The sequence below is a fragment of the Cupriavidus sp. CP313 genome (genome assembly GCF_054072015.1).
Genome location: NZ_JBSVZB010000020.1, coordinates 1 through 56,366, shown reverse-complemented (window position 1 = coordinate 56,366; position 56,366 = coordinate 1). Strand labels below are relative to the sequence as shown.

The following is a 56,366-nucleotide window of genomic DNA, read 5'->3' as shown; positions in this document are numbered from 1 at the left end:
TGCCACCGGCTCGGTCAATTTCCCGACACGCGTCTATGACAATCCGCCAGACCTGGTGGACTGGCTCGCCGCGGAAATGAAGGCCTACGCCGTCAAGCCCGAGATAGAGGCCTTCGACCTGTCGATGATCTTCCAGGCGGTGGCCATGCAACAGGCCGGCAAGATCGACGGCGCGCTGCATATCCAGTTCGTGATGGGGATCAAAAATGCGATGCCGGTCGATCGCGAGGTGCTCGCCTTCTACGTGCACACCCTGCGGCGCCTGGCACCCGATGCGACCTGGACCGGCGCTGGCATCGGCCGGGACCAGTTGACGATGGCGCGCTGGTCGCTCGAACTGGGCGGCCATTGCCGCACCGGCCTGGAAGACAATGTGCGGCTTGACAAGCAGACACTGGCGCCCTCCAACGCCGCGCTGGTCAGCCAGCTAGCGGCCTTGTGCGAGGAATATGGGCGCCCCGTGGCGACAGTGGCCCAGGCGCGCGCGCTCCTGGGGCTGCCATCAATGGAAATCGACGGGCGTTCGCCCTTGTAGTTCAAGGCCTAATCGAAGACGCGCCGTGCCGCAGCCTGAAAATCGCCTGATTTCGCGGCGCCTATACAGGCTGGCTGAGCCTGCCCGCCCCATCAGTGCCCCACGCTTCACAACCCGACGAAATCCGGCTGGATTAGTATCACCATAGTGATTTAATTATCATGCAAACAATGCATGAACACAGGAATTACCCGTATACGTCACGGATACATGCATCATGATATTGACGCATCTCCGTACATCGACCATATTTCGCTCCATCGGCGTGAGCGTCGTTGCCCGGCGGTGCCACGCTGGGACGTCATGAACGATTCCAAGGGCGTAACTGGTGGAGGAGACACACAATGCAGCACATAGACGTGCATAAACTGGCCGATGAGGCCAGATTCAACAGATTTCATGCACGGGTCCTGGCCTGGTGCCTGCTGGTGATCATCATTGACGGCTACGACATTGCCGTGGCGGGTGCCGCGCTGCCGTCGATCATGAAGGAAATGGGCGTCACTGCCTCGACGGCCGGCTTCATGGCCAGTTCAGCGCTGTTTGGCATGATGTTCGGCGCCATCTTCCTCGGTGCCCTGTCCGACAAGATCGGTCGTCGATGGACCATTTCGCTGTGCGTGTTCCTGTTCAGCGTGTTCACCGCGGCAGCGGGCCTTACCAGCGACCCGGTCACGTTCAGCGTGATGCGCTTTATCGCAGGCCTCGGGATCGGCGGCGTCATGCCGAACATCGTTGCGCAGATGACCGAGTATTCGCCACGGCGGATCCGCAGCTTTATGACGACCGTGATGTTCTCCGGATATGCGATCGGCGGCATCCTGGCCGCCGTGATCGGCAAGCAGTTCATCGCAGGGTTCGGCTGGCAGGTGGTCTTCTTTGCGGCGGGTGTGCCGGTGCTCCTGATCCCCTTCATCCTGAAGACGATGCCGGAGTCGCTGTCATTCCTGGTGTCGCGCCAGAACGAGCGCGACCTGCGTGAAGTCGTGCGACGCATCGATCCGCAACTGCGGCTGGATGCCGGTGCCACCTTCCAGCTTCCGAAGCAGGACCGCGCCGCCGGCGCACCGGTGACGCGCTTGTTCCAGGATGGCCGCGGCTTCAGCACGATCATGTTCTGGATCGCATTCTTTACCGGCTTGTTCATGGTCTACGCGCTCAGCACGTGGCTGACCAAGCTGATGGCGATGTCGGGGTACAGCCTCGGCTCGGCGCTGAGCTTTGTCATCGCGCTGAACCTCGGGGCAGTGGTCGGTGCGATCGGTGGCGGCTGGCTTGCCGACCGTTTCCACATCAAGTGGGTGCTGGTGAGCATGTACGCGCTCGGCGCCTTCTTCCTGTACCTGATGACGTTCAAGACCTCGACTGACGTGCTCTACCTGCTTATCGGTGCCGTCGGCGCTTGCACCACCGGCGCACAGATCGTGGCGTATGCCTACAGCGGGCAGTTCTATCCCATGTCGATCCGCTCCACGGGTGTCGGCATGGCTTCGGGTATCGGGCGGCTGGGTGCCATCGTGGCACCGGTGCTGATCGGCCTGATCGTCTCGCTCAAGCTGCCGCTGGAACAGAACTTCCTGGTGATCGGTGCGGCGGGCATCATGGGTGCCCTGGCGCTGGCCTGCATCAACCATCGGCTGTCCGCATCCGGGCAGCATGTCGATACGGCGGTCAGTTCTAGCCCGGCGCCGGCACCAACGGCTGCGGACGCGCGGATCTGAGCATGGTGGCGCATCGCGAGGTGCGCTGCCCAACCGATCGCGTTGCCATGGCAGGGATTCGCTCCGCGAAGGCATACCGGTCGGGATGGAAGAAATGCCAGGGGCAACACGCCTTGCGTCAGGACCGCGAAAGCGAGCTTGAGGCCCGCACCGCTTCCGTATCGGAAGCGGCCCCCTGGCTGCCGCGTCGCCTTGCGTGAGCGAGTGACGCGGGTAGAAAACAACTACACGGCTTTCACGCTTTACAGGCTCACGTCCTCGGGTTGCGCGCCAGCGTAGCCTTCGACCACCACGACATCGCCGGTCGATCCAGCCTTGCGCAGGCTGGCTGCGATCTGATACTCCGGTGACCGGTAGCATGCGAGCGCGGTTTCGTAGTCGTCGAACTCGATCACCACCAGGCGCGACCGGAAACTGCCTTCCACCACGTCGGCATTGCCACCCCTGATCAGATACCGCCCCCCATACTTCCGATAGGCGATCTGATTGGCTTCGCTATACGCCGCGAACTTCTCCGGGTCGGTAATCTCTACCTGACCGATCCAATATCCCTTGGGCATGTGTTGCTCCTGGCTGTCTGCGGTTAGATGTTGCTTGTGTCTACGGAATCAAAACGCTGGATCCGATAGTCTTCCTGCCCTCGAGGGCAATGTGAGCCTGTGCGGCATCGGCGAGTGCATAGCGATTGCCGATGTTCGCCTTCACCGTTCTGCTTTGCATCATGGCGAACAGGTCGGCAGCCATGTCGTCGAGATCGGTTCGGCGGGCGGCATAGTGAAACAACTGCGGCCGCGTGAAGAAGAGCGAACCTCGTTTGGTGAACTCGAATGCCTCAATCGGCGGCAACGGCCCGGATGAGTTCCCGAAGCTGACGAACGTGCCGAGCGGGGCCAGGCAGTTGAGCGATCCGACATAGGTGTCCTTGCCGATGGAGTCATAGACCACCGGCACCCCTTCCCCGCCGGTGATCTCACGCACTCGACTGGTGAAGTCTTCGCGGGAATAAACGATGGGGAAGTCGCACCCGTTTGCGCGGGCCAGTTCCGCCTTCTCATCCGAGCTGACCGTGCCGATGACCCGCGCACCCAGTGCCCTGGCCCACTGGCAGACCAGCAAACCCACCCCTCCCGCCGCAGCATGGATCAGGATCGTGTCGCCGGCCTTCACGCGATATGCCCTGCGCAGCAGGTATTGCGTCGTCAGGCCCTGCAGCGTCACCGCGGCGGCCTCTTCGAAACCCACGCCGTCCGGGATATGGATCAGCTCGCCCTGCGGAACCGCGCGTTCCAGCGCGTACGAGCCCGGCACGCTGCCCGCATAGGCCACCCGATCGCCAACCCGGAAGCTGGTCACGCCAGCCCCGACGGCAGTGACCACGCCCGCTGCCTCCATGCCGATGCCGCCGGGAAGCGGCATCGGATACAGCCCCGTGCGGAAATACACGTCGATGAAGTTGACCCCCACGGCGTGATGCCTGACCTGGACCTCGCCGGCGCGTGGTTCGCCAAGGTCAACGCCTACCCACTCCATGACTTCCGGTCCGCCGGTCTCGCGGATCCTGATCGCCTTTGTTTTGCTCATGCCGGCAGCCCCTCATATCCTTCGATCACGACGATATCTCCCTGCGAATACGGCTCGCGCAGAGCCATCGCGGCCCGATACTCGGGCGACCGATAGCATGCCAGTGCCGTCTGGTAGTCCCTGAACTCGATCACCACCACGCGCGAACGAAGCGATCCCTCCACGACTTCCTTCTCGCCGTTGCGGATGATGAAGCGCCCGCCGAAATTCTCGAACACAGCCTTGTTGGCCTCGATATAGCCTTTGTAGCCGTCGACATCGGTGACGTCCACCAATGCGATCCAGTAGCCTTTACGCATGGCTTCTCCTCACTGAACTGCCGCGACCGGATCAGCCGGCTGCAGCACGCGGAGATGGCTCGCGACCAGCTCGCCGAGCCTGGCGATGCCCTCTTCGATCTTCTGCGGCGGCACCGTGACGAAGGCGAGCCGCAGGGTGTTGTTGCGTGGCGTGATGGCATAGAACGGCGCGCCGGGAACGAAGGCCACGTTCCTGGCTACCGCTGCTTCGAGCAAGGCCATGGTGTCGATGGCCGCCGGCAGTTCGACCCAGATAAACATGCCCCCTTCCGGCGTGCTCCACCGTACCCCCTCGGGCATGTGTCGCGACAGTGCGTCGAGCATGGCCGCGCAGTGCTTGCCATAGAGATCGCAGACCGAAGCGATATGGCTGTCGAGCATGCCGGTCTTCAGGACTTCGTAGGCGACGCGCTGCGTGAAGCTGGGCGTGTGCAGGTCGGAAGCCTGCTTTGCCTGCACCAGCTTGGCGTGGATCGCCGGCGGCGCCAGCATGTAGCCCAGGCGCAAACCCGGCGCCAGGATCTTGGAGAACGACCCCATGTAGATCACGCCTTCCGGGTTCAGCGAATGCAGCGACGGCAGCGGCGAACCGCTATAGCGCAGCTCGCCATAGGGGTTGTCCTCGACCAGCAGAACACCAAGCTCCCTGGCTCGCGCCACCAGCTCCTTGCGGCGCTCCAGCGGCAGCCGGCGCCCCGTTGGATTCTGGAAATTCGGGATCGTGTACAGGAACCTGGCGCTGGCCGCGAGCGCTTCGGTCAGCGCCTCCGGCTGCAGGCCCTGGTCGTCGGTCGGCACCTCGGCGTAGGCTGGTTCGGAAAGCGAGAACGCCTGCAACGCGCCAAGGTAGGTCGGCGCTTCCACCAGCACCTTGCTGCCCGGGTCGATGAAGACCTTGGCCAGCAGGTCCAGTGCCTGCTGCGAGCCCGTGGTGATCAGCACATGAGCGCTGTCCACCCCGTGCTTCTCCGCCACCCACTGGCGCAGCGGCTGCAGCCCCTCGGTCGGCGCATACTGCAATGCCGCCGCGGGAGAATCGGCAAACAAGCGTTCGCACGCGGCCTGGAGCGCCGCTACAGGGAAGGTCTGCGCGGACGGGAGACCGCCGGCGAAGGAGATGATCTCCGGCTTCTCCGTCAGCTTCAGGACTTCGCGGATGACGGAACTGGTCAGTGCTTGCGCACGGCGCGAGAATTGGATGTCGTTGCTTTTCATATGAATGGTCTACCTTGTTTCCCTGGCCGCCTGGTCAAGCGGCATTGGCACTGATGAGTTGTTGTTTGCCGCTTTCACCGCCGGCCCCGTCCGTTATCCCCGCCAGCGCCGCGGCACGCCGCGCGGCATGGGCCTCCATGGCCTGCGCCTTCACCGGGCCGAAGCCCCGAATCTCCATCGGCATTGCCGCAAATTCGACCGCCTGCTGGAGCGTCTGCGGCGTGAGCTGCGCGCAGACCTTCCGGACATCATGGAAGTACTCGGAGATGAGGCGTCGCTCCGCGCGTCGCTCGGCGGTATAGCCGAAGAGATCCAGCGGCGTTCCCCGCAGCCCTCGAAGACCGGAAATCGCCTTGAGCACAGGAAAGATCCACGGCCCGAACTTGCGCTTCTGCGGCCGGCGGGTCTTCGGATCGGTACGGGACAGCAGCGGCGGTGCCAGCCAGAGCGATACCTTGTCCGCCTGCGAGAACTGGTTCTGCAACGACTCGCGGAATGCCGGTGCGGTGTACAGGCGGGCCACCTCATACTCGTCCTTGTACGCCATCAGCTTGTAGGCGCTGCGGGCCACGGCCGTGGTCAATGCCTCGCTGCCGGGCTTCGCCTGGGTCTCCGCGGCTCTCACCAAGGCAATCAGGTCGAGATACTTCTTTGCATAGTCGTTGCCCTGGTATTCGACGAGCTGGCGTTGATGCAGATCGATCAGCGCATCCAGCGAAACCGCCTCCGGGTTCGATGCAAGCGGCTGCTCCCCGATGGCATCCAGTGCATCCGGCCTGGCCGCGGCGATACGTCCCCAGTTGAACGCCGACTTGTTCATCTCGACGGCCGCGCCATTGCGCTCGATCGCCTGTTCGATCGCTTCGCGGCTCAACGGGACCAGCCCCTGCTGCCACGCATAACCGAGCATCATGGTGTGCGTCGGCAACGTATCGCCGAAGATGCGCTGCGCCAGCGCGCCGGCATCCATGGCATGGAACGATGCGCCGTGGCACCGGCTGCGGACCCGGTCATGCATCAGCCTGACCGGCAATGCGGCGTCCCGGTTGCGGATCACATCCGGCGTGGGCGTTTCCGCCAGGTTGAGGACGGCGGCGGTGCGGCCCGGCGCCAGCCGGGTCAGCGAGTCGACCGCCGCGGACACCACCAGGTCGGCGCCCAGCAGCAGGTCGGCCTTGCCTTCGCCGATGCGCGACGCCGGGATCTGGAAGTCGGCCATCGCGATACGCACCTGGCTGACGACGGCACCGTTCTTCTGCGCCATGCCGGTGAAGTCGAGCACCGTAGCCGCCAGGTCGTCGAAGCTTGCCGCCGCGCCGAGCAAGGCGCCCATCGTCAGGACGCCGGAGCCGCCGATGCCGGTGATGTAGATGTTGAACGGCTCGTCCAGCGCGGGGAGTGCCGGTGCAGCCAGTTTGGCAACCAGCTCCGCCTCCATGGCGGCCAGCCGCCGCTTGTCCGGCTTGCGCAGCGCGACACCTTCCACCTCGACGAAGCTCGGGCAGAAGCCCTTGACGCAGGAGAAGTCCTTGTTGCAGGCGCTCTGGTTGATGGTGCGCTTGCGCCCGAGCGCGGTTTCGAGCGGCTCGATGGAGATGCAGTTCGACTGCACCGAGCAATCGCCGCAACCCTCGCAGACCTGGTGATTGATAAACAAGCGCCGGTCCGGGTCCGGCATCTCCTTGCGCTTGCGGCGCCGCCGCTTCTCGGCCGCGCAGGTCTGCTCGTAGACGATCGCCGTGACGCCGGCAATCTCCCTGAGCTGGCGCTGGACCGCATCGAGCTGGTCGCGATGGAAGACCTCCACCCCTGGCGCCAGCTCCTTATTGCCCTGCCATCGCGCAGGATCGTCGGTGACCAGCGCAATCCGGCCCACGCCCTCCGCGTGCAGTTGCCGCGTGATGCGGGCGGGATCGTTCACGCCCTCCGCGGGCTGCCCGCCGGTCATCGCGACCGCGTCGTTGTACAGGATCTTGTAGGTGATGTTGGTCTTCGCGGCGATGGCGGCACGGATCGCAAGCAGGCCGGAGTGCTGGTAGGTGCCGTCGCCGAGGTTCTGGAACACGTGCGCCGTTTTGGAGAACGGTGCCGCGCCAACCCACTGCGCGCCCTCGCCGCCCATGTGGCTCATTACCCTGGTCTTCAGTTCCGGCTGGGAGATCGCCATCACGTGGCAGCCGATCCCGCCGCTGCTGATCGAGCCGTCCGGCGTGCGCGTCGAGGTGTTGTGCGGGCAACCCGAGCAGAAGTATGGCCGGCGGATGGGGATGACGGCAGCGGAAGGCTCCTTCGCGGCGGCGTCGAGGACGGCAAGGCGATCCTGCATCCAGGGCGCGTCGATGCCGTTGGCCAGCACCCGGCGCACCAGCACGCCGGCAACGAGGTTGGCACTCAGCTCGGATATCTCCGGCAGCAGCGCCGCGCCATCCTGGTCGGTCTTGCCGGTCACGACGGGGCGTTCCGACGCGGGCCGGTGGAACAGCGCCTGCTTGAGCTGGGCCTCGACGTTGGCGCGCTTCTCTTCGACCACGAGCACTTCCCGATGCCCCGCCGCGAACGCGCACGCGCCCTCGGTTTCCAGTGGCCAGCTCATCGCCACCTTGTAGACGGAGACGCCCATGGCGCGCAGGTCGGCATCGGCCAGGCCAAGGTCGCGGCACGCCTGCATCAGGTCCTGGTGTGCCTTGCCGACGGTGATGATCCCGAGCCGCCTGGCGGGCGCCTCGACCACGACGCGGTCGAGCCGGTTCGCCCTTGCCCATGCGCGCGCGGCGGGGAGGCGTTCTTCGATCAGGCGGCGCTCGAGTTCCGCGCGCTCGCCTGGCCATGCCACGCTCGGATCCCAGTTGAGTCCGTGGGCGGGCACGGTGAAGTCGGCCGGTTCGACGAAGGCCGGCCAGGCACCCAGGTCGACGGTGGCAGCGGTTTCCACCACCTCCGCGATCGTCTTCAGCGATACCCATAGCCCGGAGAAGCGCGACATCGCGATGCCAGCCAGGCCGAGCTCGATGACCTCGCGCACATTCCCCGGCTGCAGCACGGGAATCGATGCCGAATGAAAGATGCCGTCGGTCTGGTGCGGAAACGTGGACGACTGCGCGGCGTGGTCATCGCCGGAAACGGCGAGCACGCCGCCCAGTTTCGACGTGCCAAGCATGTTGGCGCAGCGGAAGACGTCGCCCGTGCGGTCTACGCCCGGGCCCTTTCCGTACCAGATGCCAAAGACGCCGTCGGCTTTGGTTTCGCCGAAGGCGCGGTGCATCTGTGCACCCCATAGGGCGGTGGCGGCAAGGTCCTCATTGAGACCCGGCTGGAACACCACATCATGGGCCGCGAGCTGCTTCGATGCCTTCCACAGTTGCTGGTCGTACGCGCCGAGCGGCGACCCACGGTAGCCGGATACCAGGCCGGCCGTGCTGAGGCCGCGCGCACGGTCGAGCTCGCGCTGTATCATCGGCAGGCGAACCAGTGCCTGTATGCCGGTCAGGAATGTTCGTTGCTCGGCTGCCGCCGAACCCGATGCGCTGGGCAACGTCGCTTGATTAACCACGCGTGTCTCCGGGGGGATTTCATCTTGAAAATGGATGAGTTAGTTTAGGTTTCGCCCCGCATCGATCTGCACCAAAGTGCATTACATGTTGGTCGTTTTGTAGTACGTTTGAACTACCTCAAGCCAAGCGCACAGATCAAATGAACTATGTCCACAATCTCGACAAAGCAGACCTGCAAATCCTGCGGGAACTGGCGCGCGACGGGCGGCTGAGTTGGCGGGAACTGTCGGAGCGGATCGGGCTGTCGCTGACGCCTACGCTCAAGCGCGTCCACAGGCTTGAGGAACAGGGATATATCCGCGGCTACGTGGCGCGGCTGGACGAAGGCAAGCTGATCGGGGAACTCAATGTGTTCGTCGCCGTCACGCTGGAGAACCAGTCGGAGGCCGCGATTGCCCGCTTCGAGAAGGAGATTGTTGTCGCGCCGGAGGTCATGAGCTGCTTCACCATGACCGGCGATGCGGACTTCATTTTGCGTGTGGTGGTACCGGATATGGGGTCGTATCAGAACTTCCTGACCCGGACGCTGACGCGCATCAAGGGCGTCGAGCACATACGGTCCAGCTTTGCCCTCAAGGCTGTGCTGAACCGTACGTCTCCGATGCTATAGCGCGGTGGACTGTCAGCGGGAGGCCGGCTCGTCATCGCGAGCCTCCTCCATCATGCTCAACCGCTTGTAGAGGTAAGAGCGGGAGATACCGAGCTCTTCCGCCACGCGCTTCTTGTTGCCACCCGTGCGCCGCATGGCCTCGAGAATCAGCTCGCATTCCACCCGTTCCTTGGCCTCGCGGATATCCGCCTTGCCCTTTCCGACCGGGCTGTCGGTGCCTGCCGGGCGTCTTCCCGGCGATTGGTCGGCCCCTTCGAGGCTGCCGAAGTCGGCGATGGACAACGCGGGACCATCGCAGAAGATCGCCGCACGCTCGATCGCGTGCTGCAGCTGCCGGATGTTGCCCGGCCACGCGCAAGACTGCAGGTGGCGGATGGCCGACTCGGAAATGGCCTTCTTGGGGGCACCGTGCCGCGACGCAAATGCCTCGAGGAAGGTGTCGGCAAGTTCGGGGATGTCTTCGAGGCGATCGCGCAGCGCGGGCAGGCGCAAGGTGACCGCGCTGATCCGGTAGAACAGGTCGAGCCGGAACGTCGAGCTGGCGATCATGGACTTGAAGTCGCGATTACTGGCTGAGATCAGCCGAAAATCGGAATGCCGGGCCCGTTCGCCGCCGATGCGCTCGAACTGGCCGTCTTGCAGCACGCGCAGCAGTTTCACCTGCATGTCGATCGGCATGTCACCGATTTCGTCCAGGAACATGGTGCCGGTGTCCGCCGCCTCGAACTTGCCCTTTCGCCCCTTCCGGTCCGCTCCGGTAAATGCCCCGGGCTCATAGCCGAACAACTCGCTTTCCACCAGATTCGGGGGCATCGCCGCAGCGTTGACGAGGATCAGCGGCTTGTCGCTGCGGGGGCTCAGCATATGGATGGCATGGGCGACCATCTCCTTGCCCGTGCCGCTCTCGCCGGCCAGCAGGACCGGTACGTCGAGCGGCGCGACCCGCAGGATGTCCTCCTTGAGCCTGCGTACTGCATCGCTGCTGCCGACAATCTGGTCCAGGCCGTAGCTGCGATTGCGGATGCCTGAGAGCTCGCGCTTGTAGAAGTCCAGTTCCTGCTTGACTCGCGCCAGCTCGCCGGTCAGCTCCCGCATCGCCTCCGGTCCTTTGAACATCACCTGTCCGATGGCGGCCACCACCCGCTTGTTGCTGTCGAAGATCGGCAGGCGCGAAACGACGCGCGTGACGCCATTCATCTCCTGCAGCTGTGCGACCTGCGCCTTGCCAGTCTTTACTACTTCTTGGAGCTTGCTGTTCTCGATGACCTCGGTCACCGGACGGCCGATTGCCTCGCCATGCTTGAGCCGGAAGAACCGCTCATGGACCGGGCTCATGTAGGTGATCTTGCCCGCGGTATCGACCACCACCATGGCCTTGTAGGGGTCGGTCACAAAGTGCCTGAGGATGTCCTCGGCCGAATCCACGCTGGCCAGGAATTCCGTCAGTTCGTCTGCTTCCTGCATGGCAAAGATCAGGAAGCAGACGGCATCGCGGGTAGGAATGGCCGCCACCGTCAGCGGGCGTTCCAGTTCCGTCATGGCTGAAAGCCGCTTGACGGGAACGCGGGCGCGGTTCTGCCACATGCGGCTCAGCGAACCGGAGACCAGCGTGTCGCGGCCCAGTCCGCTTGCAAATGTCGTCTTGCCCTCGTTGTCCAGGACGAGGATGCCTTCCGATTCTCGTTTCATGTCTCCACCACATGGGGAGCGTGGCCGGCGGTGAGTGTCTTCGCCGAAGACACAAGTGCCTTTCCGACTACGCTCGAGTACAGCTCGAATACAGTCCAATTCTAAGACCTGCTGCGCTTGTCTGCCGCGCTGATGCAGGCCTTTCGCGGCTTCCAGGCCAAGCGGGAATTGGGTCTCGGGAACTCGCACCGGATCACTGCAAAGCGCATGCCAAACCACTGGCACGCCCTTTGCGGTTACCGGTGCGACCTTGTTCAACCGACCCGAAATGGACGCCCTGAATACACTCCCGCCGATGCCCCCAGGCCCTGGCATGCGCTGCCTCGAAGGCGTGCGCGTGCTGGACTTCACCACCTCAGTCGCTGGCCCCTACGGCACCTTGCTGCTCGCCGACCTTGGCGCGGAAGTCATCAAGATCGAGAAGCGCGTGGGCGGCGACGATACGCGCAGCTGGGGCCCGCCGTTCCTCGATGGCGAATCGCTGTGGTTCCTGAGCATGAACCGCAACAAGCAGAGCATGACGGTCGACCTGACCCGGGCCGAGGGTCGCGGCATCGCCCATCAACTGGTGCGCCAGGCCGACGTCGTCGTCCTGAATACGACGCAGCGGGTGCAGGAAAAGCTCGGGCTGGACTTCGCCACGCTCAAGGCGATCCACCCGGGGCTGATCCATGTGTCCGTGACCGGCTTCGGCCTGCAGGGCGAGCGCGCCGACCTGCCCTGCTATGACCTGATTGCCGAAGGCTACTCAGGTGTGATGCATCTGACCGGTGAGGCAGGCCGGCCCGCACAGAAGGTCGGGACCCCCGCGGCCGACCTGCTGGCGGGCCAGGATATTGCCATGGCCACGCTCGCCGCTTTGTTCGAGCGGCAACGCACTGGTGCCGGCAAGCAGGTCGACGTGTCGATGGTTGCCACCGCCACGCGCTTCATGTCACCCCGGATCGTCCCGTTCCTCGGGTCCGGCGAGCCGCCGATGCGCTCGGGCGGTACCGACTCGGTCATTGCCATCTACCAGGTGTTCGAGACCGCCGACTTCCCCATCACGCTGGGCCTGGGCAACGACGCGATCTGGCAGCGCTTCTGGGATGCGGTCGAATACCCCGCCTATGGCAAGCAGGCCGGTTTTGAAACCAACGCCAAACGTCGCCAGGCACGAGAAACAATCGTGGCTGCCATTGCAGAGATCCTGGCCACCCGACCGCGTGAACACTGGCTGGCGCTGTTCGCACGGCACAGGATCCCTGCCGGGCCGATCAACAGCATCGAGCAGCTGGTTGACGACGCGCCGTTGCGCGCCGCCGGCATGTTCTTTGCCGGCCAGGGTGCCGCGGGCCGTGTCCCGCAGGTTGGCCTCGGCATCGCCTTCGACGGCGCCAGCGCCGTCTACCGCACCCCTCCCCCCGCCCTCGGGCAGGACACCGAACGCATTCTCGCGGAACGCCTTGCCATGTCCGCGACGTGTATCGCAGGCCTCATCGACTCAGAAATCGTCTAACCAGGAGACAAAATGAGCTACTCGGAAATCCTCTACGAAGAAGACGGCCCCATCGGCACGATCACGCTGAACCGGCCGGATGACGGCAACATGTTCACGGAGACCATGTGCCACGAGATTCGCGACTGCATCAACGCGATCCGCCGTGAAACCCGTACGCGCGTGATCGTGATCACTGGCGCCGGCGACAAGTTCTTCTGCACCGGTGGCCGCAAGGACGGCATGCAGGACACTATGCTCTATGCCGGGGTACTGCCGACGCTTGAGATGTACGAGAGCATCGACCGGCTGCAAAAGCCCGTGATTGCGTCGGTCAATGGCTTCGCGGTGGGCGGGGGCAATGTGCTGCAGGTCGTCTGCGATCTGACCATCGCGAAGGAATCCGCGGTTTTCCGCCAGGTGGGCCCGATGGTCGGCAGCTTCGACGCCGGCTATGGCACGTGGTACCTGGAGGACCTGGTCGGAAAGAAGCGCGCCAAGGACATCTGGTACCGCAATCCCAAGATCAGCGCGAAAGAGGCGCTTGAGATCGGCCTGATCAACCGGGTCGTACCGGATGACCAGCTTCGTGCCGCCACGCGCGAGTATGCCCTGGAGGTCGCCGAGCGCGGCGCATTCGCGCTGGCCTCGCTGAAGAGCGCCTTCAACGCGCGCCACGGCGGCGTGAGCGGCCTGTCGCGGATGGCGCACGACCTGCTGCTGCGCGGCTACCTCGAATCGGACGAGCACGACGAGTTGGCGGCCGCCTTCGCCGAGCGCCGCAAGCCCGATGCGTCGAAGTTCGGACATTGAAGTACGGGTGACCATCATGCAGAACATCCTGACCCTTCACAACCCGCAGAATGCGAGGGACTACTACCTGTCTGGCATCTGGCAGCAGGAGACGCTGTACACGCTGGCCCGGCGCCATGCGCGCGAGCGTCCCACCTCCTGCGCACTGCGCGATGCCGATGTCAGGCTGACCTGGCGCGAAGTGGTCGACTGGGTCGACAGCGTCGCCGAAGCGCTCCATCGCCAGGGCATGAAGCCCGGCGACCGCGTCGGCATCTGGCTGCCCAACGTCGTGCAGGCGACCATCATCTTCCTGGCGTGCTCGCGCAATGGCTACGTCTGCTGCCCGTCGCTGCACCAGAACTACACCGTCGACGAGATCTGCACGCTGCTGAACCGGATCCAGTGCCGCGCGCTGTTTGCGATGCCGGGCTATGGCGCAGACTCGGACCGCAACTCCATCTTCGCCAGGGTGGCGGATATCCCGACGCTGGGGTGCGTATTTGCGCTGCCCAATCCGGCTGCCGGCGATGCCGCGTTGCCTGAGGGCGCCCTTCCGTTCCCGGACAGGCAGCCTCCTTCTGCCCTTTCCACGCCGGACCTGAACCCGGACAAGATCGTCTATCTGGCCTTCACATCTGGCACCACTGGCCTGCCGAAGGGCGTCATGCACAGCGACAACACGCTGCTGGCGAATGGCCGTGCGCTGGTAGAGGACTGGGGCCACACGGCCGATACCACGCTGCTGACGCTCAGCCCGATGAGCCACCACATTGCGACGGTCGCGATGGAGCAGATGCTGGTGGCCGGGCTGGAAATGGTGATGACCAACCTGCGCGCCGGCAAGCACGCGCTCGACTGGATCCTGGAAACGGGGGCGACCTACGTGATGGGCGTGCCCACCCATGCAATGGACATCCTGCAGGCGGTACGCGACCGCAGCATGACGTCGCTGGGCGAGGTCCGCACCTTCTACATGGCCGGCGCGGCCATCCCTCGCGAAGTCGCGCAGAAGTTCGTCAGCCTGGGCGTGACGCCGCAGAACGTGTATGGCATGACCGAGAACGGCTCCCACAACTACACCGTTCCGACCGACACGCAGGACACTATCGTGTCCACCTGCGGACGCGCATGCAGGGGCTACGAGGTGAAGCTCTGGAAGCAGGACAACATCGACGAAGAAGCCGAAGTCGGCGAAGTCGGCGAGATCGGCGGGCGCGGCGGCCTGTTGATGCTCGGGTACTTCAGCAACCAGGTCGCTACCGAAACCTCGTTCAACATCCATGGCTGGTTCATGAGCGGGGATCTTGGCATCGTCGACGAGAACGGCTGCGTGGTGATCGTGGGACGCAAGAAGGACCTGATCATCCGCGGCGGGCACAACATCCACCCGGCACGGATCGAGGAGCTCGCCATGCGCCATCCCAAGGTGGAGCGCGCCGCGGCCTACCCGGTGCAGGACGAGCGCCTGGGCGAGAAGGTCTGCCTGGCGGTCATCGTGCGCGCCGGGCAGGAGCTGCCGGCGAACGACATGCTGGAACACCTCGCGGGCTGCGGCTTGTCCAAGTACGACATGCCGGAGTACTTCCTCGGGCTCGACAGCTTCCCGCTAACTGCCAGCGGAAAGATCCTCAAACGCGAACTGGTCGACATGACCCTGCGCGGACAATTGAAGCCGACGGCCGTCCGTTATCGGGCACGTGCAGTTGCAGGAGCATAACCATGGCGATTGACATCAAGTATGCCGGCGCGTACGCGGTCCTGACCCTGAACCGGCCCGATGCACTGAACGCGCTGCAGTTCACGATGATCGAGGCCTTGTCATACACCCTCGACCAGGTGGCCGCATCCGATGCGCGCGCGCTGATCGTCACTGGCGCGGGCCCCAAGGCCTTCTGCGCTGGCGCCGACATCAAGGAGCTGATGGACCGGGACCTGATGGCACAGCGCCTCGGCGCCCAGCTGGGCCAGCGCACTTTCGCCAAGCTGGCCGCGCTGCGGATCCCGTCCGTGGCGGTGCTGCATGGCTACGCCTTCGGCGGCGGGCTCGAACTGGCCATGGCCTGCACCTTCCGCATCGCCACGGTCAAGGCGCGCATGGGCCTGCCGGAGATCAAGCTTGGCCTGATTCCCGGCTACGGCGGCACCCAGCGGCTGCCGCGCCTGGTGGGCGAAGCGCGCGCCACCGAGCTGGTGATGTCGGGGCGGACGGTCGATGCGATCGAGGCCGAGCGCTGGGGCCTGGTCAACCGTGTCGTGCCAGAAGGTCAGCCGGAGGAACTTGGCAAGACCTTTATGGCGGACTTCATCGGTTACAGCCGGTGCGCATCGTTGTTTGCCCGCGAGGCCGTCTCACGCGGCATGGCAACCACGCTGGACGAGGGCCTGGACATCGAAGCCGACCTGTCCACGCTTGCCTACCAGACCGCCGATGCTGCGGAAGGCATGCGCGCCTTCCTGCAAAAACGCACTCCGGAGTTCAAAGATGCCTGAGATCAACGGTACGGTCATCGTGACGGGCGGCAGCCGCGGGATCGGTGCATCCATTTCAACCGAGCTTGCCGGCACCGGCTTGCACGTGGCGTGCCTGTCCCGCTCCGGCGAGCTTCCCGATCTACAAGGACTGGACGAAGCAGCGCAAGGCCGGCTGCGCGCCATGCGCTGCGATATCACTGACCCGGACTCGGTCCAGGCTGCACTCGCCGCGGTGCCGGGGATGTTCGGCAAGCCGGTGGTGGGGCTGGTCAACAACGCGGGCATCCATTTACAAGGCACGTCCGCAACCTTCCCGCTTGCAGACTTCGAACGGGTGATGACGACCAATGCCACCTCGGTGCTGCTTGCCAGCCAGGCCGCCTACCCCTACCTGTGCGAGAGCGGTTCGTCCCTCGTCGTCAATATCGGCTCGTTTTACGACAAGCTGGGCGTCAAGGGCAACGCCGCCTACTGCGCGTCCAAGGCCGCGGTGGGCGCGATCTCGCGCTGCCTTGCCGTGGAATGGGCCCGCAACGGCATCCGCGTGCTCAATATCGCGCCCGGGTACATCGAGACGGACCTGAACCGGGAGGAGCTGAACGGCGAGGCGCTGCAAGCGTTCCTGAAGAAGCGCATTCCGGCCGGCGGCCCGGGGCAAGCCGCCGACATTGGCCGGCTCGTCGCCATGCTGTTCCAGCTGCCCGGACGCTTCCTGACCGGCGAAACGCTCTATGTCGACGGCGGCCAGGGCATGGCCCTTTGATCGAGGATGCACACATGAACATTCTGGAACGACTGGACGCCCGCCTGCCCCTCTCTGACGAAGAGAGGATGATCCTGGACAGCGTCAAGGATCTCTGTGAAACGCAGATCGCGCCGCGCGCCGCCGAATATGACCGCACCGGCGCCTTCCCGTGGGAAAACGTGCAGGCGATCAACGCGCTGGGGTTGAACGCGATGTTCGTCCCGGACGCCTATGGCGGCGCGCAACTCTCCTATCTCTGCTACCTCGCTTGCGTACGGGAGATCTCCAAGGCGTGTGCATCGACCGGCATCGTCTGGGCGACGAATTTCCATGCCATCAAGCCGCTGATCGAATACGGCAGCGAGGAACAGAAGGCCCGCCTGCTGCCACGGATTGCCGAGGGCGGCCTAGCTGCGCTGGCGATCACCGAGCCGTCGGCCGGCTCCGACGCGACCGGCATGCGCACCAGCTTTACCCCTGACAACGATGACATCGTCATCGACGGTGGCAAGACCTTTATCACCAACGGCGACGTCGCCGACCAGTACCTGCTGTTCGGCAAATGGTCGGAGATCAGCGATCCCAAGGCAGCCATTTCAGCGGTGATCCTGGAGAAAGGCACCGAGGGGCTGCGCGTGCTGGGCACGGAGCACAAGATGGGCACACGCGCCTCCAGCACCGCCAGCCTGGCGTTCGATGGCTGCCGCGTGCCGCGCGCCAACCTGATCGGCAATCCCGGGGACGGCCTGCGCATCCTGTTCGGCTCGCTGAACCGCTCGCGGCCCAGCGTCGCGGCACATGCGCTGGGCATCGCCCGCGCGGCCTTCGAGGATGCCGTTGCGTATATCAACGAGCGCCGGCAATCGGGCAAGCGGATCCTGGAATTCCAGGGCATCCAGTTCATGCTGGCCGACCTCGCCTCGGAACTGGCGCTGTGCGAATCGTGGCTGTGGCGCGTCGGCGCGATGGTCGACGCGGGCGAGAAGGACTTCGGCGTCGAGGCCTCGATGCTGAAGCTGCGCGCATCGGATGCCGCCATGCGGATCACGACGGATGCCGTCCAGCTTCTGGGTGGCTACGGCTACTGCAACGACTATCGCGTCGAACGTCTGATGCGCGACGCCAAGATCACGCAGATCTGGGAGGGCACGAACCAGGTGCACCGCCAGCTGATCGGACGCAGTTTCTTGAAGAAGTAGGAGACAACGGTGACAAGTATCCAAACCGTCGGCGTGGCCGGCGCCGGCACCATGGGGGCGGGGATCGCCATTGTGGCGGCCCGCGCGGGATTCCGGACCATCGTGTTCGATGCCAGGCAAGAGGCGCTCGACCGCGCCAGAGGCCAGACCGAGGCTTTCCTGAAGAAATCGGAGGAACGCGGCAAGCTGCCGCCAGGCGCTGCCGCCGCCGCCCTGGACCGGTGGCAAGGCACCACCGAACTAGCGAGCCTTGCAGAGTGCGACATCGTCATCGAGGCCGTCTTCGAGGATCTCGCGGTCAAGCACCAGTTGTTCCAGGCGCTCGACCCGGTCTGCCCCGAGCACACGATCTTTGCGTCGAACACCTCCACGATCTCCATCACCGAGATCGCCGGCGGCTCCGGCCGGCCGGACCGCTTCGTCGGCATGCACTTCTGCCTGCCGGCGCAGCTGATGAAGCTGATCGAGATGTCCCCCGGGCTCGCAACGTCCGACGAGACCTACCAGCGTGCATGGGCCTTTGCCGAGGCCATGGGACAGAAGCCCGTGACCACGCAGGACACGCCAGGCTTCATCCTCAACTACTTCCTGATCCCGTTCAACAACGACGCCATCAGGCTGGTCGAGCAAGGCGTGGCCGAGCCCGCCGATATCGACCTGGCAATCAAGACCGCGCTCGGCTATCCCATGGGCCCGCTCGAACTGCTCGACCTGGTCGGCATGGATACCCAGAAGCTACTGTGCGAGGCCATGCATGGCCTGACCCATGAGCCGCGTGCCGCCTGCCCGCCGCTGGTGCGGCGCATGATCGCCGCCAACCGCCTTGGCAAGAAGACCGGCAGAGGTTTTCACGTCTACGGCGATACCAAGATGTTCGGAGCCTGATATGCGATACGAGATCGTACGTGCCGGCGAGAGCCGCGCCTTCCCTGCCCCGCACGCCTTCCTGGAACAATCCACTGTGGACGGCGAGGGCCTGGTCTACCTCGGCGCCAACGCGGGCGCGGCCTATGCCAGCGGTACCGGCCATGAGGCCCGGGCCTTTGTGGCGATTGAGCTCGATACTGAATGTCTGGGCTTCCATACCGGCGAGAGCCGCGGCCTGGAAGGATCGAATGTCGTTGGCTTCGCCCGCTTCCGGCTGGGCAATGCCGATCCCAGCCCGCTGGTAGAACTGGTGCGGCAACCGGGTACGGATCCCGCAGCGATCGAGGCTGCCAAAGCAGCATTCCAGGCCAGCGGGCTAGTGGTGGCGGTTTGCAATGACTTTCCCGGCCGCATCGTCGACCGGCTGATCCGGCCCTACTTCAACGCGGCATTGCGGCGCCTGGACGAAAAACTGGCCAGCGCCGCGGACCTGGACAAGACCCTGTGCCTGGGTCTCGGCTACCCGGAAGGGCCCATCTCGCTGCTCGAGCGTACCGGGCTGGCACAGCACTACGCGGTCTCGCAGGCGCTCTACGAGGCGCTGGGCCAGGAGCCTTATGCGCCTGCACGCCGCGCCCGCGTCGCTGCCGAACGCGCCAAGGCAGGGACGCCATGACACAACCACTGACTGGGGTGAAGGTGCTGGATTTCAGCACCCTGTTGCCCGGGCCGCTGTGTTCCCTGCTGCTGGCAGAGGCTGGGGCCGAGGTCATCAAGTTCGAGCGACCCGGCCGCGGCGACGAGATGCGATCGTACGAGCCCAAGGCCGATGAGGACAGTACCAACTTCGTACTGCTCAATCGCGGCAAGAAATCCGTCGCCATCGATCTGAAATCGCCGACTGCGATCGACAGCCTTGTGCCGCTGATTCGGGAGGCCGACGTCCTGCTCGAGCAATTCCGGCCGGGTGTGATGGACCGGCTGGGGCTTGGCTATGCGGATGTCGCGGAGATCAATCCTCGCCTCGTCTACTGCTCGATCACCGGCTTTGGCCAGCACGGTCCAAGGGCGAACGAGGCCGCGCATGACCTGAACTACGTCGCCGCTGCGGGCATGCTGTCACTGACCGCCGGCGCTGACGGCAAGCCGGGGCTGCCGCCGGCGCTGATTGCCGACATTGCCGGCGGCGCGTATCCGGCCATGATCAATATCCTGCTGGCACTGCGCCAGCGCGAGCAGAGCGGCAAAGGCATCCATCTGGACATCGCCATGGCCGACAACCTGTTTGCGTTCCAGTACTGGGGACTCGGTGCCGGTGCCCGGGGACAGTGGCCCCGCCCTGCCTCGGACCTGGTGACCGGGGGCTCGCCGCGGTATCAGGTCTACCGGACCGCCGATGGCGCTTTCCTCGCCGCGGCACCGATCGAAGAAAAGTTCTGGGGCAACTTCACCACGCTGATCGGACTGGACGCCGCGGCACTCGACCGGCTCTCGCCGGCAGAGGCAACCGAGGCTGTCGCCGCCGCCGTGGCAGAGCACACGGCTGACTACTGGATGGACCGCTTCGCGGGACAGGACGTTTGCACCAGCCGCGTGGTCAGCCTGGAGGAAGCGACCGCGGATCCGCATTTCGCTGCACGACATCTGTTTGACCGGACCGTGAAGACCGCGGCCGGCACCACATTGCCCGCGTTGCCCGTTCCGGTGGACGCGGCATTCCGCAACATGAGCCCCGAGCAGACATCGCCCGCCCTTGGCGCCGACAACCATCTTCTAGAGCCATAAGATATGAAAGCTATCGTTATCCAGGAGTTCAATGAGCCCGAACATCTGTCCATTGGCGAACTGCCGGATCCGGTGCTCCCTGCCGATGGTGTCCTGATTGAAGTCCGCGCCGCCGCGGTCAACTATCCCGACCTGCTGGTGGTGCGTGGCAAGTACCAGATACTGCCCGAGCGCCCTTTCGCACCGGGCAAGGATGCTGCCGGGGTCGTGCGCGCGGTCGGCAGTGACGTCAGGAAGCTGCGTCCCGGCGACCGCGTGGTCGCGCAGCTCGAATACGGTGCCTTTGCCGAACTCGTCAGTGCCAGCGAGAACGCCTGTTTCCGGATCCCGGACAGCATGTCGTTCGAAGACGCCGCGGCGATGGGGCTGGTCTATCAGACCGCATACTTCGCGCTGGTCGAACGAGGGGGATACCAGGAAGGCGAAACGGTGCTGGTGACCGGCGCTGCCGGTGGCGTCGGGTCTGCGGCGCTCCAGATCGTGAAGGGACTTGGCGGTACGGCACTCGCCGGCGTCAGCGGTGCCGGGCATGCGAAGGCCGTCATGGAGATGGGCGCGGACGCTGTTATTGACCTGGCGGTGCCGAACCTGCGGGATGCCCTGCGCGACCAGGTTCGCGTCGCAACTGGAGGGCACGGTGCGGATGTTCTGCTCGACACGCTTGGCGGTGACGTATTCGATGCGGCCTTGCGCGCGATGGCATGGTGCGGTCGTGCTGTGGTCATCGGCTTTGCCGCTGGTCGCATCCCTGAAATCAAGGCCAACTACCTGCTGGTCAAGAACATCAGCGTAGGCGGGCTGCAGTGGAGCGACTATCGGGAGCGGCAGCCCGGGAAGGTCCAGGCGGTGCAGGAAAAGCTCTTCAGCCTGTATGAGCAAGGGGCAATCCGGCCGCCGATTGCCGGGGTGCTGCCGCTGGCCCGTGCTGGTGAAGCGCTGACAAAACTGGCATCGGGGCAGGTCGCTGGCAAGTACGTTCTTACGCTCGACTGATCTCAAGCTTCAAGATCCGAGGCCGCCATGCATTGCATGGCGGCCTCGATTGCTGTTGGCGACCGACGGCTGACAAACTGTCTACGTCTCCGGCGGTTTCCCCCCTCTCCCGCTTGCGGGAGAGGGGGGAAAACACTCTCAGTTGCAGCCGCAATACCGCAGCCAATGGCGCAAGCCTAGCCCTGTCCCGACCCGCGACGCATCCACGCCTGCACCTCCCCCATGATCCCGCGGCGGAACGTGAGCACGCACAGGATAAAGATCACGCCGGTCACCAGCGTGACCGACTCACCCAGCGCTGCAAACCACTCCACCCCCGTCATGCTGGCCAGCCCGGTGCCGATATCTCCAAGCTTGTTCTCCAGCACGACAATGACCAGCGCGCCAATCACCGGCCCCGTCAGCGTACCCATGCCCCCCACCAGCGTCATCAGGATCACCGTCCCCGACATAGTCCAGTGGACATCCGTCAGCGTCTCAAAGCCAAGCACCAACGCCTTCATCGACCCTGCCAGGCCAGCCAGCGCCGCCGACTGAACAAAGGCCAGCAGCTTGAAGCGGTTGGCGTCGAAGCCCAACGACACCGCACGCGCCTCGTTCTCCTTGATCGCCTTGAGCAGTTGTCCGAACGGTGAATGAACGATGCGCACGATCAGCGCAAAGGCAGCCACGAAGACCGCGACGACAACGTAGTAGAACGTCATGTCGGACGCCAGTGGCAGTGCGCCGAACAGGCCACGCGGAATGCCCTGCATCCCGTCCTCGCCGCCGGTGGCCGGCGTCTGCAGGCACACGAAGAAGAACATCTGGGCCAGCGCGAGCGTAATCATCGAGAAGTAGATGCCCTGCCGGCGAATGGCGAGCGAGCCCATCAGCAAGCCAACCACAGTGGCGGTCGCGACGCCGGCCAGCAGGCCGACTTCCGCGGAGACGCCCCAGGTCTTCATCGCGTAACCCGTTGCATAGCCGGCACCGCCAAAGAATGCGGCATGCCCGAACGACAACAGGCCGGTGAAGCCGAGCAACAGGTTGAAGGCCGCGGCGAACAGCGCGAAGCAAAGGATCTTCATCACAAACACCGGATAGACGCCCGCCTGGGGCGCCAGCACCAGCATGGCCAGCAGCAGGATGCCAAGGTATCTGGACATGCGCGTGGCGGAGCCCGGTGCGGATCCGGCCGGCACGGCAAGACGGGAGGTGGAGAAGTGTCCGCTCATCATTTTTCCTTACCAAACAGTCCTGCAGGCCGAAACAGCAAGACGATGACCATCACCAGAAACACCACAGTCGAGGAGGCTTCCGGGTAGAACACCCTGGTCAGGCCCTCGACGACACCCAGGCTGAGCCCGGTCAGCACGGCGCCAAGAATCGAACCCATGCCACCGATCACCACCACGGCAAACACCAGGATGATCAGGTTCTGCCCCATCAGCGGGGATACCTGCGTGACCGGTGCGGCGAGCACGCCGGCGAGGCCGGCCAGCGCCACCCCGAAGCCATAGATCGCCGTAATCAGCAGCGGCACGTTGACGCCGAACGCCTCGACGATCTTCGGGTTCTCGGTTCCCGCGCGCAGCACGGACCCGAGCCTGGTCTTCTCGATCAGGAACCAGGAACCCAGGCACACCGACAGGGATGCACCGACGACCCAGGCGCGGTAGTTGGGCAGGATCATGAAGCCCAGGTTTGTCCCGCCGGAGAGCGCTTCCGGGGTCGAATACGGCAGGCCGGAGACCCCGTAGGCCGAACGCAATACACCCTCCACCACCAGGGTCACGCCGAGCGTCAGCAGCAAGCCATAGATATGGTCCAGTTTGTAGATGCGCCGCAGCAGCAGACGCTCCAGCACCACGCCCAGGATGCCGACTGCAAGCGGGGCCAGCAGCAGCATCGCCCAGTAGGACAGTCCCAGGTAGGTGGTGCCCATCCATGCCAGCACCGCGCCCAGCATGAACAAGGCGCCATGGGCGAAGTTGATGACGTTCAGCAGTCCGAAGATCACGGCCAGGCCGAGGCTGAGCATGGCGTAGAACGCGCCGTTGACCAGGCCGAGCAGGATCTGCGAGAGCAACGCCGGCAGCGGTATTCCGAGGATTTCAATAGGCATCGTCAGCCTCACACTCCAAGTAGTTCGTGCAGCACCGGCATCTTGGCCTGCAGCTCACTGGCCGCGAAGCGCTCGACGATGCTGCCGTGCTCCATCACGTAGAAGCGGTCCGCCAGCGGCGCGGCAAAGCGGAAGTTCTGCTCCACCATCACCACCGTATACCCCTTCTGCTTGAGCATCAGGATCATGCGCGCAAGCGCCTGCACGATCACCGGTGCCAACCCTTCCGAGATTTCATCGAGCAGCAGCAGGTTCGCGCCGGTGCGCAGGATGCGTCCGACCGCCAGCATCTGCTGCTCACCGCCGGAAAGACGCGTGCCCTGGCTCTGGCGGCGCTCCTTCAGGTTCGGAAACATCTCGTAGATATCGGCCTCGCTCATGCCCTTGCTGGTGTCGGCGCCCTTCAGCACCGGCGGCAGCATCAGGTTCTCTTCGCATGAGAGGCTGGAGAAGATCGCCCGCTCTTCGGGGCAATAGCCAATGCCGTAGTGCGCGATCTTGTGCGTGGGCAGGCTGATGGTCTCGTGGCCATTGACCTTGATCGAGCCCTTGCGCGCACCCGTGAGGCCCATGATCGCGCGCAGCGTGGTGGTGCGCCCTGCGCCGTTGCGGCCCAGCAGCGTCACCACTTCACCGCGGTTCACGGTCAGGTCCACGCCGTGCAAGATGTGTGATTCGCCGTACCAGGCCTCCAGGCCCTTGATCTCGAGCGCGGGTGTGTTGGATGTCGTCATGTGGTGCCCTCAGTGCGCGCCTTGCAGTTCCGCGTCGACGGTGCCCATGTAGGCCTCCATCACGCGCGGGTCCTTCGACACTTCGGCATACGGGCCTTCGGCCAGGATCGCGCCGCGCTGCAGCACGGTGATCTTGTCTGCAATGGACGACACCACGCTCATGTTGTGCTCCACCATCAGGATGGTGCGGCCCGCAGAAACCTTCCTGATCAGCTGCGTGACGCGGTCCACGTCCTCGTGGCCCATGCCCTGGGTGGGCTCGTCCAGCAGCATCAGCTCGGGCTCCATTGCCAGCGTGGTGGCGATCTCCAGCGCGCGCTTGCGGCCGTACGGCAGGTTGACCGTCTGGGTCTGCGCGAACTCGGTCAGGCCGACCTGCTCGAGCAGCTCCATGGCCCCGTCGTTGAGCACATCGAGCGAGCGCTCGCTGCGCCAGAACTGGTACGCCGTGCCGAGCCTGCGCTGCAGGCCGATGCGCACGTTCTCCATCACCGTCAGGTGCGGGAACACCGCCGAGATCTGGAAGGAACGAATCACGCCGCGGCGCGCGATCTGCGCGGGCTTCTCGCGAGTGATGTCGATGCCGTTGAACAAGATGGTGCCGGTGGTCGGCTCCAGGAACTTGGTGAGCAGATTGAAGCAAGTGGTCTTGCCGGCGCCGTTGGGGCCGATCAAGGCATGGATCGACCCGCGGCGGACTTGCAGGTTGACATCGCTCACCGCCGTAAAGCCCCTGAAGGCCTTCGACAGCTGCGTTGTCTGCAGGATGAGATCTGACATGGGAAGTGGAAGCGCTCGGGTGAAGGACAAAGCAAGGGCATCCGGTGGCCTTGGCCACCGGGATTCCCTTCAAGCGGGGTCAGGAGGCGACGCGGCGCGTCAGCCCTTCAGCGGGCAGGCGCTCTGTGCCAGCGGTTCAAACGCCTTGTCCTTCGGAATCACTTTGCGGATCTTCATCAGATCCCACTCGCCCTTCGACTCCGCCGGTCCCTTGGCTTCGGCGAGGTACATGTCGTGGACCATCTGCCCGTTGGCCTGGATACGGCCGCCCTTGGCAAAGAAGTCGTTGACCGGCGTCTCGCGCATCTTCGCCATGACCTTGTCGGCATCCGCGCTGCCGACAGCCTGCACGGCCTTGAGGTAGTGGATGACGGCGGAATACATGCCGGCCTGGACCATGGTCGGCATCATCTTGGTCTGAGCGAAGTACTTCTTGCCGAAGGCCCGGGTCTCGTCGTTGTAGTCCCAGTAGAAGGCCGTGGTGAACTGCAGTCCCTGCGACGCCTTCAGGCCCATGCCCTTCAGGTCGCTATCGAAAATCAGCAGGGGCGCGACCACCTGCTTCCCTGTTCCCAGGCCGAACTCCGCGGCCTGGCGCACCGCGTTCTGGGTATCACGCCCGGCATTGGCCAGCGCGATGACCTGGGCCTTGGATGACTGCGCCTGCAGCAGAAACGAAGCAAAATCCGATGCCGAGAGCGGGTGCCGGACCTTCCCACTCACCTTCCCGCCGGATTGCTCGACCACCGCGACGGCATTGGCTTCCAGGGAATGGCCGAAGGCATAGTCAGCGGTCACGAAGAACCAGTCCTTCTTGCCTTCCTCGACGATCGCCCGCGCCGTGCCGTTGGCCAGCGCATAGGTGTTGTAGACGTAGTGCACGCCATAAGGCGAGCACTGCTTGCCCGTCAGTTCGGTCGTGGCGGAACCCGCGAAGATGGTGATCTTCTTCTTGCTGGCGCCGAGCTTCTGCAGTGCCAGCGCGGACGCCGAGTCGGTGGACTCGATGATCATCTCGACGTTATTGCGGTCATACCACTCCCGCGCCCGGGTCGCGGACACATCGACCTTGTTCTGGTAATCCGCGCTCAGCACCTCGATGGGCCTGCCGAGAACCTTGCCGCCGAAATCCTGGACCGCCATCTTGACCGCGGCGACCCCGCCCGGCCCGCCAATGCCTGAGTACACGCCCGTCATATCTACGAGGGCACCAATCCGGAAAGGCTCCTCCGCCAGTGCCGGATGGCAGAGCGTCGCCAGGCAAGCAAGCCCGCATGTGCGCAGCACCTTAGTCTTCATTGAATGTCTCCAGTCGTACGTTATCGTCGTGGGCTGCCGCTGCGGACAGGGCAGCCTTCTTCTTTCTCTGCAACAACGATGCCAGCCCTGGAACGCCTGAAAACCGGCGGAAATCGGCGATTTCTGTGTCTTCGCTGGCTTGACGAGGACATTCGTGCCCACACACATGTCCTCGGAAACTACAGTCCTGGTGTTCTCGAAAGCCGTGCCAGCGGCTCAGGACTCAACGACAAAGCGCCGGTGTCTGGCGCCGCCAGCACGCGCACACCGATGGCGTACCGCCCAGACCACGGCGCGCATTGCCTTGCCACCACGGCGCTGGACCGTGCGTGTGCAACGCTCGAACGCCACGTCATCGGGAAAATATCGAAGCTCCGCGGCACTGCCGAGGATCACCGCGATATCCAGTGGGGATTCCTGCTGGATAGCCAGCGCCAGCAGGCGGCTAAGCCGCCGCGTTACCGCATTGCCATCGTCCGGCCTTTGCTGCCTGGCTTCAGACTGGATGGCACGCACTGCGGCCCGGATGTGGTGGAGCATCTCTGCAACACCCATCTCGGACTGCATTGACTGTATCGATTGCCGTGCGCCTGCCACCGTCCACTCCTTGTATTGCAGAGCCTCGCCTGTGGCTTGTCAGAACAATTCGGGCGGGATAGCCAGCACGCTGTCCGCCCCATGCAGGATGCGATGCCGGTGTGCGCCGGCCTGTGCCAGTACGTGCTCGGCGAAGAAACGCGCTGTAGCCATCTTCGCCTCCATGAATGCCTTGTCTTCGCCACGCGCCAGGCAATCGTCGGCAACAAGCAACGCACGTGCCAAGAGCCAGCCTGCCACCAGTTCGCCCGCCAGCGTCAGGTAGGGAACGCTTCCTGCATAGACCGCGTTGGGCGCTTGCGCGCCCTCGCGCACGACATACTCGACAACATCGAGGAAGGCCTCCCGCGCCTGCGCCAGGCCGGCCCTGACCGAGGCGGCTGCCGCGCCATCCCGTTGCGCGAGTTGTGCCTCGGTCTGCTCGATCTGCGCGGCGATCGCCCGCGCCGTCGCACCGCCATCGCGGATCGTCTTGCGGCCCACCAGGTCGTTTGCCTGGATCGCGGTGGTGCCTTCATAGATCGGGAGGATGCGGGCGTCGCGGTAGTACTGCGCGGCGCCGGTTTCCTCGATAAAGCCCATGCCGCCATGGACCTGGATGTTCAACGACGTGACCTGCACGCCCATTTCCGTACAGTAGCCCTTGATCAGCGGCAGCAGGAACTCGTAGAAGGCATGCTGGGCCTGCCGCACGCCGGCGTCAGGGTGGCGGCAAGCCTGGTCGTCGGCGGCAGCCGCGACCAGCAGCATCGCCCGGCAGCCCTCGATGCGGGCGCGCATTTCCATCAGCATCCGGCGGACGTCCGGATGACGGATGATGGCGACACTGCCCGCGGCCGATCCATCTGCCGGACGGCCCTGCACGCGCTCGCTCGCATACGCCACGGCCTGCTGGTACGCGCGTTCGGCAATGGCGACGCCCTGCACGCCGACGGCAAAGCGCGCCGAGTTCATCATCTGGAACATGTACTCCAGGCCGCGGTTCTCCTCGCCAATCAGGTAGCCGGTTGCGCCACCGTGGTCCCCGTACTGCATCACCGCCGTCGGACTCGCCTTGATGCCCAGCTTGTGTTCGAGGCTGGCGGCATGCACGTCGTTGCGTTCGCCCAGGCTCCCGTCCGCCCGGACCAGGACCTTCGGCACCATGAACATGCTGATGCCCTGGATGCCCTCCGGCGCGCCCGCGACCCGCGCGAGCATCAGGTGCACGATGTTCTCGGTCAGGTCGTGGTCGCCGTAGGTGATGAAGATCTTGGTGCCGAACAGCTTGTAGGTCCCATCCTCCTGGCGCTCGGCACGCGTGCGCACCAGCGACAGGTCACTGCCCGCCTGCGGTTCGGTCAGGTTCATGGTCCCGGTCCACTGGCCCGAAACCAGCTTGTGCAGGTAGGTCTGGCGCATGGCCTCCGAGCCGACTGCGGCCAGCGCGGCGATGGCGCCATCGCTGAGCAATGCGCACAGGGCGAAGCTCAGGTTGGCGGAGTTGACCATTTCCGAGCACGCTGCGCCGATCACCTTGGGCAAGCCCTGCCCGCCGTATTCCGCAGGATGCTGGACGCCCAGCCATCCGGCTTCCGCGTACTGGCGGAACGCCTGTCGCATACCGGGGCTCGTCTTCACTACCCCATCAACCAGGGTTGCAGGCTCGCGGTCGCCGCTGGCGTTCAGCGGCGCGATCACCTCCTCGTTGAAGCGGGCGCACTCTTCCAGCACAGCGGCTGCTGTCTCGATGTCGGCGTCCTCGAAGCCATCCAGCCGGGCAAGCTCGTCCAGGCCAGCCAGGTGCTCGATGTTGAAGAGGAGGTCCTTGAGCGGCGCTACGTATGTCATTGGTGTCTCGGATATCTTGGGACGCACGTGGCCGACGCAGTGCCGTCGGCAGAGAAGTCCTGGATTTGGGTGAAGAAAGGCGCGGGGCGATATCGCCCCGGCTCAAGAGAGATTTCAGCTGCCCGTGAAGCGCGGAGCCCGCTTTTCCAGGAAGGCGTTGATGCCTTCGCCGGCGTCGCCTGTCTGCGTGGCCTGGACAAAGAGTTCGGCTTCCGCTCGCAGGCCGGCTTCAAGATCCAGCGTTGCCGCGCGCCGGACCGCCTCGCGGGCGAGGTGGATGGCGGCCGGCCGCCCATCGGAGAGCGATGCGAGGAACGCCAGCCCAATGCTCACTGCATCGCCATCCTCGACCAGCTTGTCGACCAGGCCGATCTCCAGCGCCTCGTCGGCAGAGACAAGGCGACCTGAAAGGATCAGCTCCATCGCCTTGTCGGTTCCGACCAGGCGCGGCAGGCGCTGGGTCCCGCCATAGCCGGGTATCAGGCCGAGCTTGATCTCCGGCAAACCCAGCCTGGCGCCGGCGATCGCCACCCGATGGCTGCAGGACATGGCCAGCTCCAGGCCGCCGCCCAGTGCCGCGCCGCGGATCACCGCAACGGTCGGCACCGGCAATGCTGCCAGTTTGGAGAACGTGCCCTGTCCGAGCGCGGCGCCATCAAGATGCTGCGACGCGGTCCTGCCGCACAGCTCAGCGATGTCGGCACCGGCACAGAACGCCCGGTCGCCGCCGCCGACAACCAGTACCGCCCGGACGTCAGAATCGGCGATGGCATCAATGCACTTCGACAGTGTCTGGATCATGCCGGAGTTCAGCGCATTGAGCGCGGCCGGCCGGTCGAGTGTCAGCACCGCCACGTCGCCGGCATAGTGCAGGCCGATCGTCATGACTTGTTCTCCCCGCTATCCTCCCCGATCTGGCCGGCAACCTTCCCCTGATAGACGTCACGGAAACGCGGCTTGCGCTTCTCCAGGAAGGCATGCACGCCCTCCTGCGACTCGGCAGTGCCGTAGTACAGCGCCAGTGCCTGCATGCCCAGCCCGCCAATACCGCGGATCGAGTCCGTGTCGGCATTGAAGGACCGCTTGGCGATCGCCAGCGCGGTCGGGCTCATGGCGAGGATTTCCTGGCACCACTTGTCCACCTCGGCATCGAGTTGGTCGGCCGGCACCACGGCATTGATCAGGCCCATGGCCAGCGCCTCGGCGGCGGTGTAGCGCCGGCACAGGAACCAGATCTCGCGGGCACGCTTCTCGCCGACGACGCGAGCCAGCAAGGCCGTACCGAAGCCGGGATCGACCGAGCCGACTTTGGGCCCGACCTGACCGAACTGCGCAGTTTCGGAAGCGATGGCCAGGTCGCAGCAGGTCACCAGCACATTGCCGCCGCCGATGGCATAGCCATTGACGCGCGCGATCACCGGCTTCGGGCATTCGCGAATAATGCCCTGCAGCTCCTCGACCGGCAGGCCGATCACGCCGCGGCCGTCGTAGCCACCGTCGTGCGCGGACTGGTCGCCGCCAGTGCAGAATGCCTTCTCGCCAGTACCGGTCAGCACGACCACGCCGACCGACTTGTCCCACGACGCCGCATTCAGCGCGTGGATCAGCTCGTCGCAGGTGCGGCCACGGAAGGCGTTGTACTTCTGCGGACGGTTGATGGTGATGCGCGCCACACCTTCGCGCACTTCATAGAGGATGTCGGTATATTCGTTCATGGTTCTCAACCGTGCATGGTCAGGCCGCCAGAGACGCTGATAACCTGGCCGGTGATGAAGTTGGCGTCGTCACTGGCGAGGAATGCCACGATGCCGGGAATGTCCTCGGGCTGGCCCAGGCGCTTGAGGGGGATCGCGCGCTTCAGCCCTTCATAGATCTTCTGGCCGAACTCGCCCTCGCCCAGGAAGGACTGCAGCAGCGCCGTATCGGTCGGGCCGGGGCACACCACGTTGACGTTGATGTTATTGCGCGCGCATTCGCGGGCGATGGTCTTGCTGAAAGCGATGACACCGCCCTTGCACGCCGAATACACCGACTCGCCCGACGAGCCGACGCGGCCCGCGTCCGAGGAGATATTGACGATCTTCCCCTGCTTGCGCTCGACCATCCACGGCAGCACGGCGTGGTGCAGGTTCAGCGGCCCCAGCAGGTTGATGCCGATCACCTTCTGCCAGAATTCCGGGGTGGTCTCCAGGAACTGCATGGCGACGTCCCAGCCCGCGTTGTTGACCAGTGCATCGATGCCACCGTGCTTCTCCGCGACCTTGCCTATCGCCTCGGTCACAGCGGCGTGATCGGTAATGTCGAGTTGCAGTTGCGTGAGCTGCTTGCTGTGTTCCTTCAGTTCGGCGCTCAGCGTCTCCAGCGCCCCCGCATTGACATCCACCGCGACCACATGCGCGCCTTCGTCGCAGAAGCGCTTGCACAATGCCTTGCCGATGCCACCGGCAGCGCCGGTGATCACGACGACCTTTTCGTTCAAACCTCGCATACTGTTTCCTCCTCTTTCCATTCCTACTGAATTCGATTCGACAAGATTTCCGCGGCCATCTTGCGCAGCGCAAACTTCTGGAGCTTGCCCGTTGCCGTACGCGGCAACGGCTCGAATACCACGTGCCGGGGCGTCTTGAATCCGGGCAGCCGCTGACGGCAGTACTGGATGACGTCTTCCGCGTTGAGCGTGCCGGCGTATTCAGGCTTGAGTTCCAGCATCGCGCACGGTACCTCGCCCCACTTCGCATCGGGGACGGCCACGACCGCCGCGTTCTGCACCGCTGGATGGGTATAGAGCACCTCCTCGACCTCAAGCGAGGAAATGTTCTCGCCGCCGGAAATAATGATGTCCTTGGCGCGATCCTTGATTTCGATATAGCCGTCGCTGTGGACTACGGCCAGGTCACCGGTGTGGTACCAGCCGTCGGCGAACGCTTCCTCGGTAGCCTCGGGGTTCTTCAGGTATCCCTTCATAGCCAGGTTGCCGCGGAACATCACTTCGCCAATGGTGTTGCCGTCGCGCGGGATCGGGTTGAAGGCGGCATCGACCACCATCATCTCTTCCATCACCACGCTGCGCACACCCTGGCGCGACAGGTGGGCGAAGTAGCCGTCCTCGCCTTCGCCTTCCCATTCCCGCTGCGGCTGGCAAAGGGTGTTGACGCCGTGCATTTCCGTCATGCCGTACACGTGCAGCAACGCAAAGCCGAGGGCCGAGATCTTGCGCAGCACCGCCGTCGGCGGCGAGGCCCCGGCACAGACGATGCGGATCGGCCGCGACGGCTTCGACCAGCCTTCAGGCTTGCCATCGATCAGGAAGTCGAGCACGGTCGGCGCGCAGCACAGGTGCGTCACGCCATGCGTGGCGATGGCGTCGTAGATATCCGTTGCCACCACCTTGCGCAGGCAGATATGGGTGCCGCCCATCGCCGCCATGGCCCAGGCAAAGCACCATCCGTTGCAGTGGAACAGCGGCAGCGTCCACAGGTAGACCGGGTCGGCGCCGGCCAGGCCGGCGTTGATCGATTGGCCCAGGGCGTTCAGGTAGGCACCGCGATGGTGGTAGACCACGCCTTTGGGGCTGCCCGTGGTACCGGATGTGTAGTTCAGCGCAATCGCATCCCATTCGTCCTGCGGGTAACGCAGTTCGACGTCGGCGGCCGACGCAAGAAAAGCCTCGTAGTCGACGGTGCCAGCTGCTTCCTCCGCGCCCGAAGCCGGATCGTGGATGTCGATCACTTCGATGTCCATCCCCGCCTGCGCTACCGCCTCGCGCGCGGTGGCAGCGAACTGCGTATCGACGAACAGGATGCGCGTTTCCGAATGCTGCAGGATGAATGCGATGGCGGGCGCGTCCAGGCGGATATTGATGCTGTTCAGCACGGCGCCCGAAAGCGGCACGCCAAAGTGGGCCTCCAGCATCTCAGGGACGTTGGGGGCAATGATGGAAACCGTGTCGCCCCGCTCCACGCCAGCGGTGATCAGCGCCCGGGCCAGCTGGTAGCACCGGTCCGCGTACTGGCGCCACGAATAGCGCCGGTCCTGGTAAATGACCGCATCCCGGTCGGGGAAGACATCCGCCGCGCGGCGCAGGAAATGCAGCGGTGTCAGGGGTACGAAGTTCGCCTGGCGTTTGTGCAGGCCTTGATCGTATTTCGTCAGCATTAGTGTCTCCGGCTGCTGCTTTTAATCAAACTGTGACGGCAAGTCGGGTGGCCTGGTCGATGGCCCGGAGGGCATCCAGCTCGCTGGCGACATCGGCGCCACCGATCAGCCTTGGCGCTGCGCCCCGGGCCTTGAGCTGGTCGTAGAGATCGCGATTGGAGTTCTGGCCCGCACACAGCACCACGTGGTCCACCGGCAGCACATGCGCCTTGCCATCGACCGTGTAGTGCAGCCCTTCATCGTTGATGGCGTCGTACATGGCACCCGCGGTCATCGCGATATTGGCCTTGCGCAGCTTCGCCTTGAGAATCCAGCCCGTCGACTTGCCGAGGCGCTTGCCGAGCGGTTCCGCCTTGCGCTGGAACATGTGGACGCTGCGCCGCGGTGCGGGATGGTCCGCCGCTGGTGCGAGTCCGCCGGAGTTCGAGTTCGATGCGTCCACGCCCCAGGCGCGGAAGAATGCTTGCGCATCGAGCGACTCCTCGGCATCTCCCAGCAGGAACTCGGCGACATCGAAGCCGATGCCCCCTGCCCCGATGATCGCGACCCGCTGGCCGACCTCGACCTTGCCGGAAAGGACATCGATATAGGACACGGCTTTCGGATGGTCGACACCGGCGAAGTCCGGCACGCGCGGCCTCACGCCGGTCGCCAGCACGATCTCGTCGAACGCGCCCCCGATCAGTTCGTCCGCGGTAGCCGGCTTGCCAAGGCGCAGCGTAACGCCAAGCTTTTCCAGCCGAACCCGGAAGTACCGCAGCATTTCGTGGAACTCGGCCTTGCCCGGCACCGACTTGGCCAGGTTCAGCTGGCCACCCAGTTGCTGGTCGGCCTCGAACAGCGTGACCTCATGCTCACGCTCCGTGGCGTTAACGGCAAAGGCCATCCCGGCGGGGCCGCCGCCAACGACAGCGATCCGCTTGCGCTTCAACGCCAGTCCGATCGGGAACTCGATCTCGCGGCCGGCGCGCGGATTGACCAGGCAGGTCGCGGTGCGCTCGGTGAAGATGCGGTCAAGGCAGGCCTGGTTGCAGGCGATGCAGGTGTTGATTTCGTTGGTGATGCCCAGGCGCGCCTTTTTGGCGAAGTCCGGATCCGCCAGCAGCGGGCGAGCCATGGAGACGAGGTCCGCCACCCCGGAAGCAATCAGTTCTTCGGCCACTTCCGGCGTGTTGATGCGATTCGATGCCATCACCGGAATGCCGACCGATTGCTTGACATTGCGGATCGCCTCACGCCATGCCGCGCGCGGCACCGTGGCCCCGATCGTCGGCACGGCGGATTCGTGCCAGCCGACGCCCGTATTGATCAGGTCGGCGCCCGCCGCTTCGACTTGCCTGGCAAACGAAGCGATCTCCGTCCCGGTCATTCCGCCTTCGACCAGGTCAATCGAGGAGATGCGATAGATCAGCATCGGGCACTGCCCAAGGCGTTCCCGCACCGCCCGCACCACCTCAAGCGGGAAGCGGATGCGGCCTTCGAAGCTGCCGCCGAATTCGTCGCTGCGCTGATTGGTCAGGGCCGCGGTGAATTCATTGATCAGATAGCCCTCCGATCCCATGATCTCCACCCCGTCGTAACCCGCCTCGACGGCAAGAGCCGCGGTGTTGACGAAGTCGTCGATGGTGCGCCACACCTCTTCGGTGCTCAGCGCGTGGGGCGGATAGGTGTTGATGCGCGCCTTGCCCGGCGACGGCGCGACACAAATCGGCACCTTTGCATAGCGGCCGGCGTGAAGGATCTGCAGGATGATCTTGCCGCCGGCCTGATGCACTGCCTGCGTCACCGCCCGGTGCTCATCGAGCTGATCCGGGCTGTTGAACATCGGGCCGCCTTCTTCCATCACGCCTTCCGGGTTCGGGGAGAAGCCGCCGCTCAGGATCAGGCCGATTTCTCCCGCAGCCCTGGCAGCGTAGAACGCCGCAAGTCGTTCATCGGGGCGATCCAGCGTCTCAAGTCGCGTATGCATCGCCCCCATGACCATGCGGTTGGCCAGCACGGTCGAGCCGACGGTCAGCGGGGTAAGGATCTTGTCGAGCGTCTGCATGGGGTGTCTCGTTGTGTTTTGAGAGGGTTGAACACATACTAGGCACGCCCGGAATATACGTCAAGATCTTGATGTATTTTTAAGGCAGAGTTGGGAAAATTCCCAATCTACACTGAGGATCAAGGCGAAACATGGCGCACCTCATATCACTTACATGTCATACTTCGGAGGACCACTGTCGCGTAATAAGCACATGAACGCCGTGCTGCCGTCCCGCGCCTGGCACCCGTACGTACCGCCGGCCGAGGCCGAAGCGCGCTGGCCCAGCCCCGGCGTGACCGCCGGGCCGGCATCAAAATAGGTGCGCGCCTCGCGGCGCCTTAAAATAGACGGCGTTACGGCGCTGCGCATGATCGGCGCCGGCCTCGAGCCAATCCATGACAAACATAGATCCCTCGTACGAGCAGTCCGTCTCGTCAGTTCACAACCGGCTGTTCTTTCGCTTGTTTCAGGCGGGCAATACGCTGGACAGGCAGACGATCAAGACGCTTGGCATCACCACGGTCCAGTGGTCCGTGCTCGGCGCGCTGTCGCGCTCACAAGTGGCGGACGGCATGTCGTTCTCCGATCTTGCGGAGTACCTGGTCGTGAGTCGGCAGAGCCTGGATGGCGTGTTGAAAAGGCTGGAGCGTGACGACCACGTTATTCGCGTGGCGGACACGGTGGACAGGCGCGCCAAGAAGGTCGTGCTGACGCCCAAGGGGCGGGAATTCTGGAACAGCCTGCAGCCGAAGATCTATGAGTTCTATCGTCAGGCGCTGACGAGTTTCCGCTTCGACGACAAGGTGTCACTGGTTCACTTCCTGAACCAGCTCAATGCCGGGATGACGAGCGTCAGCCTTGACGAAGAGGGCTCCGGAGACAAACTGGACCAGCCGGTTACCACAACGCAAGACTGAGCACTCCGGACTGCGCCGTGTGCGAGCGAATGCTTCCCGGCCGTGCGGATGACATCCGGACGGCCGGGAAAATGACGGGATAACAAACTATCTCAGCGGCCCGTGAATCTGGCCGGGCGCTTCTCGGTAAAGGCGCTTACGCCTTCCTGATAGTCCTCACTCCAGCCCATTTCCCGAATGAAGGTGGCTTCCATCGAGAGCTGCTGCTCCAGGGTGTGGCCGCGGGCCGCGTGCATCAGCTGGCGCGTGCGCACCAGTGCCTTGGTGGGCATGGCTGCCACCTGGACGGCAAGGCGATCCACCTCCGCGCTGAACTGCGCGTCGTCGAATACCTGCCAGATCAAACCCCACTCCGCTGCCTTTTCAGCGGGGAGCTTGTCAGCCAGGTAAGCGAGACCGAGCGCACGCTGCATTCCCACCTTGTGCACCAGGAACCAGGTGCTGCCGGTATCCGGCGTCAGCCCGATCCGGGAAAACGCCTGCAGGAAATAGGCCGATTTCGCCGCCACGACCAGGTCGCATGCCAGTGCCAGCGATGCCCCGCCGCCGGCCGCGAGGCCGTTCACCGCGGCAATGGTCGGGACCTGCAGGTTCTGCAGGCGCATGACCGTCGGCTTGAAATGCCGCTCCACCAGCGCGCCGATGTCAGGCAGCTTGCCATCAACCACCTGCATGGCCGGATCGGCCAGGTCCTGGCCTGCGCAGAAGGCTCGCCCGGCTCCGGTCAGGACCAGGACCCGCACATCCTGACTTCCCTCCACAACCTCCAGCGCCTGACCAAGCTCGACCATGGTTGCTTCATTGAGGCTGTTGAGCTTGTCCGGCCGGCTCAGCGTGATCGTCGCCACGCCCTCTTTGAGAGTCAACTCGATGCTGGTGAATTTCATCATGCCCCCCCGTGGGAATGCTTTGTCGATTTGCCAGTTAAGTCGCTCAGGTCGTCGAACAGGCGCTCGGCTGGAACTAGGCAATCGTAAGAGGCCCAACCACTTATGTCAATATCATTACTTATATTAAAAACACTGAGCCTATATCCGACCGATCCATTCGATCAATGTCGACTATTACAGACATCATGTTGTCACATATGCTGGATCGTGGGCGAACAATTGCACGGCCTTCAGGACAGTTTTGGCTACGCGACTCTCCCAGGCTGCCCTCGCATTTGGTGAACCACCTGTGGCTGGCGCGCCTCGCCTAAGCCACAACCTGTTGTGACAGATCGAGCGGTCGAATGGACGCAGTGGATGGCCGGGTTCGCCGCGAACTCAAGACTCCATACAACGTGCTCGCGGCTGGCCGAGACCTCGATCTATGAGATGGAACAGCGCGGCGAATTCCCGCGAGGCTTCCGGCTCGCCGCCCGCTGCGTCGCATGGGATCTGGAGGAGGTCGAAGCCTGGAACGTCATTCCCGGAGGTGCGTGTTGAGCGCCGCCTCGAAGTCCGCAGGCTCCCTGGGCGCCAGCATCTCCCAAGCCGGCTTGGGACTGCAGATCAGATAGACGAGGAAGGTCCGCCAGAGCGTCCCGTCCGCCCTCTCGCCCTCGAACAGCAGGCCGAGATCGAACAGGTCGCGAGGATGCTGGCGTGACAACGCAGCAGCCAGCTTGCCTGCATAGCGGTCGGCAAAGTCGAGCACCTTCACCGAAGCGAATCCGGCCACAATCTGCGTGACCCGGTTCAAAGTCGCCTTCGCCATGCAGCGGTCGGCGTCATAGCGCGACGGCAAGACGAACTTGGAGCCGGCTGCGCAAGTGTGCAGCGCCACCAAGATGTCCAGCGCCTGGCGCGACAGGTAGACTAGGTGCGAGTTGCGCCCTCGGGTCCACGAGTCCTCTCCCGCTGTTTCTGTAGAACCGGTGAAACACCGTCGCGTACCAGCTGCTTAGCATCCCGCAGCTTTTTTCGCGCGACGGCAAGCGCGATGCCGCCGAAACCATAGCGGCCGATGGTCAGCATCTCGCGCCGGCCATTGATGCGATAGTCGTATCGGAGAGAAATGGACCCTGTCGGTGAGATGGCCACATACATGCCATCGCGATCTGCGACCTTGTAAAGGGTCGCGCGAGGCTTGAGGTTCTGAAGGGCGAAGTCTGTGAGCATGGAACTGGTCTCCTGATCGAGACGGCCGATTGCCGTCACCCATCACGAGACCCAAATATTCCCGCGAACCCGCATGAAACCCAGCTTCTGAGATCGATCTCTACCGTCACTGCCGGTATTGCCGTAGCGGCAAGAGCTAGGCCTAGCCGGAAGAGCTCGTTCGTACCATCAGCTATACCGTCAAATTCGTCACTCGAGGACAACGAAAGAGTAAGACCTCATATACAAAGCCATTTGGAATCAACGACTTAGAAGAATCGCTTTCCAATTAACTATCTTCGAGCGTTTTTCTAAGCTGTTGATTTATACGAGGAAATCCCTTCCCCTCACTCCCACTCCATCATCAACAGGCCGCCTAAACCCGCGTGGATAAAGGGATTGGCTGTGATCGACTTGGGGCCTTACCGTCGTCTTTACCGTCGACCGCGCAGAGCATTTGCTGGCCCGGAGATGGAGAGATTTGCGGGGCGACGACTCTGGCGACACCATTGTCAATCAGTTCAAACGATAGAGGAAGTCCAGCGCCCTGTCCGCCCTCCGCCGACCAATAGGTTCACTCACGCTGGCCTTACCAGCGTCTCGCTTGCGCTAACCGATTTCCCCTAGCCGCAGGGCTGAGCCGGTCTCATGCAGGAGAGCCTGCCGAGCGTCGAAACGCTGACGCAAGAGCCGGGAGTTCGGCAACGAACTGGTACTGGGCCACGCCAATCGGATTACCCATGCCGCGCAGCGCGTATTCGACCACCAGCCGGTTGTGCTCCTGCCATAACAGCAGCCCGATGGTTGGATGGTCAGCCTCGGTATTCATCATGGCATCAACCGCCGACAGGTAGAAACTGACCTCACCTGCATACTCGGGCTTAAAGGCGCTAGTCTTCAGTTCAATGACGATATAGCAGCGCAGCTTGAGATGATAGAACAGCAGATCAAGGTAGAAGCCATCGCCTCCCACTTCGAGGTGAACCTGTCGGCCGACATAGGCGAATCCGGCCCCTCGCCCGGCCCGTCCCAGGTCAGCCCCTCAGCGTTACGGTAGCAGACCGCCGAAGGCGGAGGCGGAGGCGGAGGCGGTGGCGGCGGATCGAAGCACCCCTCCACTTTTAGCTCTTCCATCGTCACGCCTCATATAGACTACGCCGTCTCGGCCTCCCGTCGCGGGTGCTGCTGGCGCTGGTGCAAATTCGGTGAATGGGCCAAGGGGCCGGCTTCACCGCCGTCACTACGGCGCCCTCACTGCCATGCAGTTGGTGAACGGGCTCTCGTTACCCGCCTGTATCGCAAGCGGCGCGTGGTGATGCGTTTCTCCGTCGGGCGGCCCGGTTGGCAGGCAGTCGGGACCTGCGCCGCGAACCGCGCCGGTCCCGCCCCTTGAATGGGCACGCTAGCCGTAGCTGATCGCGTCCACCGAACAGCTGGACTGATTGGATTGGTAGCTGTTGGCGCGCACCCGCCATTGGCCGCCACGTTCGGCTTGCAGCCATAGCTCGATGGCGGTGATCAGAGTGGCGTCATGGACATGCTTGTCCTGGCGCCAGCAGACCTTCACCTCGGCGCCGTTGGTGGTTTCGGTAAATTTTTCCTGGCAGTACTTTGGCATGGCTCACTCCTTTAGCGTAGATCGACGCAGACGTTCCAACTGAAACGGTAAAGACGTTCAGACGGTGTAGTAGTCGCGCCATGCCGCAACCAGTTGGGTGCGGATCTGCTCGGGCAATTGGTCGTTGTTGAACGTAGGCGGCCTCCTGCTGCCGTAGTAGTAGGCCGTGCGGTCATTCGTCGCCATATGGTCGCGGGCGGGATTGTCGACGCTGCGGCTCATGTGGATGTCGGGGAAGGCGGGATTTTCATAGTAGACCCAGGTGCCGCCGTTGTCGGGGTCGACATAGCCGCTCACTTTCCAATCGTCCATCATTGCAGTTCTCCTAGATGTGCTACTGCGGTTTGTGCGTCGGCGGTGCTGACGCGCCGTCGACGCTGCGAACCGGCTTGCTAATGACACCAAGCAAGACCGGGGTATTCGAATCGCTGGCATCGAACCGCACCTCCGTTCCCGTGCATCCGCTGCAAGCAAGCGCGGCGGCCATGGCGGGCGCGCGCCGTATGCTGAAAGGGCCGATGCTTGCCACCGACGCGGCCAGCTCCTGCGCCAGGCGGCCATTGGCTGCCCGCAGCGATAGGCGCGGCCGGAAGCCGATAACCGCGCGCCCCGGAAGCAGGCCGAGCGCACCACCCAGACCGAAGAAATCCGGCGCGCCAGCCGGCAGCGTTGCGTGCCCGCCTTCGAGCAGCTCGGCGTCGAACCAATTGCCGGGCTGTATGGGGAAGACGCCGAATCCGGCCAGGGTCAGGGTCAGACCTTCGAGCAACCCGCCGGCCGCAGTGCGCTGCAGCGCTGGCCGTTCCGCAACCGCTGCGCTGGCATTGGGCATGTGCAGTCCGAGAAAGGCGGGCCAGCCGGCCCCGGCGAAGGGATCCGGTGTCGGCGCTGCGGCCGGTGCGGCAGATGCCCCCAATGTGGCCGGCAGACCCCGCGGGCTGGCGAGCGTGGTAGGCGAAGGCAAGGTCAGCGACAACGCCGGCGGCAAATCTGCCGGCGAGCTGCGCCAAGCGCCAAGGCCGGTGGCCCAGCCGCCCAGCGAGTACCGCGGACAGCAAAACTCGGTACTGCCTGCATACAGGCTGGCGGCCATGTTCAGTTCGCTGGCCTCCGGCAGGGACGCGATAAGGCAGCGATTCATCGCCACGCTCAGCGCCGGTGCCCGGCCGTCCAGCGTAGCGATCAGGGCATCATGGGCGCCCAGCAGTCCTGCGCGCTCGCCATCCCGCGGGGCCGCGTCGGCGACAGCGCGGCCAGCAATGCCGGGCAGCGGCAGGTGCGCCTGCAGCAGTCGCCGGTACCGCGCCAGGTCCGTGCTCAAGGGGTTGCCAGGTGCTGCCGGCCGCAAAGGTCCGCGCCACGTCCTGGATGTGGCGGCAGCCTCCACCAGAAAGCTCAGGCATAGCCAGTAAGCCGTGAATAGGCCGCTGCGAGATGCGTAAGCACCCGCGCTGGCGGGGATGCCATCGCCGAGCTGGAAGATGCTCCAGTTGACGACCGCGGGCTGCGCATCACCCAGCCCGCTGAAAGAAGTAACAGCGGCAGGAGAGAACAGTTCCGGCGCGGCGACGCCGGCATGGCTTGCGATGGCGTCGGCGTAGAGGCGCCACAGCGCTTGATCGGACAGCATGAGATCTCCAGCGGGCGGACGGTTGTCAACTGCAGCCGACGCGGATGCGCAACGGTGTCGGACGTGGCGCCCCGCACTCGTGTGTGGGGCGCCATGCGCGCATCAGCCGCCCAGCTTCTGGCTCACCACGCCGAGCAGGATGGGAAGGGTGCTGCTGACCGGCCCGATCGTGACGGTGGCTGAAGCGTCATCCCAGTTGATGTCCTGCTTGGTGCCGCTGGTCGATACCGTGGCCGAGCCGATGCGGAACGGGCCGATGCCGATCGAGGCCGTGGCTTGCGCTTGCCAGCTGTTCTTGACGTTGCTGTAGTCGCTTGCCGACATTTTTAGCTTCACGGTCGGCTGAAAGCCGGCGATGATTTGCGTCGGCACCCGGGCCAGCGCACCGTTGTCGCCGAAGAAGTCCGGCGCGCCGGGCTTGAGCCGGTTGTGATAGGTGGCAACCAGCCCGCCGTTGTCCCACCACAGTCCGGGGCCGATCGGAAAGGTGCCAAAGCCGGTAAAGTCCACCGCCAGGCTAAAATCGGAGCTGCTAGTGTTGATGCTAGTTTTCTGCCCGCTTGCCGAACCGCCGCCGAAGAAGGAGAAGAAGTCGCCGAACAGGCTGGCATCCACTGACGTGCTCCAGCCGAACTCGTCGAAGTCATAGCTACCGGAACTCGAGCTGATCGAGATCGAGGCGCCCGCGTTGTTCTTGCCTGCCACACTGGCCTGCTGCCACTCGGCATACTTGGCGCTAAATGCCTGCAGTGAATAGGACGGCGCGAAGGCCGAGAACAAGTTGTTGGCCGGGACCGGATTGGTGCCACCGATCACCACCGGCTGGCTGCCGGCCGGCGCCACACTGCCCATCTTGACAGGCATGTTGTAGGGGTTCTGCGTGGCCATGTTCTGCGCGCCGTTGATGCCGACCTTGGCACGCGCCTGCTGCACGACGCTATAGCCGGGGCCGTAGGCCTTGATCATGATCTCGTCGTAGGCACCGGATGCGCCGATCAGCGCATTGTTGGCATTCAGATAGCTCGGGTAGTTCTGCTGTACCCAGGCCTGGAACGGCGGAGGGTTAGGATTGACGTTCTTGTAGGCGCCATAGGCGTTGTAGGCCGCCACCTGGACATTGTTGAAATTGGTCTGTGCAGTGTTGAGCGCGGCCGTCGCCTGGTTCACCTGGCTTTCCAGGTTGGGATTGACCATTGCCCCGAGGTCCACCCAGTCGAGGAAGGTCGCATAGGCGGCAAGCAGTCCGCCGGCGGAGGAGTAGGCGGGACTGGCGGCGGGAATGACATCGCCGATGCCATACACGTAGTAGTTGGTGATGCCGGGGTCGCCATTGCCGAGGTCGACATTCAGCGTGGTCGAGCCAGCGCTGAATTGCTGCTGGTCGGTGAGCCCATTCGGGAACGCTTGGGCCTGCACGGCGCCCATCCACTTCTTCCAGAGATCCAAGGTATCGACGTTTGCCATTTCTCTGCTCCAGTTGGTTTGGCGGAAATGGACGACAGCGACAGCAGTGCCAGCATCGTCCACAGACGCGCCGTGCCGCCATCTCGCTTGCACCGCCCGTCTGGATTCCATGGTCGGCGATCGCGGGCGCCGGCGAACTGTGCGGAAGACTGATTTGCCCCTTCAAAGAAACTGATTTGCGCATCGGCAGGAGCCGCATATGGCAAGCGTTGCCGCCGTTCAGAACAGGCGTTCGTGAATCGCATAGCGGGTCAGCTGTGCAATGCCCTTTACTTGGAGCTTCCTCATGATGTGCTCGCGATGCGTGCCGACAGTTTTGGTGCTAATGTGCAGCTGCTCTGCGATCTCTCTGGTCGAGTGGCCTTCCACCAGCAACTGGAGGATCTGGCGCTCGCGCACACTGAGCGTGGCGCCCGGGGCCGGCGTGCCATGACTGCGTGCCGAGCGCAAGCTGGCCAACATGGCGGTGGCCACCTCGGCGCTCAGGTAGGAACGTCCGCTAGCCACGGTGCGAATGGCTTTGCCCAATTCGTCGAACGCGCAGTCCTTGAGCAGATAGCCCAGAGCGCCCGCATCCAGCGCGGCGGCGATCATGCGCTGCTCGCCGTGCGCCGATACGCATAGCACGCGCACCGACGGTGACAACGGCAGGATGCGGCCGATCGCATCGATGCCGTTGAGCGCCGGCATCCCGACGTCGAGCGCGACCACGTCCGGGCGCAAGCGGTCGGTCAGGCGCATCGCTTCTATGCCGTCGGCGGCTTGCCCGACGACTTCCATGTCGCTCTCCTTGCACAGCAAGGCCGCCAGTCCTTCGCGAAACAACCTGTGGTCGTCCGCTAGCAATACACGGATGCGAGGCATTTTCAACCTCGCGGACGGGGCGCGCGCGCGCTGCCGCCAGTGTCGCCGTAGGACAGGCCCAGGCGCGTGGCGGGCCTGCGCCGGCCTTGCGGCAGCGGTAGCACAATGCGGACTTGTGTGCCGCTGCCGGGGGCAGAATTCACCGCCAGCCTTCCCCCCAACGCGGCCAGCTGGGCCGCGCAACTGGACAGACCGAAGCCGCCCGCAGCGTTACCGGACGACGAGCAGAGCCGGGGATCGAAGCCGCGGCCGTCGTCGCTCACGGTGACATAGACATGGCCGCGACCGCAGGCACAGCGCAACCAGACCTGTTTCGCGCCGCTGTGCCGGCGCACATTGGCAAGCAATTCGTTCGCTACGCGCAGCACCACACCCATAGTGGTCCGGTCAAGCGACACGGGCGGGCCGTGCAGTTCCAGACGCGTCAGCAGCGCATCCTGCCGCCTTGCCTGAAAGCGGTCTGCGAGACCGCGCAGGGCATCGTCCAGGCGCCCCTGCACCAGCAAGCCGAGGCCGAGGTCTAAGGTGACCGCGCGAATCGTACCAACCGCATCGTCGACCAGCGAGCGCGTTTCGTCGATCAGAGCTTTTGCCGTGGGCGCACACGCCAGGCCTTCCAGCTCGCGCAGCCGCAGCTGTGCCAGCGCGAGCGCCTGGCCGACTTCATCGTGCAAACCGCAGGCGATGCGCTGGCGCTCACGTTCGCGCACGCGGGCCTCAAGGGTGGCCAGCCAGTGCCGGCTCTGCCGCCCGCTGCGCGGCGATGCTTCAGTCGCCGATGCGATTCCGTCCCGTTCGCAAAGGCCCTGCTGCCCCGAAAATGCTGACCATGCTGACCTCTTGTTCTTGTTCCACGTCATGCGAGTCCCCATAAAGGCGAAGAATCGCCATTATCCGAATATCTCTTTTAAATATTATTCAATTGACATATATTTCATGAATGCCTTATTCCGCCTGAAGTGAGCAAGGGCCTCCGTGCCATCATCAGGTGGCCTGCGCGAGCTCCGCAATACTGCCAATGCCGTAGTCAGGAGGTGTCCGGCGGGTCTAGCAGGCCATGACGCAGGCAATGGATTGCCACCCCCGCGGCATTGCCGATGCCCAGCTTCCGATACAGGTTTTCGCGGTGCTTGCGTACCGTCAGATCACTCAGACCGAATTCCCGCGCGATCTGCTTGCTGGTCTGTCCACTGGCGATCCGCAGCGCGATATCGCGCTCGCGCGGTGTCAGCGAAGGCGGCGGCGCTAAACGGTGAGCAGGCTTGTCATCGAGCACGGACAAGCTCTGCGCCGCGTCGCGGGCGCTGCCCTCTCGCGGGTCAGCATAGGCTGCGGGCGCCGGCGCGGCTTGTACCCCATCCGCGGGCGCACTTTCCGCTTGCGCGCTGCCTACTTGTGCAGTGTCAGGTTGCAGGCGCGAGTCGGACGAGGGGGCGAGCACGACGAAATCCATGCTCGACGGCATATGAGGCCAGTTGCGCGGCATTGCGCGTGCCGGTCTTGGCTAGCAGATTGCTCCGGTGCTTGCGCACGGTCAGCACGCTGATCCCCAATTCGGTGGCAATCGAACGGCTATTCTTGCCGGCGGCGATCATGCGGAGAACTGCCTGTTCGCGCAGGGTCAATGTGTGCCGTGGTGCGTGTTGTGCCGGCATGCCTTCCCGCGGATTCGTTGGAGTCGGTCATTCTCGCAGATCGGCCGGTGCACGCTGGCCAGGCCTCCTCCAGTCAAACGAACATCGCGACAAAATAGATAAAAGGCAGCTTCTGCCTGGAGTTTAGATTGTGCCTCAAAGTGTGCGCACCACGCTGACGCTTGACACGACCTACGGAGCTGGGTAGTGGCTCGGCTATCACAACATCTACGCCCAGAGACGGCCAGATGGTTGCCTCGGTTCTCTATGTACCCCCTCTTCGGTGGGTCCTTTTCCGAGGTACAGCCGATTGCCCTGCTATTTCCATCACGCTATGATGATTTTTAGATGATGCGCCGCGCGCTCCCGCCTCATTGAGATTTTGTGGGTAGCGGAAAGAAAGGCGCCGCCGGGCAATGGGGGGTCAATTGGGAAACGAGGACTACAAGCACTGGAGACGCCGGTGGCTACGGTGGCACTCGCGGTCTCTGCTGGCAAATGCGCTGGCATTGCAGCGAGGTGAGTGGGATGCCTACTTTAACCAGATGCTGAGGGCATACGTAGCCTACGGTGACTTTGCCGAAGATGAGATTGATTTCATTTTTCGGCGAGTCGCCCACGGCGCACGGAAGCTCACGTCACACCTGGATGCATCAGTCTGTGCTCGGCGTGCGCAGGAGCGAATCCGGGCGCATGGGCTTAGACTGATGGCGGACGCCTCCGATGCCTTCGGCCAGGCCCCGTAGAGGAGGCAAGCCCACCTGCCTTCGTTGGTCACCAGTACCGGCTGCGCCGACCAATCGGTTGGCCATGGTTGCACAACAACAGCCCCCTCGCATAGGCCCTGCCTAATCTGTTCAAGGTAGGCTGATACGGCAGGTCCTTTGTGGGCACGGCGTTCGCGGCCGTTTCCAGTTGTCCAACCATGAATTACCCGTTATATTTTTTTTCACCGCTACGCCACCAACGAGGTTCGCCATGACCGTCTATGTCGCACATAGTCGAGCCAATGCAATCGACTGCATCAGAACGCGGAGCGAGGGCACGGTCGACCTCGATTATGAGGCTGGCTGGGAAGACGCCGTTGAGCTGGGAAGACTCGGGCAAGAACATGGTGTCAACGTGCAATTTAGAAGCATTGAGCATATTGCGGTTTGCTCGCCGGAGGCGCTATTGCGCGGCCTAAGGGAATCAAAAATCACATTCAGGCAGCGGTATCTGTATTGCGTATTCGACCTGACCTTGCTTCCAGAGGCTGCCCTGTCGGAACTGGAAGCTCTGGCTATCGAGCATGGTGACTATGTCCTCGCCGGCCATCTGCTGAAAGAAGCTACGCTCATCTGGGAATAATCCAGGAACTCAGCCCCCCTCGTCCTGCGCCAGGGCACTTCAATCGCATCGTGGCCGACGCCGCCACCTCTTCGAACGACTACGCGCGGGGCGCAATCCGAACGAATCGCCCAGATGCCTCCAGGCGGCACTCGCGCCACACCCATTCCCTGGGCAGCGAAGAATAAGCAAATTTACCTACGAAGAATCCCTACCCGCGCGAGCGCGACGACGACAGTACGATGAGGGGATGAGCGTGGCGTCAAGGAGAGTCGCATGCGGCCCCACTTTGCAATCAGAGAGGACCTGCCTGAGGTTGAGGCACTCCTGCGTTCCTGCGCCCTACACGTCGAGGGCGTCGGCGAACATATTGAGCAGTACCTGGTGACGCGGGATAACTCAGGGCTTCTCGGCTGCGTAGGTGTCGAACACTATGGAACAATTGGCCTTCTGCGAGGATTGGCGGTCGCGGAGCATGCGAGGTCTGCGGGACTTGGAGAACTGCTGTTGTCCGCCATTGTGGCAGAGGCCCGCCAGAAGGGTGTTGAGTCAATGGTAGTGCGTACCGCGTCCGCTGCCGCCTATTTTTTTCGCTTCGGGTTCGCGCCAATCGGCACGTCAGAAGTACCCCCTGCTGTTTTTTGCTCGCAGGAATTCTCACCAGCCAATTCGACTGGGGGCACCGTGATGCAAATAGCTCTGTAGGGGCCGTTGAGGCAATCGTCTCCCGAGACATATCGTGAAGGGAAGCCATCCTCTTCTGGGCCGCCCATCTGACCTCAGGAGACCCTTCTTGACTCTCAGGTGGAAATAGCCGCCGTGCCCCAACCCTCTGGAAGCCGCTCCGCCGCGACGGCCGGCCTCGGTAGATGCCACAACAGGAAGCCACCACCTTGCTCACAACGGTGCGCCAATGGTACCTAGCGCGGTAAATGGCAGGTTGAAACGTCCTATCGCGCCTGAATCCCATCGCACTGGGCAGCAGTGCCATGGCAACCGTTCCACTTACCGGCCGGCAGCGATTCCATAGAATGAACCCGACCCGGGATTCGACACGACATAAGAATTCCGTCGAGCCCAATTCAGCGCTGCTTTGAATACCTCGGACTCTCGCTGGCTCCAATCACTTCTCATTAGGGGAGCGACGTCCTGTGCTATCGTGGCGTACACGGCCGCTTGGTGCAGAGACTCGCGGCTCCGCTTTCCTGGGATAGTAAATGTGCGAATCGTTACGTGCATATCATTCGAAACTGCAGAGTTGCTGATGAGCAATTATGTCGGCATCCAAATGACACTGCTGTGACGGCCATCCCTAGCCGTCAGGTCTATTTGTGTTATGGAGCAGTGCGACGACGTGCTTCACAACAAACACATGCAAGTAGTCGTGGACGCGTGCTCCGGCGGCCAAATCGCGCAACACATCAAGATACGCCTCCTTGACTGTTTCCACAGGCAGGCCCAACTCTTCGGCGAGTCTTGCAATTCGCTCGTCATGTCCTTGGTGCCTCATGGCGCCTCTCGTGTCTTCGCTGTTCTTGCAAGGGAACTTGCCCCCCGACTATGCGAGGAACTGCTGAGGTCTGAGGCTTTCTCAGCGTTGTCGCGACAATTCCTTCAATGCACGTACTGCTTTTCGGCGTCTGACCTTCTTCTCTTTTTGCAGCCATTGCATGAACAGCTCGTGCGCTGGCGCATACTCTGCGAGTGCAGGCAGTGCGGATATATACGCTGAGCCAACTACGACGTCGTTCATCGCGCCAAGCGCTCCCTGGAGCTGCGCGAGACCCACGATGCGCTTACGGTCCGCCTTCTTGAGTACAGGCGAGAAATATTCAAGGAGATAACGCAGCCGCTTAATCTGGATGCGGGTCTGGTGGAGCGCAGCCAGGCTGCCACCTCTAGCACGGGGCAGTAGCTTATCCAACTGGCAGGACGCCGCTTTGACACGGGCCCGAGCGAGTTGCTCAAAGGATTTGGACTTCTCGAGTTGAGCGCCAGCAACTTGGTCGATAGCGGCTTTGAAAGCAGAAATCAGCTGAACGTGCGTCGGGGAGCGGATAGCCATACGGCTTTCCTCGCGAGCGTTGTGCCTGATGCCCTCCAAAGCCTCAAGGAGTATCAGCGCAGATGGTTGGCTCGACGGAACTGCGGCGCGCAGCAAGCCATCAATGATGACATCCCAGTTTCGTGGAGCGCCAATTCGGTTCGCAACGTCCCCAAGTTGTTGCCGCCAATGCTTGGCAAGTCCCTCTGGAAGTAAGGCCTGATAGGCCCACAGGAGCGCTCGGAGCCTGCGAAGGGCGACCCGCAATTCATGGCCAACCTCGGGGTCATTGCTCACGAGATAGTCACATGAACAATGCTCTAATGTCGCTACATCCGAAGATATCAGGTGCGGAAGGACGGTGAGCGCGTGGGCTTCCGGATGCAACTCGGATGACGCTGGGCAACTAACCATCGGCTTCCCCGAGAAGGGCTCAACTAAGGCGCAAGGTGAGCACGGCCGAGTTGGTAGTCTAGTCGCTAGAATGGCTACGCGAGACACGGAATTCGGTGATGTATCTCACGTATCTCCGAGGGACGTCCGCGCGGCGCCAGCAAGATTTCTCGCGCGACGCGGTCGGAGCCGGCATGGTGGGCGGGGCTTGCCAAAAGATGACGGCGAGCGGTATAGAGTACATCTTGGCGCTGTTCGTAGAGATTCTTGTACGCCGGCTCGTGTTGACTCGAACGCGAATAATGTCCGCCAGGAGCGTCATATTGTTGCAACAAAAGGGCCATATGATTAGGCCAAATCAAGTCGCAGCTACAGAATTACTGAAAATGCGTTGCGTATGGACCGTTGAGATGGGCCATATGGCGACTTGATGCGCGTCGACCAAAGGTACCTCTGTAGAAGGCACGAATGCCGGAGAGCGTTCGGCTCCAGGTGCAAGTTAGGTGGACGTGATTATTGTCGCGGGGGTTGTCGGAGCCATCCACATTGGATGGCTCCTTTGTTTCGGTCGCGCCTTCTGTGAAGGGGGCCCGGAGCGCTAGCTTAGGATTTTGCAGGGCGCCCGGTCTTGACGGCCTCGACTTGCGCAACAACGGCGAGCAGCCTCTTTTCCGGAAGTTCTTCGAGAACTCGGAGTCCGGCCCTGAGCAACTCGCTCTTCTTCACCTGCGCGCCGCCGGCCAGGCATTTCCGCTTCAGTTCAGCCAACTTTCCATAGTCGGACTCGGGCATGGTGAAACTATCCCGGACAACCCTCGGCTTCTTGGGTGGTTTGTCTGCCTGTGGTGCCGCACCATTGCTCGCCTTCTTTTCCTTCTTCGAGCTGGAAGCCCCTCCATCAGTCGCTGCTGCCGCGTCAGCCGAGACCTTCGAGGCAGGAGCCGCCTTCTTCCCAGGCTTGCCGGCGCGGAGCTTGCTGTCGGTCACTTCCTCGCCCTTTGCGTCCGGTGCTAACGACGCGACCGCCTTCTTCCGGGATTCGCCTGCCATCAAGTCCTCCATTCCTATGCATTTTCGTTCATACAGTATATATAGTATTGACGATTTCAACCTCGATGGTCCAACCAGGCCCGGCTTGGCTTTGTGACCCCAAGGAAGGAGGTCCCGTCGGCGGTTGTTCTAGTCGGCCTTTGAATCGCGTCTAGGCAAGTCATCAGTCGTTCTCTGGCCGCTGTTGTCTTGCTGGAAACGTAAGGCAGCGGTGTCATCCGGCGAGTCGGCCAACTCCGCTCCTCCTTGTTGTGTCCTGCCAGAACTCGCTGGCATTGCGCTGCCCTGCAAAACACGCAACAGGGCGGCAAGGAGCCGAGCATGCGCAGAATTCACGCCCCAGCCAGTCGGCTGTCCGCCCTCACGGCGCCGCTGACCTCCCCCTTCTTCCGCCCGATTGAGCCGAGTGAATCGAGTGTGCAATCGGTCAAGGGACCAGCGCCCCAAAATCCGGGTTCCAGTGCGCCAAAGTCCAATCGGGAGTTTTCCGACGCCGCCATCCGAACGAGCCGAAGCCTCTGGTAGCGGGTGTGGCGAGGTTCAGCACTGCCTTCGCCAACGAGCAACTTGTATTGCGGGACCAACCGCTTGTCGCCGCAGGCCTGGAGCTCGTACGCATCGTGATGCCTTGACGCAACCGGCCACTGAGCATGACCGGTACCCAGGACAGCGGCTTGCACGCATTGGCGGCTCGTGCGGCCTCATTCAGTTGAGATTCACCCCTTCGCACACAGGTGACCTACCATGGACCAGTCCAATGTTCATCGCCATGGTGGCAGCACGACGCGCGGCGCGGTGGACCACTCCTTGTATCCCCTGCGACTACTGTGCAGCCTTCTGCGACGCCTGTTCGTCTGAAGGCTGCCTGGCACTGGCCACAGCGTCGGCGGATACCTTAAGGCTACTCTCAGCAGCTTGCGTCATTTGCTTCGCGGCATTCCGCATATTTTCGAACAGCAAGTCGGTCGCCCTGATTGCGGCTTGCAATACAGCGTCTGCAGTTCCGGAGTCCCATGGCTCGGCAGCGCTTTTGACGAAGTTAGTCATCTCGTGCTTGTTCGCCTCGTATTGAGCTTCGGCCACCTTGTCGAGCGCTGCCTGTGTATCGGCCGCGATTTTGTACAGATGACGCTGATACGATAGCGCCTTGTCAGGCATCGGACGAAGCAAGTCGGTTTCAACTGCAATCAACTCCTGTGTGTCCTTAACTGACAGCGCTTTTTGTGCCCCCTCCTTTGTCTCGACGAGCGCCGTCTTCACAGTCTGAATATTCAGCTCGAGCAATTTCTTGAATCCCTCGAAGGCGCTGTTGGCCAGCCCCACTATGGCGTCAAGGTTCGCCGTCTGCACTTCAGCGATTTGCTTGGAGGACGATTGATTCATTTGCAACTCCTTTCTTGTCGAGCGCCCAACTCTGCCATTGACGGCACATCCGAGGAGGGGCTGGTGAACCGACTGGTGCGGCATGACCGGTGGCGGAACTTCCCAATGTGCTCGGGGTTGAACATGCGGCCCCACCGTGCGTGGGGCCCCGCCATCGCACTAGGAGCCTGACAAACAGGTTCTCCTGCGGTCGGAAGACTATGAGAAAAATCTAAGCTCGGACTGTGACAGAAAGGCGACGGCGGGCCTGTTCTTGCGCTCGGCGACGGTTGACTCTAGTTGCTGAGTAAGGGCACTGTGGCCCCAGATGCGCTAGACGAATGGGAAAGAGGTCCCTCGCGGTGGGTACTCGAGCATAGGCTGCCTCATCCGGATGACCAGATGGTTTCCTCTGCCGGTCGCGAATTCACGGTGCCCCCAAGAGGCGCGCTGCTGTTTCAGTTTTGTAACGTAGCTCAATGGCTAAAAGGCCCCTGGACCCATCACCCAGGCGCCTCAGGCCGCGCGTCAAGAAAAGAGCCTACTGGCACACCGTCAGGGTGGCGGAAAGCGTCGAAGGTGTAGCGTCCTGAATAATGTTGTTTGTCTTATCAGTAATCTTGATGCCCGTATAGCTGACTTCCGTCACCTCGACGTGCTGGTTGCCAGGGCAGGTCAAATCCGTTGTTTGCGAGGCACCTTGTGATGAGGACCCTCGTTATGCCTGGAGTCCGGGCACGCGAGCAACCGCCGAGCCAATTTCTTCCTCTGTCGGCTTGCGTTCGCCCCATTGACTTCCAATTGGCAAATTCAAATATCCGTAAGACTGATATGCGAAATTCTTGTCACATGTATGCAACTGATTGCTCGGCAAAGAAAATGACGCTGCGCATTTCCCGTGTGGGGAATTCCCTTTTCCTTCCTCCTTTCGCCCTGACAGGAATCAAGGATGAAACAGAACGCGTGGCCGGTCTCAGCTAAGCCATTCACCCATTCCGCGTTCGCTCCGGACGTCGAAATGCAAACCAGAGGCAGTAGTTCGACGCCGATGAATACCCTTTTAATCTGCGGCGCTACTGTCAGCAAGCGCTACTGGTTCGGGCTCTAACTTTAGTGAGGCCTTTACTATTTCAGGCATGAAACCTTATAAGCCTTCAGCAATTTAATCGATTCCTCCAGACCTACTTGATGTCCGTAATCGTTGTCCTCCGTGGGCGTGGCATGACTCTCGCTAGGCTATGTCGTTACCCGGGTTGGATATGGAGGCGTTAATGAATCACGAACTCTTTGTGCCCCTAACATGGCAACACGTCGTTGCCATTGGGACTGTTGCACTTTGTGCGGGCAATACAGTCTGGGCGGAACCCGGCGTAACACCCGAACAGAAGTTTTCGACAGGTTATCTGGAATCTGTTGCGACCGGCTACGAGAACGGTCAAGCAACCCAGGCCCAGGCCACCGACAAGACACGCGCAACAGCAACGCCTGGTACGGTGGCCCCGACTTCCTTCGTTTCCGAACCCGAATCCCCATCTGCTTTGCCAAAGGAGAAAGTGAAGAAGACCAGCAAGTAGTAAGGGGCGTCCTCCACCGCAAATGCCATGGCCGAGGGGAGGAATCAGTTCGTATCTGTCCCCAGGGACTTCTCAGACTGCGGCAACGCTCCGTATCAGTTCCTTGCCCTGATTCAGCACGTTGCCGACTGCCACGCCTACTTCCCACCACTGGAAGGCTTCGGCGGGGAGGCAATGCTGGTGCATCAACACTGACGCTCCCCGGGGCGTTAACTCTGGGTCTACCCATGCTGCGGCATTCACGCCAGACAGTACGACAGGCCGGCTGTCATTGACATCGGTTAGACCTCCTTTGGCATCGTCGGTAATGAGGACAAAACCTGCTCCCTCAGGCTGAACGGATACGCCAGGTGCCCAATATGCCAAGGCTGCTAGGAAACAAGGTCCATCTTTGCGACTTATATATTGAGGCCGCTTGATGCCTTGAATCATGGGCCATTCGTACCACCCATCCGCAGGGACAATTACCCTCCGCCGCTTCCGCCACAGTGGTTTGAAGTACTCGCTCTTCGCGACTCTATCGATTCGAGCATTGATGACAAAACAGGCGGGATAAGGTCCACTCGGCCTCCATCCCCAGAGGACATACTCGGCGCTCGGTGCCCCCTCCTCGCCCAGCCTATGCAGCACAAGGGGACTATGGTTCGGTGAGATGTTGTAACTCGGAAAAATTGACCCTGGACGAGCGCATCGCCAGCCCAATCCGTTTTCCCATACCTCAAACTCGCTATATTGGGCAATGCGTCCACACATGGTTATCTTTTGTAGTTTTACGGGACAGAATATGCCCCTTTTGCGCTCCCCGGAATTCGACTATGTGAGCTAGCAGACATGTGGGTCTCTCATCGGGCACCGACCTTGACCCCACTGGAACCCGGCTGGCAACCACTTCCTCCAGCGACGCCGGCGCCCGGACTCTGCCTTAGAGAGGAAATGTCATCAGCAAGGAAATAGTTAAGCAATTCATTACATTTATACGGGAGTGTCTATATTCCGTCGCGCCATAAGAGATATGAAAAAATTGTATGTTTGTGCAATGCGCAAGTTGCAGTGCACAAACTATATTGAAGCAAACTTTTGCCGGGGGAGTTCTTACTGACCACCTGAAAAGAAAGGAGGTGGAAAAATGCTAAAGAAGGTCTTACTTCTCGCCGCGGCGGGTGCGGCACTCGGCGCCGGAGCCACTTATGCCGGCATCGGGGCGCGGGATGTTTATACGGATGGCGCTAGGGTGATGGGACCACGAGACCCGTATACCGACGGAGGCAGAGCAATCACGGATAGACGGGATACGTTTACTGACGGCGCGAGAGTCACGGACCGGCGGGATGTGTTTACCGATGGCGCGAGAATCACCAATCGCGATGGGCTCGTCGAAGAAGGCACGCAAAAGTAGGTACCGACTGGGTTGGAGGTACTCCCAGGTAATGGTTTCGAAGAGCCCCTGTTTGGGGCTCTTTGTGTAAGAAAGACTGTGCATTTGTCAACAAGGCTTATTGACGACCCGGCCGCCTCGGCCGCTAGTGGTCAGGTCTCAAGCGGTCAGGTAACCCAGACATCTTCCACGACAACACACGCGCAGCGCGCGCTACTGTGACCCAGACCTTCTTCGTGCCCAACCCGCAACCCCTGCTTCCTCGCCAAAGGAGAGAAGAAGAGCAAGTAACAGGTGCGCGTCCTGCACTGGAGGCGCATCCCATGGCGTACGAGATTCGCCTTGCCCCTGAGCGAGTTCCAGGGGGCAGCTTGGTCTTGCGGAGCTGCAATTCTTTTCGAGCGTCGTGCAACTGACTAAGGTCGGCGCCGAGTAGGACTCCAAGCCCGCCTGTTTGCAGCGTAAGCCTGCCCAGGGTGCCTAGCTTCGACTCTCGGGACGCGATGTGAGGGCAAAAAGAGGGCCCGTGAGGTGTGAACCTCAGCGGGCACCATCAATCGGTCTTTCGACCAAGAGGAGAAGGAGATTGCCACGCACCCTAACAAAGCTATTCAAGACTAGGATAAGGGGGAACACATTGCCAGGCAGCTGGGCTGTTCATCTGTGAAACGAAATCCAATCTCAGCTAGTCTGACAGGCTCTGCATCTCTCATCAGGCAGGGGATACTCGCTCAAGCCAGCCAGACTAGGTATGTCTCCGCAAACACTCAGTGTTTCAGCGCGTGTTTGCTGCCAGAGCCGTGCTCCCAAGTACTGCAAATTCCTTGGGGAACGATTGCACTGGAAGATGAAGAGGTGTCGTCCTTCCCGCTCCAAATTGAGCCGTTCAGCATGATGCACAAACTGAGCCAGGAAGGATTGGTGGTTTCCACACTGCCTGCACACAGGCCACCGGTCAGGCGGCAGCCCATAGGGAAGACCGCCTAGCTTTTCGACGCCAATAGCCCCGATGGCACGGAGGCGTTCTACGTCGATATCTGGGACGTAGTAGCGCATTTTGCGAGGTGCCTACTCTGCTATCAAGAAGCGCTTTGGATTCTTGCCCAACCAGGCTGGCGTACGACCGCGCCCGGACCAAGTCTTTCCAGTTTTTGGGTCCATATACTTTGGCGGCAATGCCGGCTTCGCCTTGCCCGCGACCTTCTCGCCGCCGGCACCAGCCGGGCGACCGCGCCGGCGCTTGGGCGCAATGTCTTCGACCGTAAGTTCGTACTCGGCCATCAAAATCTGAATTTTCTCAATGACACCAGCGACCTCACTGGCGCGAACTTCGGCGAGCTGCGCTTCGAGTGCTTCTTTTTCTGCAATGAGTTGCTTGTAAGTTGCCATTTAAAATATCCTTCTTTTGGTTGGTGACTTATATCGTACAGCACTCTTCGAAGTTTTCACTTACTTTGCGACTCGAACCTCTGCGCGAGAGATTAGGTACCTGCTGAATTATCCCCTTGTGGTGCTATCCTTCCGGCCCCTTGAACCGCCCCGGGAATCGTGGAGGCTGGTTGGTTTAAGTTAATAGCAGTTCAGCGGCAGGGATTTGAAGCTGCCGATAGTAGTTTGCCTCAGCTTCGGCGGGCGGGATATAGCCGAGGGGTTCCATCAGCCGGTGGTGGTTGAACCAGGTTACCCATTCCAGCGTGGCCAATTCAACGGCTTCACGCGTCTTCCAGGCAGTGCGACGATGGATCAGTTCGGCCTTGTACAGGCCATTGATCGTCTCAGCCAATGCGTTATCGTAACTGTCGCCCGGCTGCCAACCGATGGTTCGATAGCCGCCTCGGCCAGGCGCTCGCTATAGCGAATGCTGACGTATTGGGCGAAATCAACTGGTCGTCGCAACACCTTTAATCAAGGAGGTGTTTATGGGACGACCAGCGGGGTGGATGCAGAAGTTGACAGGGCGAGA

51 protein-coding genes and 5 pseudogenes (1 of these 56 running past the window's edge) are annotated in these 56,366 nt (G+C 62.7%); 19 read left to right on the top strand and 37 right to left on the bottom strand.

Annotation, left to right across the window (positions count from 1 at the left end):
- Both ACW4E8_RS24930 and ACW4E8_RS24925 read left to right on the top strand, forming a co-directional pair.
- A protein-coding gene (locus tag ACW4E8_RS24930) for a 3-keto-5-aminohexanoate cleavage protein (RefSeq protein ID WP_456806954.1) crosses the window boundary here: on the top strand, positions 1-535 show its 3' portion. 320 nt of this gene lie to the left of the window's left edge; only the last 535 of its 855 coding nucleotides appear in the window; the start codon falls outside the window, past its left edge; it ends in the stop codon at positions 533-535.
- A 344-nt stretch (positions 536-879) separates the two neighbouring features.
- Positions 880-2,256 carry an MFS transporter gene (locus ACW4E8_RS24925; RefSeq protein ID WP_456806953.1) on the top strand — a complete coding sequence of 459 codons (1,377 nt, stop codon included), beginning with the start codon at positions 880-882 and terminating at the stop codon, positions 2,254-2,256.
- 242 nt (positions 2,257-2,498) lie between these two features.
- On the opposite strand, the gene ACW4E8_RS24920 is transcribed toward ACW4E8_RS24925, so the two are convergent.
- From ACW4E8_RS24920 to ACW4E8_RS24900, 5 genes are read right to left on the bottom strand one after another with little or no spacing between them, the layout of a single operon-like run.
- The gene (locus ACW4E8_RS24920) at positions 2,499-2,816 is read right to left on the bottom strand and encodes a DUF1330 domain-containing protein (protein WP_456806952.1); all 318 of its coding nucleotides are present in this window, start codon (positions 2,814-2,816) and stop codon (positions 2,499-2,501) included.
- 40 nt (positions 2,817-2,856) lie between these two features.
- The gene (locus ACW4E8_RS24915; RefSeq protein ID WP_456806951.1) at positions 2,857-3,837 is read right to left on the bottom strand and encodes a quinone oxidoreductase family protein; all 981 of its coding nucleotides are present in this window, start codon (positions 3,835-3,837) and stop codon (positions 2,857-2,859) included.
- On the bottom strand, positions 3,834-4,136 hold the full coding sequence (locus ACW4E8_RS24910) for a DUF1330 domain-containing protein (protein ID WP_456806950.1): 303 nt from the start codon (positions 4,134-4,136) through the stop codon (positions 3,834-3,836). The genes ACW4E8_RS24915 and ACW4E8_RS24910 overlap by 4 nt, the downstream gene beginning before the upstream one ends.
- A 9-nt stretch (positions 4,137-4,145) precedes the next feature.
- Complete coding sequence (locus ACW4E8_RS24905) at positions 4,146-5,351, bottom strand: aminotransferase-like domain-containing protein (protein WP_456806949.1); 1,206 nt, start codon at positions 5,349-5,351, stop codon at positions 4,146-4,148.
- A gap of 34 nt (positions 5,352-5,385) precedes the next feature.
- Positions 5,386-8,901, bottom strand: coding sequence for an indolepyruvate ferredoxin oxidoreductase family protein (locus ACW4E8_RS24900; protein WP_456806948.1), 3,516 nt, complete (start codon positions 8,899-8,901; stop codon positions 5,386-5,388).
- Positions 8,902-9,041: 140 nt separating this feature from the next.
- On the opposite strand from ACW4E8_RS24900, the gene ACW4E8_RS24895 reads away from it, so the two are divergent.
- Positions 9,042-9,512 (top strand): Lrp/AsnC family transcriptional regulator, encoded by a 471-nt coding sequence (locus tag ACW4E8_RS24895; RefSeq protein WP_456806947.1) that lies wholly within the window; start codon positions 9,042-9,044, stop codon positions 9,510-9,512.
- A 12-nt stretch (positions 9,513-9,524) separates the two neighbouring features.
- Here ACW4E8_RS24895 and ACW4E8_RS24890 read toward each other — a convergent pair whose 3' ends face one another.
- Positions 9,525-11,459, bottom strand: coding sequence for a sigma-54 interaction domain-containing protein (locus tag ACW4E8_RS24890; RefSeq protein ID WP_456806946.1), 1,935 nt, complete (start codon positions 11,457-11,459; stop codon positions 9,525-9,527).
- A 10-nt stretch (positions 11,460-11,469) separates the two neighbouring features.
- Between ACW4E8_RS24890 and ACW4E8_RS24885 the strand changes: the two genes are divergently transcribed.
- From ACW4E8_RS24885 to ACW4E8_RS24840, 10 genes are read left to right on the top strand one after another with little or no spacing between them, the layout of a single operon-like run.
- The gene (locus tag ACW4E8_RS24885; RefSeq protein WP_456806945.1) at positions 11,470-12,699 is read left to right on the top strand and encodes a CaiB/BaiF CoA transferase family protein; all 1,230 of its coding nucleotides are present in this window, start codon (positions 11,470-11,472) and stop codon (positions 12,697-12,699) included.
- 12 nt (positions 12,700-12,711) lie between these two features.
- A complete protein-coding gene (locus ACW4E8_RS24880) occupies positions 12,712-13,491 on the top strand; it encodes an enoyl-CoA hydratase-related protein (protein WP_456806944.1) in 780 nt (259 codons plus the stop codon).
- 16 nt (positions 13,492-13,507) lie between these two features.
- Positions 13,508-15,190 (top strand): class I adenylate-forming enzyme family protein, encoded by a 1,683-nt coding sequence (locus ACW4E8_RS24875; RefSeq protein ID WP_456806943.1) that lies wholly within the window; start codon positions 13,508-13,510, stop codon positions 15,188-15,190.
- Between the two features lie 2 nt (positions 15,191-15,192).
- Entirely contained in the window at positions 15,193-15,963 is a 771-nt protein-coding gene (locus tag ACW4E8_RS24870) for an enoyl-CoA hydratase/isomerase family protein (RefSeq protein WP_456806942.1), read from the top strand.
- A complete protein-coding gene (locus ACW4E8_RS24865; protein WP_456806941.1) occupies positions 15,956-16,708 on the top strand; it encodes an SDR family NAD(P)-dependent oxidoreductase in 753 nt (250 codons plus the stop codon). The genes ACW4E8_RS24870 and ACW4E8_RS24865 overlap by 8 nt, the downstream gene beginning before the upstream one ends.
- 14 nt (positions 16,709-16,722) lie before the next feature.
- Positions 16,723-17,889 (top strand): acyl-CoA dehydrogenase family protein, encoded by a 1,167-nt coding sequence (locus ACW4E8_RS24860; protein ID WP_456806940.1) that lies wholly within the window; start codon positions 16,723-16,725, stop codon positions 17,887-17,889.
- Positions 17,890-17,898: 9 nt separating this feature from the next.
- Positions 17,899-18,774 (top strand): 3-hydroxyacyl-CoA dehydrogenase family protein, encoded by an 876-nt coding sequence (locus tag ACW4E8_RS24855; protein ID WP_456806939.1) that lies wholly within the window; start codon positions 17,899-17,901, stop codon positions 18,772-18,774.
- Between the two features lies 1 nt (position 18,775).
- Positions 18,776-19,432 carry a 3-hydroxyacyl-CoA dehydrogenase family protein gene (locus ACW4E8_RS24850; protein ID WP_456806938.1) on the top strand — a complete coding sequence of 219 codons (657 nt, stop codon included), beginning with the start codon at positions 18,776-18,778 and terminating at the stop codon, positions 19,430-19,432.
- Positions 19,429-20,541, top strand: a complete 1,113-nt coding sequence (locus tag ACW4E8_RS24845; protein WP_456806937.1) for a CaiB/BaiF CoA transferase family protein — start codon at positions 19,429-19,431, stop codon at positions 20,539-20,541. The genes ACW4E8_RS24850 and ACW4E8_RS24845 overlap by 4 nt, the downstream gene beginning before the upstream one ends.
- A 3-nt stretch (positions 20,542-20,544) precedes the next feature.
- The gene (locus tag ACW4E8_RS24840) at positions 20,545-21,534 is read left to right on the top strand and encodes an NADPH:quinone oxidoreductase family protein (protein ID WP_456806936.1); all 990 of its coding nucleotides are present in this window, start codon (positions 20,545-20,547) and stop codon (positions 21,532-21,534) included.
- 176 nt (positions 21,535-21,710) lie between these two features.
- Here the strand turns inward: ACW4E8_RS24840 and ACW4E8_RS24835 are convergent, their stop codons facing one another.
- The 5 genes from ACW4E8_RS24835 to ACW4E8_RS24815 form a co-directional block, all read right to left on the bottom strand.
- A complete protein-coding gene (locus ACW4E8_RS24835; RefSeq protein WP_456806935.1) occupies positions 21,711-22,751 on the bottom strand; it encodes a branched-chain amino acid ABC transporter permease in 1,041 nt (346 codons plus the stop codon).
- Entirely contained in the window at positions 22,751-23,635 is an 885-nt protein-coding gene (locus ACW4E8_RS24830) for a branched-chain amino acid ABC transporter permease (RefSeq protein WP_456807055.1), read from the bottom strand. Before ACW4E8_RS24830 ends, ACW4E8_RS24835 begins: the two co-directional genes overlap by 1 nt.
- A gap of 14 nt (positions 23,636-23,649) precedes the next feature.
- On the bottom strand, positions 23,650-24,375 hold the full coding sequence (locus ACW4E8_RS24825) for an ABC transporter ATP-binding protein (RefSeq protein WP_022534280.1): 726 nt from the start codon (positions 24,373-24,375) through the stop codon (positions 23,650-23,652).
- Positions 24,376-24,384: 9 nt separating this feature from the next.
- Positions 24,385-25,155, bottom strand: a complete 771-nt coding sequence (locus tag ACW4E8_RS24820; RefSeq protein WP_456806934.1) for an ABC transporter ATP-binding protein — start codon at positions 25,153-25,155, stop codon at positions 24,385-24,387.
- Positions 25,156-25,254: 99 nt separating this feature from the next.
- Positions 25,255-26,454 (bottom strand): ABC transporter substrate-binding protein, encoded by a 1,200-nt coding sequence (locus ACW4E8_RS24815; protein ID WP_456807054.1) that lies wholly within the window; start codon positions 26,452-26,454, stop codon positions 25,255-25,257.
- 240 nt (positions 26,455-26,694) lie between these two features.
- On the opposite strand from ACW4E8_RS24815, the gene ACW4E8_RS24810 reads away from it, so the two are divergent.
- The gene (locus ACW4E8_RS24810) at positions 26,695-27,024 is read left to right on the top strand and encodes a hypothetical protein (protein WP_456806933.1); all 330 of its coding nucleotides are present in this window, start codon (positions 26,695-26,697) and stop codon (positions 27,022-27,024) included.
- Between the two features lie 66 nt (positions 27,025-27,090).
- On the opposite strand, the gene ACW4E8_RS24805 is transcribed toward ACW4E8_RS24810, so the two are convergent.
- The 6 genes from ACW4E8_RS24805 to ACW4E8_RS24780 form a co-directional block, all read right to left on the bottom strand.
- Positions 27,091-28,881: an acyl-CoA dehydrogenase gene (locus ACW4E8_RS24805; protein WP_456806932.1), complete on the bottom strand. Its 1,791-nt coding sequence runs from the start codon at positions 28,879-28,881 to the stop codon at positions 27,091-27,093.
- A 114-nt stretch (positions 28,882-28,995) separates the two neighbouring features.
- The gene (locus ACW4E8_RS24800; RefSeq protein WP_456806931.1) at positions 28,996-29,766 is read right to left on the bottom strand and encodes an enoyl-CoA hydratase/isomerase family protein; all 771 of its coding nucleotides are present in this window, start codon (positions 29,764-29,766) and stop codon (positions 28,996-28,998) included.
- Positions 29,763-30,596 carry a 2-ketocyclohexanecarboxyl-CoA hydrolase gene (gene badI, locus ACW4E8_RS24795; RefSeq protein ID WP_456806930.1) on the bottom strand — a complete coding sequence of 278 codons (834 nt, stop codon included), beginning with the start codon at positions 30,594-30,596 and terminating at the stop codon, positions 29,763-29,765. Before badI ends, ACW4E8_RS24800 begins: the two co-directional genes overlap by 4 nt.
- 5 nt (positions 30,597-30,601) lie before the next feature.
- Positions 30,602-31,369, bottom strand: a complete 768-nt coding sequence (locus tag ACW4E8_RS24790) for a glucose 1-dehydrogenase (RefSeq protein WP_456806929.1) — start codon at positions 31,367-31,369, stop codon at positions 30,602-30,604.
- Positions 31,370-31,392: 23 nt separating this feature from the next.
- The gene (locus ACW4E8_RS24785; protein WP_456806928.1) at positions 31,393-33,036 is read right to left on the bottom strand and encodes an AMP-binding protein; all 1,644 of its coding nucleotides are present in this window, start codon (positions 33,034-33,036) and stop codon (positions 31,393-31,395) included.
- Between the two features lie 25 nt (positions 33,037-33,061).
- Complete coding sequence (locus ACW4E8_RS24780; protein WP_456806927.1) at positions 33,062-35,083, bottom strand: oxidoreductase; 2,022 nt, start codon at positions 35,081-35,083, stop codon at positions 33,062-33,064.
- A 377-nt stretch (positions 35,084-35,460) separates the two neighbouring features.
- On the opposite strand from ACW4E8_RS24780, the gene ACW4E8_RS24775 reads away from it, so the two are divergent.
- Complete coding sequence (locus ACW4E8_RS24775) at positions 35,461-35,982, top strand: MarR family winged helix-turn-helix transcriptional regulator (protein ID WP_456806926.1); 522 nt, start codon at positions 35,461-35,463, stop codon at positions 35,980-35,982.
- Positions 35,983-36,074: 92 nt separating this feature from the next.
- Here ACW4E8_RS24775 and ACW4E8_RS24770 read toward each other — a convergent pair whose 3' ends face one another.
- Positions 36,075-36,869: an enoyl-CoA hydratase-related protein gene (locus ACW4E8_RS24770; protein WP_456807053.1), complete on the bottom strand. Its 795-nt coding sequence runs from the start codon at positions 36,867-36,869 to the stop codon at positions 36,075-36,077.
- Positions 36,870-37,277: 408 nt separating this feature from the next.
- Between ACW4E8_RS24770 and ACW4E8_RS24765 the strand changes: the two are divergent.
- Positions 37,278-37,385, top strand: a pseudogene (locus tag ACW4E8_RS24765) (helix-turn-helix transcriptional regulator); the annotation flags it as partial.
- 4 nt (positions 37,386-37,389) lie between these two features.
- Here the strand turns inward: ACW4E8_RS24765 and ACW4E8_RS24760 are convergent.
- From ACW4E8_RS24760 to ACW4E8_RS24705, 12 genes and pseudogenes are all read right to left on the bottom strand, one after another.
- Positions 37,390-37,623, bottom strand: coding sequence for a nucleotidyl transferase AbiEii/AbiGii toxin family protein (locus ACW4E8_RS24760; RefSeq protein ID WP_456807052.1), 234 nt, complete (start codon positions 37,621-37,623; stop codon positions 37,390-37,392).
- A gap of 18 nt (positions 37,624-37,641) precedes the next feature.
- Positions 37,642-38,087, bottom strand: a pseudogene (locus ACW4E8_RS24755) (integrase arm-type DNA-binding domain-containing protein); the annotation flags it as partial.
- Positions 38,088-38,712: 625 nt separating this feature from the next.
- A pseudogene (locus ACW4E8_RS24750) lies at positions 38,713-39,081 on the bottom strand (PDDEXK nuclease domain-containing protein); the annotation flags it as partial.
- Positions 38,964-39,209: pseudogene (locus ACW4E8_RS24745) on the bottom strand (hypothetical protein); the annotation flags it as partial. The pseudogenes ACW4E8_RS24750 and ACW4E8_RS24745, both read right to left, overlap by 118 nt.
- A 259-nt stretch (positions 39,210-39,468) precedes the next feature.
- Positions 39,469-39,684: a hypothetical protein gene (locus ACW4E8_RS24740; RefSeq protein WP_456806925.1), complete on the bottom strand. Its 216-nt coding sequence runs from the start codon at positions 39,682-39,684 to the stop codon at positions 39,469-39,471.
- A 57-nt stretch (positions 39,685-39,741) separates the two neighbouring features.
- A complete protein-coding gene (locus tag ACW4E8_RS24735) occupies positions 39,742-39,999 on the bottom strand; it encodes a hypothetical protein (RefSeq protein ID WP_456806924.1) in 258 nt (85 codons plus the stop codon).
- Between the two features lie 19 nt (positions 40,000-40,018).
- Entirely contained in the window at positions 40,019-41,314 is a 1,296-nt protein-coding gene (locus ACW4E8_RS24730; RefSeq protein ID WP_456806923.1) for a hypothetical protein, read from the bottom strand.
- A 102-nt stretch (positions 41,315-41,416) separates the two neighbouring features.
- Positions 41,417-42,778, bottom strand: a complete 1,362-nt coding sequence (locus ACW4E8_RS24725; protein WP_456806922.1) for a hypothetical protein — start codon at positions 42,776-42,778, stop codon at positions 41,417-41,419.
- A gap of 219 nt (positions 42,779-42,997) precedes the next feature.
- Positions 42,998-43,642 (bottom strand): response regulator, encoded by a 645-nt coding sequence (locus ACW4E8_RS24720; protein ID WP_456806921.1) that lies wholly within the window; start codon positions 43,640-43,642, stop codon positions 42,998-43,000.
- 2 nt (positions 43,643-43,644) lie between these two features.
- The gene (locus ACW4E8_RS24715; protein WP_456806920.1) at positions 43,645-44,502 is read right to left on the bottom strand and encodes a sensor histidine kinase; all 858 of its coding nucleotides are present in this window, start codon (positions 44,500-44,502) and stop codon (positions 43,645-43,647) included.
- A gap of 167 nt (positions 44,503-44,669) precedes the next feature.
- A complete protein-coding gene (locus ACW4E8_RS24710; protein WP_456806919.1) occupies positions 44,670-45,095 on the bottom strand; it encodes a helix-turn-helix domain-containing protein in 426 nt (141 codons plus the stop codon).
- Positions 45,046-45,237, bottom strand: coding sequence for a response regulator transcription factor (locus ACW4E8_RS24705; RefSeq protein ID WP_456806918.1), 192 nt, complete (start codon positions 45,235-45,237; stop codon positions 45,046-45,048). Before ACW4E8_RS24705 ends, ACW4E8_RS24710 begins: the two co-directional genes overlap by 50 nt.
- A 1,017-nt stretch (positions 45,238-46,254) precedes the next feature.
- On the opposite strand from ACW4E8_RS24705, the gene ACW4E8_RS24700 reads away from it, so the two are divergent.
- Positions 46,255-46,626, top strand: coding sequence for a PHA-granule associated protein 4 (locus tag ACW4E8_RS24700; RefSeq protein WP_456806917.1), 372 nt, complete (start codon positions 46,255-46,257; stop codon positions 46,624-46,626).
- Between the two features lie 255 nt (positions 46,627-46,881).
- Positions 46,882-47,310, top strand: a complete 429-nt coding sequence (locus tag ACW4E8_RS24695) for a GNAT family N-acetyltransferase (RefSeq protein WP_456806916.1) — start codon at positions 46,882-46,884, stop codon at positions 47,308-47,310.
- Between the two features lie 607 nt (positions 47,311-47,917).
- On the opposite strand, the gene ACW4E8_RS24690 is transcribed toward ACW4E8_RS24695, so the two are convergent.
- From ACW4E8_RS24690 to ACW4E8_RS24675, 4 genes are all read right to left on the bottom strand, one after another.
- Positions 47,918-48,115 (bottom strand): DUF3562 domain-containing protein, encoded by a 198-nt coding sequence (locus ACW4E8_RS24690; RefSeq protein ID WP_456806915.1) that lies wholly within the window; start codon positions 48,113-48,115, stop codon positions 47,918-47,920.
- Between the two features lie 81 nt (positions 48,116-48,196).
- Positions 48,197-49,063 (bottom strand): CHAD domain-containing protein, encoded by an 867-nt coding sequence (locus ACW4E8_RS24685; protein ID WP_456806914.1) that lies wholly within the window; start codon positions 49,061-49,063, stop codon positions 48,197-48,199.
- A gap of 582 nt (positions 49,064-49,645) precedes the next feature.
- Complete coding sequence (locus ACW4E8_RS24680) at positions 49,646-50,092, bottom strand: hypothetical protein (RefSeq protein ID WP_456806913.1); 447 nt, start codon at positions 50,090-50,092, stop codon at positions 49,646-49,648.
- A gap of 822 nt (positions 50,093-50,914) precedes the next feature.
- Positions 50,915-51,475, bottom strand: a complete 561-nt coding sequence (locus tag ACW4E8_RS24675; protein ID WP_456806912.1) for a phasin family protein — start codon at positions 51,473-51,475, stop codon at positions 50,915-50,917.
- A 1,250-nt stretch (positions 51,476-52,725) separates the two neighbouring features.
- On the opposite strand from ACW4E8_RS24675, the gene ACW4E8_RS24670 reads away from it, so the two are divergent.
- Positions 52,726-53,028 (top strand): hypothetical protein, encoded by a 303-nt coding sequence (locus tag ACW4E8_RS24670; RefSeq protein ID WP_456806911.1) that lies wholly within the window; start codon positions 52,726-52,728, stop codon positions 53,026-53,028.
- A gap of 72 nt (positions 53,029-53,100) precedes the next feature.
- Here ACW4E8_RS24670 and ACW4E8_RS24665 read toward each other — a convergent pair whose 3' ends face one another.
- The 3 genes and pseudogenes from ACW4E8_RS24665 to ACW4E8_RS24655 form a co-directional block, all read right to left on the bottom strand.
- Positions 53,101-53,781 (bottom strand): SOS response-associated peptidase, encoded by a 681-nt coding sequence (locus ACW4E8_RS24665; protein WP_456806910.1) that lies wholly within the window; start codon positions 53,779-53,781, stop codon positions 53,101-53,103.
- Between the two features lie 1,690 nt (positions 53,782-55,471).
- The gene (locus tag ACW4E8_RS24660) at positions 55,472-55,792 is read right to left on the bottom strand and encodes an H-NS histone family protein (RefSeq protein WP_456806909.1); all 321 of its coding nucleotides are present in this window, start codon (positions 55,790-55,792) and stop codon (positions 55,472-55,474) included.
- Positions 55,793-55,967: 175 nt separating this feature from the next.
- Positions 55,968-56,278 (bottom strand): annotated as a pseudogene (locus tag ACW4E8_RS24655) (integrase core domain-containing protein); the annotation flags it as partial.
- Positions 56,279-56,366 lie beyond the last annotated feature (88 nt).

What these genes read in the sequence shown, in the direction of transcription:
- ACW4E8_RS24700 (WP_456806917.1), top strand. Translation starts at nt 46,255, where the DNA reads ATGACCGTCTATGTCGCACATAGTCGAGCCAATGCAATCGACTGCATC.
- ACW4E8_RS24920 (WP_456806952.1), bottom strand. Translation starts at nt 2,816, where the DNA reads ATGCCCAAGGGATATTGGATCGGTCAGGTAGAGATTACCGACCCGGAG.
- ACW4E8_RS24705 (WP_456806918.1), bottom strand. Translation starts at nt 45,237, where the DNA reads ATGATCGCCGCCGGCAAGAATAGCCGTTCGATTGCCACCGAATTGGGG.
- ACW4E8_RS24895 (WP_456806947.1), top strand. Translation starts at nt 9,042, where the DNA reads ATGAACTATGTCCACAATCTCGACAAAGCAGACCTGCAAATCCTGCGG.
- ACW4E8_RS24720 (WP_456806921.1), bottom strand. Translation starts at nt 43,642, where the DNA reads ATGCCTCGCATCCGTGTATTGCTAGCGGACGACCACAGGTTGTTTCGC.
- ACW4E8_RS24790 (WP_456806929.1), bottom strand. Translation starts at nt 31,369, where the DNA reads ATGCGAGGTTTGAACGAAAAGGTCGTCGTGATCACCGGCGCTGCCGGT.
- ACW4E8_RS24770 (WP_456807053.1), bottom strand. Translation starts at nt 36,869, where the DNA reads ATGAAATTCACCAGCATCGAGTTGACTCTCAAAGAGGGCGTGGCGACG.
- ACW4E8_RS24710 (WP_456806919.1), bottom strand. Translation starts at nt 45,095, where the DNA reads ATGGATTTCGTCGTGCTCGCCCCCTCGTCCGACTCGCGCCTGCAACCT.
- ACW4E8_RS24860 (WP_456806940.1), top strand. Translation starts at nt 16,723, where the DNA reads ATGAACATTCTGGAACGACTGGACGCCCGCCTGCCCCTCTCTGACGAA.
- badI (WP_456806930.1), bottom strand. Translation starts at nt 30,596, where the DNA reads ATGAACGAATATACCGACATCCTCTATGAAGTGCGCGAAGGTGTGGCG.
- ACW4E8_RS24675 (WP_456806912.1), bottom strand. Translation starts at nt 51,475, where the DNA reads ATGAATCAATCGTCCTCCAAGCAAATCGCTGAAGTGCAGACGGCGAAC.
- ACW4E8_RS24715 (WP_456806920.1), bottom strand. Translation starts at nt 44,502, where the DNA reads ATGACGTGGAACAAGAACAAGAGGTCAGCATGGTCAGCATTTTCGGGG.
- ACW4E8_RS24780 (WP_456806927.1), bottom strand. Translation starts at nt 35,083, where the DNA reads ATGCAGACGCTCGACAAGATCCTTACCCCGCTGACCGTCGGCTCGACC.
- ACW4E8_RS24690 (WP_456806915.1), bottom strand. Translation starts at nt 48,115, where the DNA reads ATGAGGCACCAAGGACATGACGAGCGAATTGCAAGACTCGCCGAAGAG.
- ACW4E8_RS24680 (WP_456806913.1), bottom strand. Translation starts at nt 50,092, where the DNA reads ATGGCAGGCGAATCCCGGAAGAAGGCGGTCGCGTCGTTAGCACCGGAC.
- ACW4E8_RS24695 (WP_456806916.1), top strand. Translation starts at nt 46,882, where the DNA reads ATGCGGCCCCACTTTGCAATCAGAGAGGACCTGCCTGAGGTTGAGGCA.
- ACW4E8_RS24825 (WP_022534280.1), bottom strand. Translation starts at nt 24,375, where the DNA reads ATGACGACATCCAACACACCCGCGCTCGAGATCAAGGGCCTGGAGGCC.
- ACW4E8_RS24905 (WP_456806949.1), bottom strand. Translation starts at nt 5,351, where the DNA reads ATGAAAAGCAACGACATCCAATTCTCGCGCCGTGCGCAAGCACTGACC.
- ACW4E8_RS24815 (WP_456807054.1), bottom strand. Translation starts at nt 26,454, where the DNA reads ATGAAGACTAAGGTGCTGCGCACATGCGGGCTTGCTTGCCTGGCGACG.
- ACW4E8_RS24850 (WP_456806938.1), top strand. Translation starts at nt 18,776, where the DNA reads ATGCGATACGAGATCGTACGTGCCGGCGAGAGCCGCGCCTTCCCTGCC.
- ACW4E8_RS24865 (WP_456806941.1), top strand. Translation starts at nt 15,956, where the DNA reads ATGCCTGAGATCAACGGTACGGTCATCGTGACGGGCGGCAGCCGCGGG.
- ACW4E8_RS24845 (WP_456806937.1), top strand. Translation starts at nt 19,429, where the DNA reads ATGACACAACCACTGACTGGGGTGAAGGTGCTGGATTTCAGCACCCTG.
- ACW4E8_RS24925 (WP_456806953.1), top strand. Translation starts at nt 880, where the DNA reads ATGCAGCACATAGACGTGCATAAACTGGCCGATGAGGCCAGATTCAAC.
- ACW4E8_RS24820 (WP_456806934.1), bottom strand. Translation starts at nt 25,155, where the DNA reads ATGTCAGATCTCATCCTGCAGACAACGCAGCTGTCGAAGGCCTTCAGG.
- ACW4E8_RS24840 (WP_456806936.1), top strand. Translation starts at nt 20,545, where the DNA reads ATGAAAGCTATCGTTATCCAGGAGTTCAATGAGCCCGAACATCTGTCC.
- ACW4E8_RS24740 (WP_456806925.1), bottom strand. Translation starts at nt 39,684, where the DNA reads ATGCCAAAGTACTGCCAGGAAAAATTTACCGAAACCACCAACGGCGCC.
- ACW4E8_RS24800 (WP_456806931.1), bottom strand. Translation starts at nt 29,766, where the DNA reads ATGACGATCGGCCTGCACTATGCCGGCGACGTGGCGGTGCTGACACTC.
- ACW4E8_RS24785 (WP_456806928.1), bottom strand. Translation starts at nt 33,036, where the DNA reads ATGCTGACGAAATACGATCAAGGCCTGCACAAACGCCAGGCGAACTTC.
- ACW4E8_RS24880 (WP_456806944.1), top strand. Translation starts at nt 12,712, where the DNA reads ATGAGCTACTCGGAAATCCTCTACGAAGAAGACGGCCCCATCGGCACG.
- ACW4E8_RS24735 (WP_456806924.1), bottom strand. Translation starts at nt 39,999, where the DNA reads ATGATGGACGATTGGAAAGTGAGCGGCTATGTCGACCCCGACAACGGC.
- ACW4E8_RS24730 (WP_456806923.1), bottom strand. Translation starts at nt 41,314, where the DNA reads ATGCTGTCCGATCAAGCGCTGTGGCGCCTCTACGCCGACGCCATCGCA.
- ACW4E8_RS24725 (WP_456806922.1), bottom strand. Translation starts at nt 42,778, where the DNA reads ATGGCAAACGTCGATACCTTGGATCTCTGGAAGAAGTGGATGGGCGCC.
- ACW4E8_RS24660 (WP_456806909.1), bottom strand. Translation starts at nt 55,792, where the DNA reads ATGGCAACTTACAAGCAACTCATTGCAGAAAAAGAAGCACTCGAAGCG.
- ACW4E8_RS24775 (WP_456806926.1), top strand. Translation starts at nt 35,461, where the DNA reads ATGACAAACATAGATCCCTCGTACGAGCAGTCCGTCTCGTCAGTTCAC.
- ACW4E8_RS24910 (WP_456806950.1), bottom strand. Translation starts at nt 4,136, where the DNA reads ATGCGTAAAGGCTACTGGATCGCATTGGTGGACGTCACCGATGTCGAC.
- ACW4E8_RS24665 (WP_456806910.1), bottom strand. Translation starts at nt 53,781, where the DNA reads ATGTGTGGACGCATTGCCCAATATAGCGAGTTTGAGGTATGGGAAAAC.
- ACW4E8_RS24870 (WP_456806942.1), top strand. Translation starts at nt 15,193, where the DNA reads ATGGCGATTGACATCAAGTATGCCGGCGCGTACGCGGTCCTGACCCTG.
- ACW4E8_RS24875 (WP_456806943.1), top strand. Translation starts at nt 13,508, where the DNA reads ATGCAGAACATCCTGACCCTTCACAACCCGCAGAATGCGAGGGACTAC.
- ACW4E8_RS24685 (WP_456806914.1), bottom strand. Translation starts at nt 49,063, where the DNA reads ATGGTTAGTTGCCCAGCGTCATCCGAGTTGCATCCGGAAGCCCACGCG.
- ACW4E8_RS24915 (WP_456806951.1), bottom strand. Translation starts at nt 3,837, where the DNA reads ATGAGCAAAACAAAGGCGATCAGGATCCGCGAGACCGGCGGACCGGAA.
- ACW4E8_RS24805 (WP_456806932.1), bottom strand. Translation starts at nt 28,881, where the DNA reads ATGACATACGTAGCGCCGCTCAAGGACCTCCTCTTCAACATCGAGCAC.
- ACW4E8_RS24835 (WP_456806935.1), bottom strand. Translation starts at nt 22,751, where the DNA reads ATGAGCGGACACTTCTCCACCTCCCGTCTTGCCGTGCCGGCCGGATCC.
- ACW4E8_RS24885 (WP_456806945.1), top strand. Translation starts at nt 11,470, where the DNA reads ATGGACGCCCTGAATACACTCCCGCCGATGCCCCCAGGCCCTGGCATG.
- ACW4E8_RS24670 (WP_456806911.1), top strand. Translation starts at nt 52,726, where the DNA reads ATGAATCACGAACTCTTTGTGCCCCTAACATGGCAACACGTCGTTGCC.